Origin of the sequence: Lysinibacillus sp. A1 (assembly GCF_000801965.1) — a bacterium.
GTDB lineage: Bacteria > Bacillota > Bacilli > Bacillales_A > Planococcaceae > Lysinibacillus > Lysinibacillus fusiformis.
The window spans coordinates 285,434-343,104 of the sequence record NZ_JSZM01000011.1; the positions used below are offsets into that span (position 1 = coordinate 285,434).

Below are 57,671 nucleotides of genomic sequence, written 5' to 3' on the forward strand. Positions count from 1 at the left end.
GAATGTATCTGCCTCTAAACGAGCATTTGTCACAATGCGAACTCCACGCTTTTCAAGCTGCTTTGTTACTTCTTTGACAATATCTGCATCTTCTGCAGGTAAGATAGTTGGTCCGTATTCTACAACTGTTACATATACGCCAAAATCGCAAAGCATAGATGCCCACTCAATACCAATGACACCACCGCCAACGATTAACAATGATTTCGGTAAATGATCAAGCTCCAACGCATGATCTGAATTCATCACATATTGACCATCAACTGTTAATCCGCCCATACCTCGCGGCTTTGAGCCAGTTGCAATGACAACATTTGTCGGTACAAGCATTTCATTTTCTTCCCCATTAGACATTTCTACCGAGATCGTTCCTGGCATTGGCGAGAAAATAGATGGACCTAAAATTCGTCCTGTACCATGATAAACATCTATTTTACCTTTTTTCATCAGTGTATTCACACCTTGGCTTAATTGCTCAACGATTGCTTGTTTCCTAGCTTGAACTTTGTCAAATTGCAGTGTTACACCTTCAATATCGACACCATATTCACTAGCCGTTTTATTAGCCATTCGATATACTTCTGCACTTCGAAGTAAGGCTTTACTTGGAATACAACCTTTATGCAAGCATGTTCCGCCTAAACGCTCCCGCTCTACAATAGCTGTTTTCAAGCCTAGTTGCGCAGCTCTGATGGCCGCAACGTAACCGCCTGTACCTCCACCTAAAATGACAACATCATAATTTTGAGCCATGTTTATTCCCCCTTTTGAGAAAAGTGCTAAAGTATTCTATCTATTAAACAAGCACCCTATCAGCTTACGGTCTATTCTTGCTTAAGAAGAACTTTAGCTTTACTACAACGATGCTCTTATTTGTTGGTAAAATTAGAAGAAGTCGACAATGCGACTTCTCCAAATTTTCAAACCTTGTATATTAGCGACCGTGTAAAATATTTTTTTCATTTTTTAAGAATTGGCTGCGAGATTTCGCCACACGCGCAATGCGTTCTTCAGCTAAACGATTCGCTGCCACATATGTCGGAATGCCATCTCGTTTTGAAATAGCAAAGATCTTTTCAATACTATCATAAATACCGTCAACGCGTTTCAGAGCACGTTCACGATTATAGCCATATAATTCATCCGCAACGTTAATAACGCCACCAGCATTAATCACATAGTCTGGTGCATAGATAATCCCTAATTCATGGAGGTAATCACCATGACGTGAATCTTTTAACTGGTTATTAGCAGATCCAGCAATTACTTTTGCTTTTAGTTGTGGAATTGTTTCATCATTTAATATAGCGCCTAAAGCACAAGGTGAGAAAATATCAACGTCTTGCGCGTAGATTTCATCTGGAGCTACTGCAATTGCGTCAAAGTCATTTACAACTCGATCAATTGCTGCCTGATTGATATCTGTTACAACAAGTTTTGCCCCTTCATTATGTAAATACTCGCAAAGCTTGTAAGCTACATTTCCTAGACCTTGTACAGAAATTTTTAATCCCTCTAATGATTCTGAACCGAATGCTTCTTTTGCAGCCGCTTTCATACCGCGATAAACACCATACGCCGTTACTGGAGATGGGTTCCCTGATGAACCGAATGCAGGTGAAATTCCTGTTACATAATCTGTTTCCTCATGGATTAAATCCATATCTGTTACCGTTGTACCTACGTCTTCTGCAGTAATATAACGGCCATTTAAGCCTTGGATGAAACGACCTAATGCACGGAACATTTCTTCGTTTTTATCTTTAAATGGGTCACCGATAATGACCGTTTTTCCACCGCCAAGGTTTAAACCAGCTGCCGCATTTTTGTAAGTCATGCCTCGTGCTAAACGCAATGCGTCTTCCACTGCATTTTCCTCTGAAGCATATGTCCACATACGTGCACCGCCTAATGCTGGTCCAAGTGTTGTGTCATGGATAGCGATAACCGCTTTTAACCCTGATGCTTCATCTTGGCAAAATACCAATTGTTCATAATCATACTTTTCCATATACTTGAAGATTTCCATGAAACTCGCCCCTTTGCTTTGGAAAGTGCATCCCCAAATGCCCGTCCCAATCAAGTTTTATCTAACAATTCTTTCCCTTATTGTCCTCTTCTCAGCAAAAAACCGAGCCCCATTTTACTGTAGGTGTTTAGACCCTTATACAGGAAGAAAAAAATTGTTTAGTAATGGATAATATTGCTCCACTTATTTTTACAATACTGACAAATTCACAATTTCGCAACTATTATTACACATTCTTATTTAAGTAAGAATTTTCTAAACATTCAGTAACAAAAACCACTTTATGCCCTGCCTAGCTTTGAGGAATAAATATTATATTGATTCCTCCCCTTTCTTGACATTCCCCCATCCACAGGTACAATTAATCATAGGAATAAGGAGGGGTATACATGGCCCGTTTAGCTGCATTTATTGTAATGCTTATTCCAGGTCTTATGGCTGCAGGCGGCATTAAATTTATGCGTGATACATTATTTGGAAAGCTTCTTTCGCCTTTCCCATTTTTATGGCTACAATTTGTAGTGGGTGTTATTTTCTTTGTGATAGGCTTCGGCTTTTTCGCAGGATTTTTACTACATCGTGACCGCAAAAATGGAAAAGTAGCACCTCGCTTCCAAAAAAAATAAAAATAGCTATCCAAATAAGTCACATGGGCTTACTGGATAGCTATTTTTATACTCGCTGCTGTGTAGTGATGACTTTATCAGGATAATCCGTAATCCAACCTAACACAGCATGGTGCGGATTCGTTAAGAACGGTTCATTACCATCAATGGCATAAAAACGACAGGCTTTGCCGCTTGTAACACATGCCTCTAAATATCTTGGTTTGTAGTACCGTTTATGCATATGAACAGTATCTGCCGCTTTGTAATCAGCTAACAAATCCCATTTTAATTTTTTTGTGGCTATTAGAGCTGTTTCATATTCAGGCCTATGTTTTTTCACCATTTCCAGTAATTCATAATGAAATGATGAGAAGTGGCTCCCTGTTGGTAATGAGAGCCCTTGAAGAAAATCTTTTAGCCCACTTTGATTGTCTAGAATGGTTGATTTTAATTCAATATTTAAAGGGAGCTTATTTGTTTTAGCCCATGCTAAAACTGCATCAAATGCTGGCATTTTAGCCGATGAAAAAAGACGCCTCCAAGGCTTTCCGAGTTTAAAACGCAATAACTCTTCCATCGTACAATCACTCACCAGTTTATTGATACCTACTAATCTTGACAATTGTGGATCATGGTACACGATTGGACATCCCTCTTTTGAAAATTGGATGTCTAACTCAATGCCATCAGCCCCCAGCTCCAATGCCTTTTCGAAGGCTTTAAAGGTATTTTCAAGCGCATAGGCCGAAGCCCCTCGATGTGCAAACACTGGAATATAGGACGAATTAGACATTTAACTCACCAAACTCCAGTAGAAATTTCCCATTGGTCATTTTGCTTAATAAAGATGATTTTTTACCAATTTGAATATATGTTCCCGGATGCGCTTCCTTTGTGACAATAATCTCTTCTTTTCCTATATGACGCATTTCGTCCATTATCAGTTTAATTTCTCGATCTAATGTAACAGCTTCTGCCTTTAATTTTGTTAAAGCCTGCTTGGTCTCTTCAAAGGACGCTGTTTGTTCTTTAGACATTTGGTTGAGGAATGGTAATAAGCTTTTCATTTTGGACTCATGGGCTGCAATTTCTGATTGTAACTCTTTAAGCTGTACAGCTTTTTCCTGCATCATCGAATTATTCTCTTGTTTATTGACACTTTCAATAATCAAATCCGTTCGACGTTCCAATCGGTTACCTGATATGGCAGTGACAATTGTATTTTTAGCTACAGCACGTCCTCCAATAATTTTACCTTTTCGTTCGTCTACGAAAATAGAATGAGCTGAAAGTTGTGAACCTAATGCATAGAAGCCTATATGGATACTATCCGCCGCAAATAAATTTGCTTCATTGACATGTTTGACAAAAATATTGCCGCCCGCTTCCACAACTGTTGAGCCTAGACCAAAAATGCCCCCGCGAATATAAACATCGCCTTCAATGGATTTAATTAGTTTGGCACCGCTTACACCTTCAGCACCATCAATAGAAATATCGCCAGTTGCAATAACCGTATAGCCATTTGTTACGGTCCCTTTAATACTAAGAGAACCATTAAATTCTAGATTTCCTGTTTCAACGCCCACATCACCGTTAATAGGTAGGTGTCTGTTTACACCAATCATACCTTTCACATCATCTAGAACACCAGCAATTTTCGAGCGGATCACAATTTTTCCGTCCTCTTCCACTTCATATGCTGATTTTGTATCATATCGGATAGGAAAATCTCGTCCTGGTGCAGCAGCCACTACCTCACCTAGTACATTTTTCCCTGGTTTACCTAATGTAGCAGGAATCTTTTCACCTAGCCATGAGCCTTCTGAAATTTCTGAGATAAAATTCATATCAAAGTAATCCGCTTTTCCATCATCACGAATGACCGGTTTTCGCTCCGGTTTAGGTAAGTATGTAATTTGTGCATCCGTGCCTGCTATAGGTGGTTGCCCCTGTGCAATTAAAAATGCTTTTCCTGGTTCAGCCTTCGAAATATCAAAATCTAATATTCCATGCACTATTTCATTTTCCGCAAGTGTTTCTTGTACTTGCTGTGTTAGCTTTTCTTTATGATTTGCCATATATTCGTTTGTTTCATAGATAAAAATAGAGGCTGACATTTTATCACGGGCAATTTCAGCTTCTATATTTGGAAGCCAGCGGCCAATTTCTACTGGACTTGTGTTTTGAGTTGACAGCACATTTTTTAAAATTGAAAAATTAGATAATTTAAGTCGCGGATGACTACGTAGTATGCTATCAAATTCTTTTAATGGAAATCCGGCACTAAAAGTAAGCATAAATACCTTGCCATTCTCTTCAGAAATTTCGAAGTTTTCATTTCGAACTAGAATCAAGCTACCTCCTCCTTCCCTCTATATGTAAGTATATACAATCCACTTACATTTGTTTAGAGACCATTGTCACTAACGAGAAAGAAAATAGTACTACTTAATCATTAAAACATCCAACTATTTTTTATTTCCAATAAATATTAATAGGTGTAAAATACTAAAAAAATGTTTATTATTTAATTTTTTTAATAAAATCAACCTTAAATAGAAGGTTATTCTATTAGGATAATTTGAACAAACAGTAATCCTACTCTATATATTATAGGATAGGATCGTCATAATAATTAAACAATAAAGAGTCTTTAGAACTATAAAATTATCAGATATTAAGGCTCTTTATTCAAGATAGCTCTTAATATTTCCAATTTGAAAGGTCGCGCCAAGCTGTCCCAATTCCTCCTTACTCATATATTGCATACTTATTTTACCGTCTAATACGAGTCGGACTTCAAATAAATGTTCCTCTAGTTGTGTAATTTCTATAGAGTCCATTCCATCTAATTGAAAGTTGACACTTTTCATTTTTGATCACCTGCTTCTCCATTACATCAGTATCATCGCTCATAAGATAATAGATACCCATCAAAAAAATACGCCTTTCTAAACAGTGGTCACACTGTCTAAAAATGGCGTTATAAAAACTCGAGGTATAATTGCTATATCAGTTTTTCTATCGTTTATTGCTAAAAATTATATGTTTAGCTAGCCATCATGTCGATGCGGATTTTGTCTGCAATCATAGCAATGAATTCACTATTTGTCGGCTTGGATTTCAAGTGATGCACCGTGTAGCCAAACATCGACGAAATGGATTCATAATTGCCACGATTCCATGCAACTTCAATAGCATGACGAATTGCACGTTCAACACGTGATGGTGTCGTATTGAATTTTTTCGCGATTTCTGGATATAAGATCTTTGTCACAGATCCTAATAATTCAATATCCTCAAATACCATTTGAATGGCTTCACGCAAATAAGAATACCCTTTAATATGTGCAGGTACACCGATTTCTTTAATAATAGCTGTAATCGTGCTGTCTAATTGATGCTGATTTAATTTTTGAGGGACGGTAGGTTGTAAAACGCTTGTCTTTTTAGGAAGAGTCGCCTTCTGTCCAGCACAATGTAAAATCTTCTGCACTAATTGGTCAAATTCAAATGGCTTTAGCATGAAATAAGATGCCCCTAAATCTACAGCCTGCTTCATGACATCTTCTTGGCCAAAAGCAGTTAACATAATTACTTGGACTGATGACATTTTCTCATTTTGATACATCGATTCTAAAACAGCTAAACCGTCAAGATGAGGCATGATTATATCTAGAAGTAAAACATCAGGTGTAAATTCCTCAAGCATTTGTAGACAAACTTTTCCGTTTGAAGCCGTCGCAATAATTTCTATTTCGGCATGTCCTTGGAAATATTGCTCCATTGTTTTTAATAACTCACGATTATCATCTGCAATCGCTACTTTTACCTTTGTCATTTCAATTCCTCCTTCTGGACTTGCTTTGAACACTCCAAAGCGTTAACCTAACCCCTAAATGCCGTTTTTGGCACACTGTGGAATTTTCGACATTTTTGTTTAAAAACCTTTTTCATTTCCAAAAATGAGTATGTAGTCCGATACTTTCTTTTTATATCGACAAGTTGCGCTAAATATTGGCAAACTGTCGAAACGCTCTTATTACCTATTTTAGATAAAAAAATAAGATAAAACTACAGTTTTTTTAAATATCATGACTCCTTTCGTTTATTATTAGAAATACTTGTTGAATACAAGGTATTTTTAACATATAGATAAAAACCCGCAAATCTCCAGCGGGCACCTGTTCTGCCAGCGGAAAAATGCGGATTTTTACCAAATGCCATCCCTCTTTTTAAGAAGACTTCCTTAACATTTCAGCTACTGTTAGAGCTGCTCCCTTTTTCGGCTCCTCCACAAACATATGTGTTACAGCACCGACAAACCGACCGTCTTGAATGATAGGACTGCCACTCATTCCTTGCAAAATTCCACCCGTTTTTTCAATGAGCTTTTCGTCAGAAACTATAAATTCAAGTCGTTCATTTTCAACCTTTGTTATTTCAATGGAAAAAGTTTCGACTTTTCGGCCTTCAATGGCTGTATATATTTCCGCTTTCCCCGTTTTTATATCTTTTTCATGCATAATTTCAATCGCTTTGGGTAATCTTTGTGGATAGCCTTCTTCCCAACGGCCAAAAATTCCATAAACAGTATTTTTATCTATACTACCCAGTCGTTCCTGATGTTTTTCAATGGAGGAAATTTTGTAACCTGGTTGGCCAGGCGTACTTTTACGGATTTGTTGAATTGAAGCTAAGAAAATGGAGCCAGCTCTAAATACAGGGGCCTCTTGTAGGGTTGAATCGACAATTTGATGACCTAGTGCACCATAGTTTTTTGTCTCTGGATCAATATAAGTCAGTGTTCCTACTCCATCTGTTTCATCTTTTAAAAAGGATATGATATGCTCTGCTTCTTGATTTTGTAATTCGAGTGTCACTTGTTTTCCGTCATTATTGATCGTCCATTTCTGTTGGCCTTCTTTAGCCATAGCTTGTTTGGCGTCTGCCAGCGACTTTACAGGTATATCATTAATTTTTTCAATCACTGCGCCACCTTTCATCCACTGATTGGAAGCTAACAGTACATCATGCGCTACGAACACATGTGATAATTGAAGTTGGATTCCAATGGCTTCACCCATCGGTATAAGCTTTTTGGCGGCTAAAGCTTGTATAGGCATCACTAACAAAAAGATGAGCATAGGCAAAATGACTAATTGACGCCAACGACGATTCATACGACACCTCCTTTTCATTTTTGTCTTTTTACTATGTGTTGTTGTGGCGTTCTTATAAGCGGTAAATATTTGTGCAAAAAGAAAAAAACCAGAAACAGGTTCAACTGTTTCTGGAATATGGTTAACGCATTTGTTTTTTTCGCTCTTCTGCCATTGTTAATAACTCCGTTGCATGCTGAAGCGTTAAAGCTGTAATTTCAGTTCCAGACATCATACGGCTGACTTCTTCAATTCGAGCCTTTTGATCAATTTCTGATAAAGACGTAAATGTTCGATCATGCTCAACTTCTTTCTTAATGAAGTAATGATGATCAGCCATCGCAGCAACTTGAGGTAAATGTGAAATACATAGCACTTGAGAATTAATGGATACCGCTGCAATTTTTTCTGCAATGGCTTGTGCCACTCTTCCACTAACTCCTGTGTCTACTTCATCAAAAATGATGGATGTGATACCATTAGAAGAAGAGAAAATGGTTTTCAGCGCCAGCATCATTCGTGATAATTCTCCTCCCGAGGCAATTTTCGGTAAGGATTTTGGCGGTTCTCCAACATTGGTAGAAATATAAAAAATAATTTGATCTTTTCCAGTTGCATCGAAATATGGTAATTCTTCAAAATTGACAATAAATTTAGCTTTTTCCATATGTAATTCCCGTAACTCTGCCATAATGGCTTCACTTAACTGTTGGGCAGCATCTTTACGCACAGTTGAAAGTTCTGTAGCAAGCTCATTGAGCACCGATTCCATTTCGAGCACTCTTCGTTCTTTCACCTGCAAAATTTCATCGCGATTCAGCAGCTCATTTAACTCTATTTTTATTTTTTCAAAATACGCTAAAATGTCCTCCACAGTCGAGCCATATTTGCGTTTTAAATTTTGGAATAGTGCTAATCGTTGTTCTACCTCATTTAAACGCGCTGGATCAAACTCCAATTCATCTAATACATTTTTGACCTGATAAGCCGCATCTTGTAGCGCATAAAATGCCGTTGTCACTGCCTCAGAAGCTTCTTTGAATTGCTCGTCCACTGTTACTGCATCGTCCAAGGCACCCATTGCATTACCAATCCAATCAAGACCTTTTGATTCTCCCTGAATGGCCTCATAGGCAGCACTAGAACGTTCAAAAATTTTATTGTAATTCATGAGACGACGGCGTTCATCAAGAAGTTCATCTTCCTCACCTAGCCTTAAATTGGCTTCTTCTAGCTCTTTTATTTGGAATTGATACAAATCAATGCGTTGTGCCATCAATTGTTCATCGATGGAAATCGAGGCTAAGTCCTTTTTCAGCAATCGATATTCTTCATATTGTTCGCTGTATATTTTTTGTTTAGGCAGCAGCTGCTCTTCTGCAAACTGGTCGAGTAAATTGATATGCTGTTTTTCATCCATCAGCTCTTGGTTTTCATGTTGGCCATGAATATCAATGAGACTCCCACCAATTTCTCTCAGTACGGATAATGGCACAAGTTTACCATTTACACGGCAAATACTTTTCCCAGAATCATTTAGATCACGACGTAAAATAACTGTATCTTCTTCAATTTCAATGCCTGCTTCTTCTAATTTTTTCAGCACAGGATGCGTGGAATTCGAAATTTGAAATAAGCCACCTAATTCAGCCTTTCTTGCCCCATGACGAATAAATTCAGTATTTCCCCGTCCACCAGCAAGTAAATGAACAGCATCAATGATAATAGATTTACCAGCACCAGTTTCCCCAGTCAGTACAGTCAATCCTTCAGAAAAACTCACAGTCAAATCCTCAATGATAGCAAAGTTTCGAATACTAAGCTCTCTTAACACAAATTGTCACCTCTGAATCCATTTCCCCATTTTTTAAAGCATGTCTAGTAAGCGATTTTTTGTATTTTCCCGCTCATTTTCATTTCGACAAATAATTAAAATGGTATCGTCTCCAGAAATTGTACCTAAAATTTCTGGCCAATCTAAATGGTCTAGTAAGGATGCAATCGCATTCGCATTACCCGGAAGAGCTTTCATCACTAAAAAATGCGATGCTCCATCAATGCTTATAAAGGCATCGGCTAGCGCGCGATGTAATTTTTGCACTGGGTTAAATCGTTGATCAGCGGGCAAGCTATACTTATAGCGACCGTCCTGTAATGGTACTTTCACCAAATGTAGTTCTTTAATATCTCTTGATACCGTAGCTTGTGTCACATTATAGCCTGCATCTTTTAGGAAATCGACTAAATCATCTTGTGTTTCAATTTCATGATTCGCAATAATATCCCGAATTCGTATATGTCTTTGTCCTTTATTCATCGTAGCCACCTCTAATAAATAATTAAATATGTGTATAATCACACTACCATTTTCAACAAAAAAGCACAAGAAAAAACACGGCTCTATAAGCGAGCACGTGTTATTTTAAAGAATTATGCGCTTCTTCAACGAGTGCATTAAAAGCTGTATAAGCAGGAATGTCTTCGTCTCCAATAGGATTCACTAAATGGAATAAAAATTCAATATTTCCTTCCCCACCTGTTATCGGGGAATAAGAAGCATCCTTCACAACAAATCCAATTTCTGTGGCCATTGCCGCTGTTTTTTCTAATACTTCGAGATGGACTTTTTTATCACGAACGATACCTTTTTTTCCAACTTTATCTTTTCCCGCCTCAAACTGCGGTTTCACCAATGCCATGACATCGCCACCTGGTAGCAATACTGTTTTTAACACCGGTAAAATTAATGATAAAGAAATAAAACTAACATCTATTGTAGCAAAATCAGGTAATCCTTGAGATAAATCTGCTGCCGTAGTATAACGGAAATTAGTTTTTTCCATGACGGTAACACGTTCGTCTGACCGAATTTTCCACGCTAATTGATTGGATCCGACATCCAGTGCATAGCCATGTCTTGCTCCATGTTGCAATGCACAATCTGTAAACCCACCTGTAGAGGAGCCAATGTCAAGCATTAGCTTCCCTTCTACAGACATATCAAAAATTTGTAGGGCCTTTTCTAGCTTCAGACCACCACGACTAACATATTTTAAATCGGAGCCTTTTACTTGTAGAGGCGCATCGATAGCAATTTTTTCTCCTGCTTTATCGATTCGTATTTCATTTGAAAAAACAAGTCCCGCCATAATGGAACGTTTTGCTTTTTCTCTTGTTTCACATAATCCACGCTCTACAAGTAAAATATCCACTCGTTCTTTTGGTTGTTTTGTCATTATTTATTTAAACCTACTTGCTGTTTTTGTTGAAGTAATACTTGCATACGTGCTGCTGCGTCCTCTGCTGTCATATGAATTTCTTCGAGCAGCTGATCGACGTTACCATGTTCGATATATTGATCTGGAATACCCATTCGATCAACAATTGCATGGAGATAGCCATGGTCGTGAGCAAATTCTAATACTCCGCTACCAAATCCGCCTTTTAGGACGGCTTCTTCAATGGTTAATATCGGTTTATGATTGGATAAAATTCGGTGTAGCATATCCTCATCCATTGGTTTGATAAAGCGTGCATTGACCACCTCGATATCGATCCCTTGCTGCGCTAATATATCTGCTGCTTGCATGGCCATCGGAATCGTTGTGCCAAATGTCAAAATGGAACCGTCTTTTCCTTCTCGTAAAACTTCCCAGCTACCTATTGGTAATGCGACAAGCTCATCATCTAATGGAACGCCAATCCCATTACCACGTGGGTAACGTAGTGCAATCGGACCACCATCGTACTCAATAGCTGTTTTAACCATATGTTGCCCTTCATTCTCATCCTTAGGCATCATAATCGTCATATTTGGAATATGACGAAGGAAAGCAATATCAAATACGCCCTGATGCGTTTCACCATCTGCCCCAACTAAACCAGCACGATCAATACCGATAAAGACATTTAAATTAGGACGTGCAATATCATGCAACACTTGATCATAAGCACGTTGTAGGAATGTTGAATAAATCGCTAAAAATGGCTTCATATTTTGTGTAGCTAAACCCGCTGCCATTGTTGCTGCATGTTGCTCGGCAATCCCCACATCAAAGAAGCGATTTGGAAAGTCTTGTTGAATACCCTGTAATTTTGACCCGACAGGCATAGCAGGTGTGATCGTCACGACTCGCTCATCTTCATGAGCAATTTTACGAACAGTTTCTGCAATTAAACTACTCCATGCTGGTCCTTTAGTTTCGGACTTCACAAAGGCACCATTTTCAATTTTATAAGGACCTGTTCCATGCCAATTACCGATCGTATCGTCTTCAGCAGGTTTATAGCCCTTTCCTTTTTTCGTAATTACGTGAACAAGGACTGGCCCCTTCACTTTTTTTGCATGGGATAATGTCATTTCCAATGCTTCAAAATCATGACCATCAATAGGACCAAGATATTTAAAGCCTAATTCCTCAAAAAAGACACCTGACACCACTAAATATTTTAAGCTATCCTTAAGTCGTTCCGCGGTAGAAGCAAGCTTCCCACCTAATACCGGAATTTTATTAATAAGTGATTCTAGCTCTTCTTTGGCTTTTGAATACTCCTTGGCAGTACGCAAACGACCTAAAACACTGTGAAGCGCACCAACGTTTGGAGCAATGGACATTTCATTATCATTTAGGATAACAATCATATTCGTTTTTGCATGACCGATATGATTTAACGCTTCAAGTGCCATACCGCCAGTTAAAGCGCCATCCCCAATAATAGGAATTACATAGTTATGTTCTTTTTTAATATCACGTGCTGCTGCCATACCCATGGCTGCTGATAAGGAAGTCGAGCTATGACCTGTTTCCCATTCATCATGTTCACTCTCCACGCGCTTTGGAAATCCACAAAGCCCTTTGAACTGACGTAGTGTGTCAAATTGACTCGCACGACCTGTTAAAATTTTATGCACGTAAGCTTGGTGGCCAACATCCCACAAAAACTTATCTTTTGGACTGTCAAACATTTTATGCAACATGATCGTAAGCTCGACTACTCCTAAATTCGGGCCGATATGTCCACCTGTGACAGAACATTTTTCGATTAAGAAGGTACGAATTTCTTGCGCTACCTGCTCAAGCTCCTTCTTATTTAAGTTTTTTAAAAAGGATGGACTAGTTATTTTATTTAAATCCACCTTTCTCACACACCTTTTCAATAAAATATTCACCGCATTTGTTTTTCACTATTATAGCAGTGTTATCAATATGCTAAAAGTACGAGCACTTCATTGTTTACAATTTGTAAACGTTCCCACCTATTCTAGCATATTCTTTTCCTTCAATGCCTTGATTTTCTCTCAGTTTTTACGATGAACAATATATGCCGCAAAGTCTCGTAATAAGCTAGCATCTATTGGTAATTGATCGAGTGCATTAATAGCATGTTGATAATGCTCAGCAAGCTTTTCTTTCGCTCCATTTAGCGTTAAAAGTGCTGGGTAAGTACTCTTATCACTAGCTACATCTTTCCCAGCCGTTTTTCCTAGTTCCTCTGTTGTTCCTTCGATATCTAAAATATCGTCTTGGATTTGGAAAGCGAGGCCGATGTGATGGGCATATTCCTTCAAAGTAGCACGGTCTTGTTTAGATGCATCTGCTAATACGGCTCCCGCTTCAATACTAAATCTTAATAAAGCACCGGTTTTATTAACATGGACTTGTTCCAGTTCAGTTAAATTAAGCTGACGCTGCTCACCTTCCATATCCAGTACTTGACCACCAACCATGCCCTCAGCACCTGCGGCAACGCTTAACAATTGAACAAGCTCGATCCGCTTTTCAGCCGTTACTTCCATACGAGCTAAAATACCAAACGCCAATGTGTTTAATGCATCTCCCGCAAGTGTTGCAAGTGCTTCTCCATAAACTTTGTGGTTTGTTGGCTTGCCTCTTCTAAAATCATCATTATCCATGCTTGGTAAGTCATCATGGATTAACGAATACGTATGAATGATTTCAATGACAGATCCTACAATTAAACCATCCTGTAAATTTTTTTGGTAAAGCTCCAAGACAGCTAATACAAAAAGTGGTCGAATGCGTTTACCGCCTGCCTTTAATGAATATAGCATGGAGTCCTTTAAATCTACTGGAGCATCAATTTTTGAAACAAGTGCAAACATCGTTTCTTCGATTTGTGGTATGTTGCTTTCGATAAAGTACTTTAATGGCTCATTCATTTCCTAATTCTCTCCCTTTAGTGGATCAAATGCTGTTTTTTCACCTGTCTCTTGGACAATAGATACTAGCTGCTCTTCAGCATGCTGCAGCTTACTATGGCAAAACTTTGATAGCTCCATTCCTTGCTTGTATAAATCAATCGCATTTTCCAATGGTACATCGCCTTGTTCTAGCTGGCGAACTATTTCTTCCAATGCCGTCATAGCTTCTGCGAAAGTTTGTTGTTTTTCTGTCACAACGATTCCCCCTCATTCTTTGGCAAAATATCCTTCACTTCAGCCACAACCTTCCCATCATGGAAAGTCAATGTTAGATGATCCTGCTTCTGCACGTCAGTGGATGATTTTATCATCTGTTGATCTTTATAAGCGACTGTAAATCCTCTTGTTAAAATGGATAGTGGATTTAATGCTTCTAATGTTCGAATAGCTGCCTCAAATTGTTGTTGCTGCTTCGCTACATAATACGTTGTAGCACGAGTTAATTGTTGCATGCGCGCTTCTAGCTCCCGTTGATGGAAGGCAAGTGCTTTTTTTGGTGAATGTTGTGCCACCGTACTATGTAATTGCTGAAGCTGAGCACTTTTCTTCATCAAATCTACTTGCATGGCTGTTTGCAATCCTGACTCAAGCTGTGCCAATCTTTCAGTAAACGGTCGATATAGTCTTTCTGGCATTGACAGTGGATAAGACTGTTGGAGCTTATTAAGACGCTGTCGTTCAGCCATAAGTTGCGACCTAACCATTTGATGAATTTGAGATTTTTGGGAAAGTACCCGTTGGAATAGCTCCGCTTGATCTGGGACTGCCATCTCAGCGGCCGCTGTTGGTGTAGGTGCACGTAAATCAGAAACAAAATCGGCAATTGTCGTATCTGTTTCATGACCAACTGCACTAATAATAGGAATTCGACTGTCAAAAATAGCTCTCGCCACTATTTCTTCATTGAATGCCCATAAGTCCTCGATCGAGCCTCCCCCGCGTCCAACAATCAACACTTGACAAGTTGCCTCTTGATTGGCACGTTGAATGTTTTGCACAATATTTGGTGCCGCCTGTGCTCCTTGTACGAGCGTAGGGTAAATCAGAATTTCAGCTAGAGGGTAACGTCTCTTTAAAGTCGTACAAATATCTCGAATCGCTGCTCCTGTCGTTGATGTTAGCACACCTATTTTTTCAGGAAACTTTGGAATCGATTGCTTCCATTCTAATTTAAAAAGCCCTTCTTTTTGTAATTGCTCTTTTAATTGATTAAAGGCAACAAATAGACTACCTATACCATCCGGTTGCATTTCTTGGACATATAGCTGATAAGTCCCATAGCCTTCGTAAACGTTTACATCACCACGGATAAATACTTGCATACCTTCTTTTGGTTCGAATGCTAATTTCGTGGCAGCGGTTTTAAACATCGTGGCAGCGATTCTTGCCCCATCATCCTTTAATGTAAAATAAATATGGCCAGATTGATGAATTTTAACATTTGATAGCTCACCTTTCACATACACTTCGCGTAGGTGAGGGTCCGCATCAAATTTTCGTTTAATATATTTTGTTAATGCTTTTACAGTTAAATAAGAAGCAGAGGACATGTTTTCGGCTCCTTTACTAAGATCAGGTTTTTCACAAAAACTACACCTATCATAACATTTTTTACTGGTGTTGACGCGTTTAAATACAGTTTCGCTAGAAAAAATGCCTGTCTTTTATCTATCAAAAAACAACTATAACATATTCCAACACGTTCTAACTAATAGAAATTGACTATTCAATGAATAACAAAACAAGGTCCCATAACAACAGTTGTTATGAGACTTTACATTTTAATAAAATAATAATAATAATGTTCCTACAATAAAACAGTAATACGTAAAATAGCTAAGTTTACCGCTTTTCATAATGCCCATAAACCAACGCATGGCAAAGTACGTCATAATAAGAGTAGCTAGAAAAGTGGCTGCATAAGGAAGCGCTAACGCACCTTTATTAGGCTCATCTAAAAAATCAGTTATTCCTAATACGACCCCACCTAAGCTTACTGGAATATAAAGCATAAACGAGAAGCGTAAAGCTGTATCCTGTCTCATACCTACTGCAATCGCTGAAATAATCGTCGCACCTGAGCGGCTAATACCTGGTGTAAGAGCAACTGCTTGCCCTAACCCAACAATAATGGCATCCTTTGCACTTAAATCTGCATCTTTTTTCTTCCCACGCATATTACGAATCAGCCATAATGCCGCACCCGTAACAAACAACATGAGCGCGATTGTCGTCATACTCACATTGTCTGCAATAACATCACTTAATAATACTCCTAAAACGCCCGCTGGAATAGAACCTATAATGATATACAGGGCAAAACGAAAATCAGCATTGTAGCGCTTCTCACGTGTTTTCAAGTACAAGAAAAAATGGGAAATCAATCGTACTATATCCTCACGATAAATATAAACAATAGCAAGTAACGATGCTGTATTAGTGAGAATGGCGAATGTAAACCCTTGTTCACCAAGCCCTAGTATTTCGCTGGCAATCATCACATGTCCACTTGACGATACCGGAATTGGTTCTGTAAACCCTTGGACAAGACCAATAATGATATGCTTCACAATTAACACAATATCGATATTTTCCATAAAAACCTCCTACTAAGTATGTATGTCCCAAACGTTACATTAGACGTCAACATTAGCATAAAAGTTCTGGAATTAATCCATAAAAAAGTCATCTCAACATGATAGTGAGATGACTTCTTGAAAAGGCTATTTAATTAGCAAGCTTATTTTCAGCTGCTTGCACAGTGTTGAATAGTAACATTGTGATGGTCATTGGTCCAACACCGCCTGGTACAGGTGTGATATGAGACGCTATACCATCTACTTCAGCAAAGTTTACGTCGCCGCATAATTTATTGTTGTCATCACGATTAATGCCAACATCAATTACAACAGCCCCATCTTTCACATGCTCTTTTGTAATAAAGTTTGCACGTCCAACAGCAGCAATTAATATATCCGCTTGTTTTGTAAATGAAGGTAAATCTGGCGTTTTGGAATGTGTATACGTTACCGTAGCATCTTTTTGCAATAGTAGTTGCCCCATTGGCTTACCTACAATATGACTACGTCCTACGATTACAGCATGTTTTCCTGCAATTTCAATTCCTGAATACTCAAGAAGCTTCATTACGCCAAAAGGAGTACAAGGTAAAAATGTTTCTTGGCCAAGCATCATTTTCCCCACACTGACAGGTGAGAAGCCATCAACATCCTTCTCGACAGCAATTGTCGCGATGACTTTATCCTCATCAATATGTTTTGGAAGTGGTAATTGTACTAAAATACCGTGAATATCTTCACGTTGATTTAATAGTTGAATTTGTGTTAATAATTCCTCTTGCGTCGTTTCTTCTGGTAATTTAATTAGTTCCGAATACATACCAATTGCTTCACAAGATTTTTGTTTATTTCTCACATATGTAGCTGAAGCTTGGTTGTCCCCAACTAACACAACCGCTAAACCAGGTGTTAACCCTTGCTCTTTTAAACGAATTACACGCTCTGCTACAGCATTACGAATTTCTTGACCAATCTCTTTACCATTAATAATTGCACTTGACATAAACCTTCGTTACTCCTTCCAATTCAACACATTATTCTTGTTCTGTAAATTTAGAAAGTACACCATTGACGAATTTAGATGAACTATCATCGCCAAATGTTTTACATAACTCGATTGCTTCGTTTAGTACTACTCTTTTTGGTGTTTCGGGCATGTATAACAGCTCGTATACAGCTAGGCGTAAAACAGTTCTCTCAATTTTGGGTAAACGGGCAAGTGACCACTTTTCAAGATGCTGTTCTAATGTAGCATCAATTTCCTCCAAATGTTCAGCTGTTCCAGTAACAATTTTTTCGTAGAAGGCATTTGTCGGTTGGCCTTTAATATGACCCATTGCTTCTTCAACTGTTAAATCTGTATTGTCTAGCTGAAACAAAACTTGCAACGCTTTTTCGCGTGCTTCATGTCGTTTCATGTAAAGCTCTCCTTCTTAAGTGGCATTAAGGTTTATAATAGCATAAAATCGCCCGAGAAACACGATTTGAAGCAAGTTTTCAATAATCTGAAACCTTTTTCAAGAAACTTTTTGCGCATCTAACAATTCGTCTCGAGCATTCCAAAATACTTGTTTAATTCACAAAATGTTATAATAAAGAAAATTGAAAGAATCTACAGAGGTGTTCACAATGCAATATGAAGCTATTTGCACGAGCTGTAAAAAACCATTCAAGCTCCAAGAAGGTGAAGCACAATACAAACTAATGAAAGAACGTAAAGCTCACCTATTTTATTGCGAAGAGTGCAAGCATAAAATTCGCTTTGATGCCATCCGAAACTTCTTTAGCTACTACTAGTGGAGGCCATTATGAAGGAACATTATTATACAATCGGTGAGGTTGCCAAACTGTCCAATCTATCCATTCAAACGTTACGCTATTATGATCAGATCGATTTATTTAAGCCTGCTTATACCGATTCTTATACCAATTATCGCTATTATAAAGACAGTCAAATTTTCTATTTAGATATCATTAAATCACTTAAATATATTGGCATTTCTCTAGAGGATATAAAGAAAGCGCTCAAATTAACGTCTGAAGAACTACTTGACTTTTTTGCTCAGCAAGAGCAAAGAATTGATACTAAAATTTCACGCTTGAATGAAGTAAAAAACACTTTATTAAAAACCAAAAAGCAATTACAGGAACAAATCGATATCCCCTTTTTTGGTGAGGTATATATACAAGTAGAGGAAGCCATGCCCATTCTACAAGTGACAACTACCGAATTAACTCCAACTTCTAGTACCAATACATATTACGCAACACTTACAAAAATTATTGAGAAGGAAGGCAGTGTATTAAATAGTCGCTATGGTTGTATATATCCGCTCGCTCCCTATGAAAATGTGAATGCAATTATTTATGACGCCATTTTCACCCCGCTATTAACAGAGCGAGTATTTTCGAAGCTATCGTCGAATATTGAACAAACCATTATACCTGCTGGTACATTTGTCTGTATTGCATTTATCTACCATCCGGATACCTACTTTTCTTTTTATGAAAAATTAAGAAATTATGTCATGGTTCAGTCTGAAGCTTTTGAATCTCAAGTTTATGAACTGTATATGCCCGCAACCCTTACTTTAGAGCATGAAAAGAAATTCATTGTTGAATTAAAGATTCGAAAAAAACAATAAAGATACAATCTCCCTTTATGTATAACTGTCCACATTAATTTCCAAACTGATAAAAAATCATCAAATTGAAAACAAATCTTTTGACCCTATAGTTACTATAGGGTTTATCGTAATACATGGAAATATTCTAGTAGAATGTCAATTTCATGTATCGTGAACGAATAAAAGGAGAACATTATGAGCAAGAAGCAAAATATAACATTAGCAATTTTACTATCGAATCTATTCATTGCCTTTTTAGGTATTGGTTTAGTCATTCCAGTTTTACCAACCATCATGAATGAGCTTCATATTTCAGGCTCTGTCGTTGGTTATATGGTGGCAGCCTTTGCTATTACGCAACTGATCGTGTCACCCATTGCTGGTAAGTTAGTCGATAATATTGGCCGCAAAGTCATGATTGTTGCAGGGCTTTTTATTTTTGGACTTTCTGAGTTTTTATTTGGATTGGGACGTTCCATTGAAGTCCTATTTATTTCTCGAATGTTAGGTGGCGTGAGTGCGGCCTTCATTATGCCAGCCGTCACTGCTTATATTGCCGATATTACAACACTATCTCAACGCCCGAAAGCTCTTGGCTATATGAGTGCTGCAATTAGTACAGGCTTTATAATTGGTCCTGGAATCGGAGGGTTTTTAGCCGAATATGGTACACGCGTTCCCTTCTATGCAGCAGGTGTCCTTGGCCTTGTAGCAGCAATCTTTTCATTGGTATTACTAAAGGAACCAACACGTGCTGGAGATAAGGAAGATACACCAACATCAATTTTAGGGAGTGCCAAGCGAGTATTTAGCCCGCTTTATTTCATTCCATTTATCCTTATTTTCGTCCTATCATTTGGCTTAGCTGCATTCGAATCATTATTTAGTTTATTCGTCGACCACAAATTCGCCTTTACGCCATCAGATATCGCCATTATCATTACAGGTAGTGGGATTGTAGGTGCATTGGCACAATTATTACTATTTGATTGGCTGACAAAGAAAATGGGAGAAATTAATGTCATTCGCTATTCACTGATCCTTTCAGCGGTCTTAACTTTTGCTATGACTATCGTGAATCATTATTTCGCCATCCTATTTGTCACATTCTTTATTTTTGTTGGTTTCGATTTAATTCGTCCAGCAGTCACTTCTTATTTATCTAAAATTGCCGGCAATGAGCAAGGGTTTGTGGGTGGTATGAACTCTATGTTTACAAGCCTTGGTAATATTTTCGGTCCTATTTTAGGCGGGATATTGTTCGATATTAATTTGAACTATCCATATTACTTTGCCACAATTGTTTTAGTGATTGGTGTCATCCTTGCGTTATTCTGGAGAAAACCAAAGCATATTGAACTATAAACGAACAGCGATACAATATAATATTATGAATGAATTTCCAAATTAAAAAAGGATTGCCCACAGATATGTCATCTACGGGCAATCCTTTTAGTTTTATTCATGTACTACAGTTTCTTCTTTTTCGAAATGAATCGCTGTAATATGCACATTTACTTCTGCAGTTTCGAGTGCTGTCATATTAAAAATAGCTTGGCGTATCTGTGTTTGTACTTCCTTCGCTACCTTAGGAATGGCATATCCATATTTCACAGAGCAAAATACATCAATAGCGATTTCACCCGTTTCTGTTACACCTGATTTAATCCCTTTATTGTGTACTTTTTTACCGAAACGTTCCACGACACCTGTCGCAATATTACCACGTGTTGCAGCAATGCCTTCGACCTCATTTACTGCGATCCCTGCCACAACCTCGATAACCTCTGCCGCTACTTCAATTTTTCCAAGCTCTTCTTTTCCAGAAGGTGTTGGTTGTACGAAAGATTGTCCTACTTTCTCTGCCATACAAATATCATCCTTTCCCTTACACATCACAAACAAATGCTGTACTTACATATATTATACTATAAAAAGGAAGGTTTGGCTGTCGAAAGCCGTTTTAATTTATAAAGAAGCTGGATCCTCAACATTTATTAAATAAATCCTCTTGTCAAAGCCTCCGCGCTCCATTTTCTTCTAATTACGGAATGCCTCAAGCTCTTCATAGCTCACACCTAGTGCACTAATTGTTGTATGTATTAACTCTAAAATATCTACTAATTCCTCAACCTCATCTTGTACAGTAGTAGCTTCATGAAACTCCCTAGCTTCCTCGAGCATTTTTGCTTTTACTTCCGTTAAAAACTCAATTGGTGTTCTAAAGTACGCGCACGATAAGTTACACCTTTCGCATCCATTATTTCTAAAATATTATCTCTTACTAGCTTATTAGATATAGGCATACTGATCCCCCTCCTCAACTGCTCTACCCGAATTATACAGTGGTATAAACAAAAACCTCTAACTGTAAAAAAAGTTAGAGGCTTTTCAAATAGCGAACGCTTACTTCACTTTTTCTGCAACACCAAATACAATATTCTCTTCAAGGAACTTCGTTTTGAATTGTGCTGATTTAAAGACGTCATTGTCCATGAGTGCTTGGTGGAATGGAATAGTTGTTGCGCTTAGTTTAATAAGAATAGGGTTTGCGTGAATGATGAATCTCATAGCCAGTCCTTTTTATGCTTTCAAATCAATCATAAGAACGCTCATAGGTGCTAAAGTCGCTTTGAACACTTCTACAAGATTTGCAATCTCCATTTAACTATCAACTCTCACTCTAATATGTTATGTTTTTAAATAAAAAGAATTTTCTGTTAGTTAAGGAGATAGAAATATGATAGGAGAATGAAGATGAAAATTAGAACAGCAACAATTCAAGATGCACAAGGTATTGGAAAGGTTCATGTTGACAGTTGGAGAACAACCTATAAAAATATTATTCCTGATAGTTTTTTAGATAAATTATCCTATGAACAACGAGAAAAATTATGGGAAAGAAATATCAACAGAGAAGATAATTATGTTCTTGTCGCTGAAAATGAAATTGGAGAAATTGTTGGCTTTGCAGTTGCTTCAACTAGAGAAACAAACGTTGAACGTAATTCAAGTGACTTAACCTCGATTTACCTATTAGAAGAATATCAAGGCAAAAGGATTGGAAAACTTTTATTGAACGAGTTATTTATCTATTTTAAACAGAAAGGGTATCAATCAATATTTGTAGAAGTATTGGCAGAAAATAAAACACGTTTTTTCTATGAATATTACGGAGCGGAATATGTGAAAACGGTGCAAATTAATATTGGTGGAAAAGTGTTAGAAGAATACGTCTATGTGTGGAATGATATTGATAGGGTTTTGGAAAATCTAAAATAGGGACTATGAACAACCATTCGACATTCAAAACAATAGCCATCATACTAAGGGCTTGTGAGTATGATTCAACCTCATTACACGCAAGTCCTTTTGCTATGCTCTCACAATCGCAATCCACTTGAACAAACATCTTCTAAACGTTTAAAAGTATAAATGCATTCGCTGATTGTCGCCTTACGAACGCCCAACAAGACGCATTTGCTCTTTCACAATTAACATAGCACTATTAATTTCTTCACCTTTCTAAGCCTCATGTAATTCAGCTACATCAATCATTAGCTTTGGTGGAGTAATCAGTATCGTATCTTCCTCTTTAAACGTACCCATCAAAGCTTGGTAGCTGTATAGCTTCTGTCATACCTTCTAAATCGAAGTCCCTGTACGCTGACCTTTTCAAGATAAACAAAAAACCTCTAACTGTAAAAGTTAGAGGCTTTTCAAATAGCGAACGCTTACTTCACTTTTTCTGCAACACCCAATACATCATTCTCTTCTAGGAACTTCGTATTGAATTGCGCTGATTTGAAGACGTCATTGTTCATTAGTGCTTGGTGGAATGGGATGGTTGTATTGATTCCAGGACCAGATACTTCAAATTCACCTAGTGCGCGATTCATTTTCGCAATCGCCTCTTCACGTGTATCGGCATGAACAATGAGTTTTGCCACCATTGAATCATAGTATGGTGGAATTGTATAACCTGCATAGACAGCAGAATCAATACGTACACCATAGCCACCTGGTGTTACATACGTATCAACAGTTCCTGCTGAAGGCATGAAGTTTTTATAGGCATTTTCTGCGTTAATACGGCATTCAATAGCCCAACCATTTAATTGAATATCATCTTGAGTGAAAGGTAGTTTTTCACCAGATGCAATTTTTAATTGTTGTTGTACAAGATCTACACCAGAAATCATTTCTGTTACTGGGTGCTCTACTTGGATACGCGTATTCATTTCCATGAAGTAGAACTTGTCCTCTTGATAGTCATAAATGAACTCAATTGTTCCAGCACCTTCATAGTCACAGGCTTGGGCTGCTTTTACGGCAGCTGCACCCATTTCAGCACGGCGTTCAGAAGAAAGAGCTGGAGATGGAGCTTCCTCTACTAACTTCTGCATACGACGTTGAACAGTACAGTCACGCTCGCCTAAATGCACGACGTTACCATAGCCATCCGCTAAAATTTGGATTTCACAGTGACGGAAGTACTCGATGAATTTCTCTAAATATACGCCAGGGTTACCGAATGCAGCAGCAGCCTCTTTTTGCGTAATATCAATACCTTTGACAAGATCTTCTTCTGTACGTGCTACACGAATCCCTTTACCACCGCCACCAGCAGTGGCTTTGATGATTACAGGATAGCCAATTTTAGCAGCCCATTCTTTACCTGTTTCGATATCTGGCACAATACCTGTACCCGGAACAAGTGGAACTCCTGCTGCTTCCATTGTTGTACGTGCTACGTCCTTGATACCCATAATTTTAATGGAATCAGATGATGGACCGATAAATTTAATGCCAGCGTTTTCACAAGCTTCTGCAAAATCAGCGTTTTCTGATACAAAGCCATAGCCTGGGTGGATACCGTCAGCACCTGTTTTTTCAGCTACACTAAGTAGAGCTGGGAAACTAAGATAAGAATCTTTTGATAGCTTTGGTCCAATACAGTAGGCTTCGTCTGCTAATTTCACATGTAATGCGTCTGCATCTGCCTCAGAGTACACAGCAACTGACTGGATGCCTAACTCTTTACAAGCACGAATGATACGCACAGCGATTTCGCCGCGGTTTGCAATTAAAACTTTTTTCATGATTTGCACTCCTTACTGAGCTTTTACAAGGAATAATGGTTGGCCGTATTCTACTAATTCGCCATCTTTCACAAGTACTTCAACGATTTCCCCTTGCACTTCTGCTTCAATTTCGTTGAATAATTTCATTGCTTCTACGATACATACAATTGTTTCGTTCCCTACTTTGTCTCCTGCTTTTACGTAAGCTGGTGAATCTGGGTTTGGTGATTGATAGAAAGTACCGACCATTGGAGATACAATTTTATGTAGCGATGGGTCGTTAATCGCTGGCGCCGCTGCAGCAGGTGCTTCTTCCACTTTAGCTGGTGCTGCTACTGGAGCTTCTGCTGGTGCAGATTGTTGTACAACAGGTGCTACTACTTCTTTTTTAGGTGCTACAGTTTCTGTAACAACAATATTATTCTTTTTTAACTTAACTTTTGCGCCATCTACCTCATACACAAACTCGTCAATTGAAGAAGAATCTACTAATTTAATAATTTCGCGAATTTCTTGAATTTTGAACATTTCTAACTCTCCTTATGAAATAAAATCTACTACAATAACTATTTTATATTTTTTCGAATCAATTTGAAATAGTTAAATGAAAATTAAGTAAATATGAACAAAATAAAAGGCTTTCCTTTACTAAGCGAAAGCCTTTTCATAACGCTGATATATAACAACTCTTTTTAAATAAACTAAAAATTTATTATTTTCTATATTTTTAATAATTATTCGCGCTGAACTTTACTTGTACATCATTTGCGCCTTCCATCTCTGTTCTTACTAAATATATAATTTCATTTGCTTGGGATTTTGATAATTCTTCAGCCATGACTGTAACAGAAACTTTTTCTCCTTCGGCACGAACAAATGCATCAGAATAGCCTAATGATTTAATGAGCATTTCAAGCATTGCTTCTGCTGATTCTCGTTTAATAAGACCATCCATTTCATTGAATGCCTCATTTTTCTCGTCAGCAGAAGATTCTTCTGAAGCAATTTTTTGTGTTAACTGCTCACGAAGTTGGCTTCTCTCATCACTAACTTGCATACGCATTTCTTCAAATAAATGACTCGGTGAAGAAACTTCTTGTGTCACATCATTCGTTGCTTTTTGATCTGTAACACCACTTACAGCTGTTTGTTGTAATGTATCATCCGTAAAAATAGTAAGACCATTGAACTGTTTTGCTGGATCAACCAAATAATACACTGAAATGACTGCTACTAAACTTAATAATGTCATAAACCAAACTGTTCTTCTACGTACGCGCATTTACTTTTCCTCCTTATTTTCCATTGGAACGATAATAATTCGATGAATCGGCAACTGCATCACTTGACTGACGACTGCACGAATTTCATTTTTCACAAAGATATCGGATGCACCTTCTGAAACAACTAGCATTCCTGTTACGTTTTTCGCGCCTTGCTCAGTCCCTCGAAAATATTGGCTGAATAGTTTATTGGCATCTTGGTCATCTGTCATCTCTCCATAATAAAAATAGACTTTAACCTCCCCAACACCTTGCATTGCTTTTAGTGTTTGCTCAAGTTTTTCTTCATTCGTGAGCGGTGAACCTTTGTCGTTCGTTGAATTCGTTTGATACATAGGCAAAATGATGAAAATACCAACGGAGGCAGCTACCAGTATTAAAACCATTAATGACGTTGTTTTTTTTCGTGTCTTTTCCACATCACTTGTACATTGCCTCCTTTCATCTTCTCTTTTTCAAGTGTATGTACGCTTGTTTCTTCCTATGAATTGATAAATGGAATCTTTAATAGCAATTGCAAAAATACTAACGTGATGACCAGTTTTGTGAGTGAAATTATTTCCTTATCATCCGTTAGAAACACAAATATCTGACAAACAAAGAGCAATGCCAATAAAAGAATCAATCTATCTCCCCCCTGCCATAACTTGTACGAACACAATGAGGAAAAAACAAGAGAACATAAATGAAAAAGCAATCAAAAATGATACAGCACATAAGGTAAATAGGGATTTACTAATTTGATCTAGTAGTCTACAAATATCATCAAAGGCAATGGGTTCTAAAATAGCGGCAAGCATTTTTAAAGAATAGGCACTGACAACAAGTTGAACAGTTGGAATAAACGATACGGTAATAACTGCGATAAAGGCACTAATGCTGGTAAGTGAGGATGTAAATTGTGTCATATGCTGAAACATTGAAAAGCTATCAACTATAAACGAACCAACCACCGGAATATTTTCTTCAATTAATTTTTTGACTGGCTCAGCTACAGCTGCATTGACGCTAAACGCAGCCACTCCTCCTGCAGTCATCAATAGGACGTAGCAAATAACAGAGGCAGAAACGATACTCATAATGGTAAAGCGAATCAAATCCGCGATCCGTGTAAAAGATATTTCCTTAACAATCACACTACATACATCAAAAACAATGGCTAACAAAACACCTGGAATAAGCCACTTACTACTAATAATTGTGAGAACTTGTACAAAAAACAGCAAAAAAGGCTGCCAGGATGCAATGGCTGTAATACTACTAGATAACATAAAGCTTGAGGTCAAAATAGGATAAAACGCCGTAAATAAATGGGCTAGTCCTTGGGCAATTTCATCAATTAATGTAAAAGATTTAACAACAACTGGTCCTATCGTAGCTAACACAATTAGAAAAAAGAGGATTCTTGTCCCTTTTTCAAATTCTGGTAATATCATGTTGATGATTAAAATCATGATGACATAACTACAAAGCAACAGTGTCATCTTGAGCAAGAGAAAGAATGGGTCGATTAAAAACGATAGTATTTGCTCCTGCAATGGCTCCGCTCCTTAGTTTAGCCTTTGTAAAATGGCCGACACCTCCTGTAAAACAGCCAAAAATTCTTTGAACCAATACAATAAAATAACAATCTTTACCGCTGCAAAAACAATGTTCCCGAGCACCCTATAGTTATGTTCTACAAGCAGCAATGACACCCATTGCCCGACATAGAACATACTTGCACTAATTAAAATAGCCTTTGCATAAGGCAAAAACGCAAGCGTTTCTAAAAGTTGCTTGACGAAGGGCAATAAAAGTGTCGAGAACAGCATGCCAAAAAGTAAAAACGAAAACATCACACTTATTAGCGCGTGGAGTGGCTGTATGACTTCTTTTATCAGCAATAATAAAAGCAGCATGACAACAGCAACGATAACAATTTCCATTTACCCTACCCGGATGATGTCAGCCATTGAAAGAATGTGAGAATTTCGGTAAAAAATAGACGTAAAAAACGGAGTAATTCTGCTGTCATATATAAGTAGGCAATAAAAAATAGGAAAAATGAAAATTCCTTCTTCCCTGTTTGATCGAAGAAAACATGAAGAAGCGCAACTACTAGTCCCACTCCAGCAACTCTTAATACGTCTTGTAATTCCATTCCTACGCCCCCTCGTGTACAGCAATATATGTCGCTCTACAAAAAAAAAGACCTCTATACAGTTGTATAGAGATCTTCTATGTAAAAATTTTATAGCCATTTATCTACGATACTTTTGACCGTACCAGTGTGCTGTACAAGATGGCTATTTTCGCCCATCCACATCGATAAATATTGGGCATTGCCCTGTTCAGCACTTTCCTTACGAATAGTTGTCGTTAAATAATTTTGCAACGGATAGGGTGCAACTGTCGCATCCTTCATACGTCTAGTAAAATCATTTGCTAGACCCCTTGCTGGTTTACCTGTAAATGCGAGTGTAATGGTTGTTTCCTGTTCTTTTGATGCCAGCACCGCATTTTTATAAAGCGGAGAAATTTCACATTCTTCTGCCACCAGTAAAACCGTCCCAACTTGCACTGCCTGTGCCCCGCTCTCTAAAGCCTTCTGAATATCCTCCTTCGTCACAAGGCCTCCCGCTGCGATAATAGGAATAGCTATGTTCCCCGCTACCTGCTGCAGTAGGTCATATAAAGGAATTAATTGAAGTGGTGCTGTAAAGGAACCTCGATGACCACCCGCTTCTCCGCCTTGTAGGACCACCGCATCCATGCCAGCCTGTTCAACTAGCTGAGCTTCCGCTAATGTAGTAGCTGTACCAATTGTATATACCCCATGTTCCTTTAACTGTTGGAGCACCTCCGCTGAAGGAATACCGAATGTAAATGAGCAGATCTTTACATTCTCCTCAATAACCGCTTGGACTTGTCCAGCAAAAACTTCCTTGGATACAACGCTTTGTACAGGCGATAATCCAAGCTCATCATAAAAAGGTTGGAGTGCCATGCGGGCCTTTTGTAAAACCTCGATATCAATTTGCGGCTCCTCTTGTACGAATAGATTGACCGCAAAAGGTTTTGTCGTTAGCCTCTTCACTTCCTGAATAAATTGCTTTGTTTGTTCACCATCTAAGTAACCTGCACCTATAGAGCCTAATAATCCAGCCTCGGTACAAGCTGCAACGAATTTAGGTGATGTGACACCTGCCATAGGCGCTTGAATGATTGGTTGTTGACTATCTAGTATTGTTTGTAGCATAACTCTCACTCCTTACGATTATTGTAGACATTTCTCCCAATAATGACCATCTATCTGATGATAGAAACTTGGAGGGAGACAAGAAAAAAAGAGACCGTTTCTCTATCCATTATCACAATGTCCCGATCGTTTCACAAGAAATGTATAAGAAAAAAATAAAAACCTACCCTTTTAATAAAAAAGAGTAGGTTGATGATCATTTATAATTAAGCACGAGAAACGTAAGAGCCTTCTTCTGTGTTAATGATTAGTACATCACCTTGGTTTACGAAGAATGGTACTTGTACAATAAGACCTGTTTGAAGAGTAGCAGGTTTCGTACCACCTGAAGCTGTGTCACCTTTAATGCCTGGTTCTGTTTCAGTTACTTCTAATTGCACCGTGTTTGGTAATTCAACACCTAGCATTTCACCCTGGTAAGATTGAATATGAACTTCCATGTTTTCTTTTAGGAATTTTAATTCATACTCGATTGCTGCTGAAGCTAGTTCAGTTTGCTCGTATGATTCTAGGTCCATGAATACATGGTCGTCACCTTGTGCATATAGATATTGCATTTTGCGGTTATCGATTTGTGCTTTTTCTACTTTTTCACCAGCACGGAATGTTTTTTCATTCACTGAGCCGTTACGTAGGTTACGTAATTTAGAACGTACGAAAGCAGCACCTTTACCTGGTTTAACGTGTTGGAAATCTAGCACGCGGTATAATTGGCCATCAACAACAATTGTTAGACCTGTACGGAAATCGTTTACTGAAATCATTTGTGTTCCTCCAAATTTTATAAAATAATGAGTTCTTTTGACGAATGTGTGAGTAATTCATTCCCTGTCTCAGTGATTAAAATATCATCCTCAATACGGACACCACCGATACCTGGTAAATAAACACCCGGTTCAATCGTCACGGCCATACCTGGCTCTAGCACTGCATCAGAACGCATCGATAAGCCAGGGCCTTCATGTACTTCAAGACCGATACCATGTCCTAAAGAATGACCGAATGCTTCGCCATATCCTTTTTCTTTTAAGTAGTCACGTGCAATAGCGTCCGCTTGAATACCTGTTAATCCAGGACCCACTTTTTCAAGTGCTAACAGCTGAGAAGCAAGGACTGCATTGTACATATCTACTAATTTTTCAGATGGTTCTCCAACAGCCACAGTACGCGTAATATCCGAAATATAGCCATTGTATAGCGCACCAAAGTCTAATGTAACAAAGTCGCCTTTTTCAATCACTTTATCCGTTGCCACGCCATGTGGTAATGCTGAACGAAGACCAGACGCAACAATTATGTCAAACGAAGACTGAGTCGCTCCTTGTTTACGCATGAAAAATTCTAATTCATTCGAAACCTCAAGCTCTGTTTTACCAGGCTTGATGAAGCCTAAAATATGTGTAAATGCGTGATCTGCAATTTCACACGCAGCCTTAATAATATTAATCTCTTGTTCCGTCTTAATCAAGCGAATTTTTTCAATTAGCCCAGAAATCGGCACTAAATCAGCTTGAATGTTCGATTTATACAGTTCATATGTGCCATAGCTTACAGTATCTCTCTCAAAGCCCAGTAATTTGATGCCCATATTTTTTACTTGTGTAGCAATTTCTTCAATAATTGTTGCTTCATGCTTAACAATTCGGAAGTCCTGAATTTGCGCGGTAGCTTGTTCTGTATATCGGAAATCTGTAATAAACACAGCATCATTTTGAGACACAATTGCTACGCCTGCTGTCCCTGTAAAACCAGTCATATAGCGGCGGTTATACCCATTCGTAACTAAAATACCATCGATGTTTTGTTCTTGAAGTGCTTTACGTAGCTTTTGTAATTTCAACATAATCAATTCTCCCTCTCGATAAATGTACGTAGTGCCAGTTCATAGCCTTTCGTACCTAGTCCACAAATTTGACCAAGGCAGGCCGGAGCAAGATAGGAATGATGACGGAAAGCCTCACGTTTATGGATATTGGAAATATGTACTTCGATTACTGGCACAGAAATTCCTGCAATAGCATCGTGTAACGCGATGCTTGTATGGGTATATGCACCAGGATTAAAGATGATGCCATCATATTTTTCGTCTTCTGCTTCATGCACCCAATCCACAAGTACCCCTTCGTGATTGGATTGACGAAATTCAACTGTGGCACCTAAAGAAGCCGCAAGATTTTGAACATTTTCTTGAACATCATCCAATGTTTCATGTCCATAAATATGTGGCTCTCTTTTTCCAAGTCGATTTAAGTTGGGTCCATTCAAACATAATAACTTCACGCTTCTATTCGCCTCTTTCTATGTACTTGCCATTTATTTTATCATACACGGCGCATACAGCAACTAATTTCCTTTTTGCGCCGTATGCTCTCTCTGATGAAAATTGGCTGTTTCTAACAAGAAGCGTAAAAGGCAAACCACGACAACTATGAATGGAATCGAAAGCTTTTTAAAGGAAGAAAGTTGTAATGGTAAATCTAATGCAATCCATTCTAATAGAATCGTTACAAAAAGCCCTAGCAGTAGCGAAGAAAAGACCGCCGGAATGACATAGACATAGCGCATAGTCATATATACAAACAATCCGATGATAAATAGAAGAAAAATAAAGAAGGTCCAGTGAAATAATTTAGAGCTTTCTTCAAACCATCCCCATTTTTTATAAAAACCAATCGGATGCCATTTAATAAGATTAAAATAATGCAAACCTTTTAAGCACAATGCTAAAACAAGCGCATTTACAAGTGACGTTATTGTCCCTATTTTCACAATATTTCCTCCTTTGCCCACTAATCATTTCCTAAAATGTACGATTAGTGTAGCCATATAGAAAATTTACTATGCGTAACTGTAGAGGTTTTTGACTAAATTTAGTACAATGGTACAGTTGAAATATATAAAGAGAGTGGTGTTAGCCTTGAGCAATTCACCTGTATACGGGGGACAAGCACAATTAGAAGGTGTGATGTTCGGAGGAAAGGATCATACAGTTACAGCCATTCGTCGTAACGATGATTCCATTGATTATTATCATTTTAAAAAAGTACAAAAGCCTATTTTACAAAAGCTTAAAAAAATCCCATTTGTTCGAGGCGTTGTCGCGTTGATTGAATCAGCAGGCTTAGGTTCTCGTCATATGCAATTTGCAGGGGATCGTTATGATGTAGTACCTGGTGAAGAAGAAGAAAATAAAGAAGAAGGATCCAAACTTCAAATGATACTTGGGGTTGCTGTAGTAGGTATTCTTTCCTTTTTATTTGGAAAATTTGCCTTTACACTAATTCCAGTTTTTATAGCTGATTTTTTCTCTAAATGGATTGAAGGAAAAACGGGCCAAATTTTACTTGAAAGCGGTATTAAACTACTATTACTGCTCACATATTTATATTTTATCTCGTTAACGCCTCTCATCAAACGAGTATTTCAGTACCATGGTGCGGAGCATAAAGTCATCAACTGCTATGAAGCTGGTTTAGACGTTACAGTTGAAAACGTCCAAGCACAATCACGTCTACACTATCGTTGTGGTAGTAGCTTCATTCTTTTCACAGTCTTTGTCGGCATGTTCTTATATTTCTTCGTGCCAACTGACCCGCTATGGCTACGTATTTTAGATCGTATTTTATTAATTCCAGTAGTACTAGGAATATCATTTGAAGTATTACAGGCAACAAATGCTTGCCGTAATATTCCTGTATTACGATTCCTTGGCTATCCTGGTCTATGGCTTCAATTGCTAACAACTCGCGAACCAAAGGATGATCAAGTGGAAGTTGCCATTGCATCCTTTAATATGCTACTTCAAGTAGAGCAACAGCCAGAAATAGCAGCAACATTAAATCATGATTAAGGAAAAGGCAGTCCCAACGTAAGTTGTTGGAACTGCCTTTTTTATATAGATGCTAGCCTTGCATTTTTCGTTTAAATGCCATAATCGCAGCTCGATAAACCTATCCAAAGGGATGAATCGGACAACTAAATTTATTTAGAATCTTTCCTACTGACTGTAAGGGCAGTAAATATCCCCATCATACTAGGCAGAATACTGAATAATAAAAACAGCCAATTATTTGTTAGGATCGAGATAATGGTAAAAATAAGTAGTGATGCGACATTGATACTTATACCTAACTTCACATAAGAAGGCTTAAAAGGTATTGGTCTGTACATGTTGATAGTCAAAATGAGCCCAATGATCGCCCAGCTCCCTAAGTGTACAAATAAAAGGACAGCTAAAACCATGGCAGTGCTTAATTTAATCCCAAACACTACTAAAGAAAAGAAAATATAAATTGCTGCTAACGTCAAATACCATGAATAAGATTTCGCCTTTTGCCAAATATGGTCGTGTACTTCATCTAACCCTCTATTTTTCTTCGCCTTTTTCCTTCCAAACCACCAGCCAAGGATGCCAAAAATCATCCCGCCGTACAGTCCCAAAATACCCCCTATAGAAAATCCCATTACGCCATTCCCTCCTCTTCGAAAATAAAAACTTCCTCAATCGTGCAGTTGAACGCTTTTGAAATATTGTAGGCAAGCTCTAATGATGGATTGAATTTTCCCGATTCAATTGCAATGATAGATTGTCGTGAGACACCCACTACCTTAGACAAATCCTCCTGCGTAATCTTTTTCGATTTCCGCAATTCACGAATTCTGTTTTTCATAATGCCTCCTCATAAATGTAAAGCAAACTGTACATTTAGTAATAAGTAAAGTTTACTTTACATCTTTTATTATGTCAAGCTAGCTTTACAATTTAATTTTTGTTTAAACAATGAGATTTGAGCCGGCTTTGCGTAAAAATCCGTTTATTAAAACAGGAAATAAAAAAAGCGTGTTTTGAAAAATCAAAACACACTTGGGATCTCCACACTATTTATTTAGCGTAATCCTTTCTATTTCAACACTTTACTATGAATAATATTTATAATTTTCTGTTGAGCATCTAGTGCTTCGGGGATGGGCATGACAACAAACACATGGTTCATTTTAGGATAAACAAAAGTTGTAATATCAATCCCTTGCTCGCTTAGTTGTTCATCAAACTTTACTGCATCTGGATATAAACTTTCATGGGTGCCAATAAAATGAGTAATACTCGCTAGACCTTGAAAATCACCATAAATTGGACTAATCAGAGGGTCCTTTAAATCCTTATCAGCTGCCCATAGCTTTGTGATGACCCCCATTCCTTCACTAGCTAGCATAGGGTCCTTTTCTTCATATTCAGGGATAAGAGGATTTTCTAGACTTAGGTCAACACAAGCCGATAGTAAAATAATATCTTGTGGCTGTGGCAAATGATTTTGCTTTAAAAGCTGGGCCAAACCAAGTGCTATATTACCTCCTGCAGAATCTCCTATAATAGTTAATTGACTGGCACTTTCAACCGTCTCTAAAATTTTATTATAGAGATGCAGCATTTTTTGGTACGTGTCCTTATGATTAAAATGAGGTACTTTTGGATAAATCGGGGCAATAACTTTTGCCTGTAATGCTTGTGCTATTTTATCCATGAACAGCCAGTGTAAATTTAACGGTTGATTCGTCCAAGCGCCACCATGAATATAGAGAATCACTTTTTGTTTCGAGGACTTTTGATCATTTAATGTAAAAACTTGCATATCCTCAAAAGTTTGTTCATCCTTAACACTTAAAAATTGGACATCATCTCCAATGACATAGGGCTGATTATTCACAGTTGCTTTTTGCTTGATGAACTGTTTAGCATTTTCAACACTAGAAAAGCTCACTTTATTACTCTGGGAAAATAACAACTTTTCAAATTGAACACTTTCTTCAGAGCGCTCTCCATTAAAAATCACTACACTCATTACTTTCTCCCCTTTCACCATTTTTTTACCTAGCTGGATGTATGAGAACCCTTAACAAACAAGCCTTAAATCAAATGTCATAAGCAAGTCCCTTACAAAATAAGGGTTGTCATCAAACTTTATTACACTTGACCGAACATTATTTTAATTCCACAAAATGGCGTATACTCCTTCAAATTTGCCTGTTAAATATAAAATATCTATCCGCTTCTTTGAAGAAATAAAGCTGGGTTAAAATGAATGAAGTTCCCAAAGCGTTTTTTGAGAACTTAATTTTGCTTACCGTATATCCGTATGAACCCGAATCAGTATTATTTTTTATTTTTCAACTGTAAAAGTATAGGTGCTATATTTAGTAGGATAGAAACAATTGTCAAAAACCATAATGCCCTTTCCATACCTGGTACTACATCCTCTAAAGCTGCCCAATCTTCCTTCTACTTGTACCCAGCTAGATACAAAACTATATTCCGAACAAAGTGTCAATGCTGTAAATGATAACCCCATTGCCATCGCTAGTTTATAATCTTTACCTGTTGTATACATGTAAAGATTTATAAAAGTTGCTACTATAGCAATAAGTCCGAATAGTAACCACATTATTCTACCTCCCTTTTCAATATAGACATAAATTGTAATGAGGATGTTCCCAGCCCTTAATTGGAAATTATTGTTATCATCATTGTAAATCCACACTATCCTGATGCGACTCCTATATATAAATGTTGGATTGGTAATGATTCATTCTTGCTTTAATGGAGATTTCACCATAAGGTCATATATTCCAACATAATCAGCCTATTACCAGAAACATTGTTATAAAAGTATCCCACTCTTCCTTTAAGTACAATACTAATCGGCACCAGAACTTTGTCCAAACCCATTCATCAAAATCCTCTCAATAGATAATGAACATGTAGTCGAATAAGTTTTTGATTCTACTGAAGTCATATCAAACCTATAATTTTCAGAAAAATATAAAAAGCAACCTCTTACGGCCATAATACCGAAGAGGTTACTTTTAATCAAAATTTATTACCGTTATCATTCTTTTATTCAAAGAAACTAGAACATAAAATTTACAGGCCGCATTTTAACTGTGCGCCACAGTTTGTACAAGTATTACAGCCGCCCATTTCCTCGACTGTTCCTTTACGACATACTGGACATGTATTTCCTACGTCCGAGCCAATTACCGTCGTGGACTCTAGTGCTTGAATCGTATCAACTAATACGACTGGACGTGTTGTATGTTCTTCTACTAATTCCTCCTCAAATGATAGTTGATCCATATCATTTTCTTCGGCTTTTAGCGTAAGTACCTGTGAATCACGGCTACCATCCACATAGACCGTACCACCTTTAGCGCCACCTTTATATAGTCGCTCATATACTTTTTCAACTTGTTGTACAGTATAGCCTTTTGGCGCGTTTACTGTTTTAGAGATCGATGAATCAATCCATTTTTGAATAATACATTGTACATCCGCATGTGCCTCTGGTTTTAGCTCCATTGCCGTTACAAACCATTCTGGAAGCTCTTGCTCATTAGCCTCTGGATGACGATCTAAATATTCTTTTACAATTTCAGCTTTCACTTCAATGAACTTACCTAGACGGCCAGAACGGTAGTAAGTGAAGGAGAAGTATGGCTCAAGACCTGTTGCTACGCCTACCATTGTTCCTGTTGAACCTGTTGGGGCAACCGTTAATAAATGGGAGTTACGGATACCTGTTGCTAAAATTTGCTCCTTGATGTGAGCAGGCATTTTTTGCATGAAGCCTGTTTCTGTGAAAGCTTTACGTAAACGAGCTGTTTCTTCGTCAGTAGCACCTACTAAGAATGGAAAGCTTCCACGCTCTTTAGCAAGCTCTGTAGACGCCTCATACGCGGTTTCAGCAATTGTTTTAAAGATTTCATCGACTAAAGCATTACCTGCTTCAGAACCGTATTCTTTCTCACAATAAATGAGTAAATCAGCTAGACCCATTACGCCTAGACCAACACGACGCTCACCTAGTGCTTGTACACGGTTTTCCTCTAAGAAGTATGGAGTTGCATCAATAACATTATCCTGCATACGAACACCGACACGAACCGTTTCACGTAGTGCTTCGTAATCTACAGTTTGGTTATCTTTATTCGCAAATTGTGCAAGGTTTACCGCTGCCAAGTTACACACTGAGTATGGCGCAAGGGGCTGTTCCCCACATGGGTTAGTTGCAACAACGCTTTGACCATATGCCTTTGCATTCGTCATATCATTCGCATTGTCGATAAAGAAAATTCCTGGCTCTGCAGAGTATGTTGCACATACGTTAATTAAATTCCACAATTCTTTCGCTTTGATCGTGCGATATGTGCGGATTTTATAGCCCATTTTCTCCCATTCACGAACGTCACCAACATGATGCCATTCTGTGTTGTAAGCATGCATTTCTTCTTTCGAGTATTCTTCAACCGCTGGGAAACGCAGTTCGAAATCAGCATCGTTTTCAACAGCTTCCATAAATTCTTTTGTTAATGTTACGGAGATGTTTGCACCTGTTAAAAACTCTGAGTTATGCACAGTATATGTGCCACCATCACGTAATTTATTTTCAGCCTCACGAATAATGGCTGTATCAAATCCACCTAAACCTTCAATGCTTTTATAGTTTACAATGCCTTGATACATAGCTTCTTCCTGCATAGAAAGTGGCTTGAAGTTTAACTTCTCTTTCGCTAGACGAATGATTGTTTCATCGGTTGTATTTTCAATTAGGTAACGCAGAATACGAGGGTTTTGCATTTTCGAAATAATAAACTCCACAATATCTGGATGCCAATCGGCAAGCATAATCATTTGTGCTCCACGACGTGAGCCACCTTGCTCTACAAGATGTGTTAATTTAGCAATATCATCTAACCAAGAAACAGAACCTGATGATTTACCGTTTACACCACGTGCCAATGTGTTGCGTGGACGTAATGTGGAACCATTTGTTCCTACTCCACCACCACGGCTCATAATTTCCATTACTTGCTTACGGTGATCACTAATACCTTCACGTGAATCCGCAACAAAAGGCATTACGTAACAGTTAAAGAATGTTACATCTGTTTCAGATCCTGCTCCGTAGATTACTCGTCCAGCAGGAATGAACTTTAAGGACACTAATTGCTCATAAAATTTTTCAAACCATTCTTGGCGTTTTTCTGGTGTTTTTTCAACAACCGCCAGTCCTGTTGCATTTCGTTTAGCGATTTGTTCATAAAAAATCTCAAGAGGCTTCTCTAGCACGTCAATTGAACGCGTAATCACACCCGTTTCTTGCTCCTGTGGATCGTCTAAAACGCTACGATAATCTTCCTCAATCAAAATATCAGCTGTTTTTGTAGTCATGTCCAGCTTTTGAATTGTCCCTAAACCACGTGCAGGGAATTTTGGATCAGCTTTTACCGTTAAAACAACAAAGTCACCGGCTTTTAGTGTTTTCTTTTCTGTGTCTTTAAACGAGTAGCGATCGATCATGACAAGTCTTGATACACCTTTGTGCGTGATGTGCATATCAGGCGTTACAGGGTGTACCTGCGGGAATTGTTCGATATCTTTGTTTAACTGTTCAAATTGATTGTTTACATCGGGTTGATGATTTGTGAGTACCATCGTTTTGCCTCCCTTACAAAATAAATACACAATATCATGTGTTGTTAAACACTACATATTGTGTATATGTCTTTAAAAAAGATACTATATATAGATTTTCAATTCAACTCTTGCTTTTTTCAATAGAATCGTAACTACTTGTAATAGCAAGGATTGAACACTTAAAAATATTTTTTTATACCATTTTTTACTTTTTGAAGTTCCACTCATCAGATGCATATTTTTTTTCTTCTAATGCACGGACATATTTTAACTGCTCCTCAGAAAGTGTAAATGGTTTTAATTCAATTTGCAACGATTTTGCAAAACCATCTCGAAAAGCAGTCACACATTGTTCAACTGTCACAGGTTCATCCACAAGACTGTTAATCGCTACTGCTTTCTCTGGTAATTTTCTGCGCATACGATCCTTCGCTTCTTCACTCGAAAAATTAAAGACCGATAATAATTTCTCCTGATCTAAATCTAATAAAATGGCACCATGCTGCAATATAACACCTTTTTGTCGTGTTTGCGCACTTCCTGCTATTTTTTTCCCTTCAACTACCAGCTCATACCAGCTTGGAGCATCAAAGCATACTGCACTTTTCGGACTCTTTAAGTCTGCTCTTTTCTCCTCTGTATCAGGGACACTAAAATAGGCATCCATACCTAAGTTATGGAAACCTTGCAAGATGCCTTCACTTAGCACACGGTACGCCTCTGTCACTGACTCTGGCATATTTGGATAGCTTTCTGTTACGATGACACTATATGTGAGCTCATGCTCATGCAGCACAGCTCGTCCACCAGTTGGTCGACGTACAAAACCTAAGCCTTGCTCACGGACAGCATCTAAATTTATATCTTTTTTGGCTTGCTGAAAATAACCGATTGATAATGTTGCCGGTTCCCACTCATAAAAACGAATGACTGGTGGAATTAACCCCTCACTATGCCAATCAAGTAATGCTTCATCTAGTGCCATATTAAAAGAAGGACTACATTTCCCTGAATTTAAAAAATACCAAGTTGTCATATGTTCATCTCCTACAATTTATAAAAATACCTCAGGCCCCACCTGCGGTTCAACCTTAACGAAGATTACGTTACAGTTCAAGTTGTGGCTTTTCAAACGATATCGACGAATTCGCCACAATCTAGTTAATTTTATCAAACTCATTGGACTATCGCTAGCGCATCTTTTATAATAATAAAGAAGATAGAAAGGGGTAAGAAAATCTTGGACATACTTATCACAATCGGTGTCGTTTTAGTAGTCGTAATTGCATACATCGGTATTAATGCACTAAGACTCAAAAAAGCTGTAACCAACTTAACACAAGAACAATTTATTGAAGGCTATCGTAAAGCGCAGCTAATCGATGTTCGTGAACAAAAAGAATTTGATGCTGGTCACATTCTTGGCGCACGAAATGTTCCTTCCACAACATTACGTCAACGTTATAAAGAAATTCGCCCAGATTTACCAGTATATTTATACTGTCAAAATACAGGCCGTAGCTCACGTGCTGCACTATTTCTTAAAAAACGTGGGTACAACCAAATTTACCAACTTCAAGGCGGCTTCAAAACTTGGACAGGTAAAATAAAAGCCAAAAAATTTTAATATTTCCCTAAAAAAAGTCGTCTCAAAGAACTAGGAGACGGCTTCTTTTTATACAAAAAATTCAGAGTTTCTACTATATTATATCTATTGCAAAATTTTAAGCGGCTATTTCTTACACTCGTTCATACTATAATGATCCTCTTCCTCTCACTTGTCCCCTCTTCATTTCTTCACATAAACCTTTCGTATTTGCGCATACTACGAAAATCTTTGTATGTCCAAAAATACTAATTATCGTTAGTAATTTTCATTTATACACTACATTCTTCTATTTTTCTGAAAATAATATAAATTTCTAGTTGAATAATTGTAAAAGCACTGCTAGGATATATAATATCTTAAAATAATATTTATGATAAAAAATTAATAAGCTATGAATGCTATGGATCAAACTATAGCAGGAGCAGTTCTGGAGAGAGCGCAATGTGCGTCGCCGAAGGGTTCACTATCTCAGGCAAAAGGACAGAGGAGTAATAACAGCTTTTTTAAGCGATGCCATATGATGGTTACGATGATTTCATGAACCATCCGTGATCAAATGGTATTTGTTATTCTGACGTTTTTCCGAGACTAGTGTCACAACTAGTCTCTTTTTTATTTTTCCAGTCATCATTTTTTATGCATCTTTGGGGGGATTAACGTGGAACAGCAACAATTAAAACGTGAATTAAAAAATCGCCATGTACAGCTTATTGCCATTGGTGGGACAATAGGAACCGGCTTATTTCTAGGCTCTGGGAAAGCCATTGCATTAGCAGGGCCTTCGATCATCCTTGCCTATTTAATTGTCGGAACGGCACTCTTTTTTGTTATGCGTGCATTGGGCGAACTATTACTTTCGAATTCAGGATATACATCATTTACGGATTTTGCCTCCGAATACATAGGGCCATGGGCAGGGTATGTAACAGGCTGGACCTACTGGTTCTGTTGGATCATGACGGCAATGGCAGATATTATCGCTGTGGGGGTTTATACACAATATTGGTTTGATATCCCTCAGTGGGTTCCAGCTATTGGTTGTTTAGTAGTATTACTACTATTGAATTTATTAACGGTCAAACTATTTGGGGAGTTAGAATTTTGGTTTGCTATCATTAAAGTAATTACCATTGTGGCGCTCATTATCCTTGGTCTTATTATGTTAGTGACAGGCTTTCAAACAAGCTCTGGGACGGTTTCAGTAGATAATCTTTGGGTCCACGGCGGCCTGTTTCCAAATGGAGTATATGGCTTTTTAATGGCCTTCCAGATGGTTATTTTCGCTTTCGTCGGTGTGGAATTAGTAGGGGTATCGGCAGCCGAGACTGCGGACCCACAAAAAAACATTCCTTCTGCTATTAATAAAATACCATTCCGAATTTTACTCTTTTATGTAGGGGCACTGTTTGTCATCCTATGTATCAATCCATGGTATGAAATGTCTGCCGCAAGCAGTCCATTTGTCCAAGTATTTACATTAGCGGGTATTCCAATTGCTGCAGGTATTATTAATTTTGTTGTGCTCACTTCAGCCGCATCTGCTGGTAATAGTGGTTTATTCTCAACAAGTCGAATGCTCTTTAATCTTGGTAAAAATAAACAAGCATCACCTGCATTTGCTAAGCTCAATAAAAATAGTGTTCCAAGTAACGCACTAGTCATTTCTGCAATTGTTGTATCAGTAGGGGCACTGTTAAGTAAGCTAATGCCAGAGAATGCCTTTAGTATCGTAACGACTATTAGTGCGATTTGCTTCATATGGGTGTGGAGTATTATCATCATTTCTCACATCATCTATAAACGGAAAAATCGTGCCCTACATGAGGCCTCAAGCTTCAAAGCACCGCTGACACCTTTTATTAACTACGTAGTGCTTGCGTTTTTTGCTTTCCTATTAATTGTGATGTTTATTTCTGAGGCAACACGTACAGCTCTTCTACTAACACCTATTTGGTTTATTGCCCTATTCATTCTATATAAAATGAAAAAAAGATGACTTCAGAGCTCACTCTGAAGTCATCTTCTATTCGTTAAAAAATGGTCATATCCCATTCTGTCGCTAAATGTTTCAGCAATTGGACACCTGCGACACTATTCCCAATAGGATCGATGGCTGGTCCATAAATACCTATGCCACAGCCAGCAGGGAATGGTGAATCTAATCCTGCATGACCTGGGACAGCGGTAAGAATGGCACCAGAAACACCACTTTTAGCAGGAAGTCCAATAAACGCCGCAAATTTTCCTGAAGCATTGTACATACCGCATGTTACCATTAAAGCCTTTGCTAATTTTGCCACTTGTTTAGGAAATAATTGTTTCTTTAATAGCGGATGATAGCCATCATTAGCGATAACTAAACCAATCATCGCTAAATCGGATACATTGACTTCAATCGCACATTGCTTTAAGTAAACCTCAAGAGCCGCTTCTACTGGGCAGTCTAAGAAACCAGAATCCATTAAATAGTAGGCTAGTGCTCGATTACGGTTAGCTGTTTGCCACTCGGATTGAAACACTTCCTCGTTGACACTTAATTGCTTACCTATGATTTGCTCTAAAAATTGTAGGATTTTGTCAATCTTCTCCTGTGGTGAATGACCAATCATCATAGAGGAGACAGTAATCGCCCCAGCATTAATCATTGGATTAAAGGGCTTTCCTGGCTGATGACTTTCTAAGCGAATAATAGAGTTGAATGTATCTCCTGTTGGCTCAACATCCACCCTTTCTAATACATAGGGCAATCCTCGATCCATACAGGCCAGTATAAAGGTGATTACTTTGGAAACACTTTGAAGCGTAAATAATTCTGACGTATCACCAGCTTTAATTTCATGCCCTTCAGTGCCAATAATGGCTATGGCTAATTGATTTGGGTCTTTTTTAGCTAATGCAGGGATATAGTTAGCGCACTGTCCTTCTTTTGCGGCAGAGCGAAACTGTGTGACCGATTGTGCCACAAGCTGATCGTGACTAGGTTGTGTTGACATTACTGTGGACTCCTTTCAAAATGTGCAAAAACAGAGTCTTCATAGTTCTCCTATGAAGACTCTATCCATATTTTTGCTATCCTTTTATCGCTTTGGAGGCATTGTCCCCTCCGGAATTAACGATTCATACGTCTCCCCATCAAGACGTTCTTGCCATTCCTTTTTAGCTTCCTCAATCAGTACTGGATTACCCAATAACTCAATCGCAGTACACGCCATAATTTTAGCAGCTTGTAGCATACCTTTATGGGCGATAGGCGTGACACCTTGAGAAACAACTTGCCATGTATGCAGTGGCGTTCCTAATGCCATACATACTGCCGTACATTGAACAGTTGGCACATTCCAGCTAACATCTCCCACATCCGTAGAGCCACCCATGATAAATTCAGGAAGCATTCGAGGAATATGATCAGCAATAACTTTTCCTTGTAATTGTTGAACATCGTCTTTATGTAGACCAACTAATGAAGAGGCTTGTACTTCAGGAGAAAACGTATTGAAAATAGCCTGAGCATACTGTTCATCCTCTATTGTATAGTCTGGCATGCCAATTTCAAGTATTTGTTGATACATGGCATCATAAAGCGTCTTATTTGTTATTAAATTAGAAGCAGCACCTTCAAAATCGATTTCTAGGGAAGTACCTGTCATGAGCGTTGCACCCTTCGCTATTTGTTCAACACGCTGATAGATTTCTTGCACTTGTTGCTTTTTAGGTGCTCGCACTAAATAGGTAACCTCAGCATATGGTTGAACAACATTCGGAGATGTTCCACCAGAGTTTGTAATAGCATAATGCACTCTTGCTTCTGGAATGATATGCTCTCGTAAATAGTTTACCCCAACGTTCATTAGCTCAACAGCATCTAATGCACTTCTTCCCAGATGAGGAGCAGCTGCTGCATGTGCACTTTTACCTGTAAACTTAAATGTAACAGCATAGTTTGCTAGAGAGCTACATGTCATCACCGTTGAAAACGTACCAGGATGCCAAGAAATGGCGATATCTACATCATCGAATAAGCCAGCTTTCGCCATATAAGCTTTACCAGATCCATTTTCTTCTGCAGGGCAACCGTAAAAACGGATGGTTGCGGATTGTGGATGTTGCTCTAAATAATCTTTTACGGCAACAGCTGCTGCAAATGCTCCTGTTCCTAATAAATTATGGCCACAGCCATGACCACTTCCCCCATTCTCAAGAGGCTCATGAATGGTAACACCGCCCTTTTGGCTCAAGCCAGGTAGTGCATCGTATTCCCCTAAAAAGGCGATGACTGGCTTTCCTGACCCAAAAGTTCCAACAAGCGCAGTATCCAGCCCAGCTACGCCAGCCTCAGTTTGAAAACCCTCGTTTTCGAGTGCCTCTTTCATATATTGCATTGATTGTTGTTCTTGAAAATGAAGCTCCGGTACAGCCCAAATTGCATCGCTTAAGGCCACGCTTGCATCCTTTTTTGCCTCAATTAATGTAGAAATTTTTTCTTGAAAACTCATTATTGTTCCTCCAATTTATTTATTATGCTTTCAATAATGCTCCTTTTTGGTCGTTTAACGTTACAAGCGACACAATACAAATGAGCGCGAATCCAATTAACATCCAAAAGGCTGCATCAAAGGAGCCATTAAAGGCATCGACCATAAAACCAATAGCCATAGGTGTAACAAACCCCGCTAGCTGTCCGCCTGTATTCGCGATCCCCATAGCTGAGCCTGTTATAGACGAAGGCAATTTCTTTAGAACAATTACGGGTAGTAGCGTAATGACAAACGCAATAAAGATAGAAACAACTGTTTGATAGCCAATAAATAATGTCACCGTTTTCGCTGTAAACATTAAATACAATAAAAGACCGATGACTGCACAGGAAATGGAGCCTAACACCTTTTCCATTCCTCTTGGAAGCTTATCGATAATATATCCGCTACCATACACCCCAATAATCGTTGTAATAGCAGGAATCGTTTGTGCCCAACCAATGGACATTAAGTCTAGTCCACGATTTTTTTGAAGGTATGTTGGAATCCACGATACTAATCCCCAGTTCACCGCATAAATACAGAAATAAGCAATAATCAAATTCCACATGAGCGGTGTTTTCAAAAGTTCTTTAAAGCTTACCTTAACTGCCGGACTACCTGTCTCAGCAGCCTCTGCTGTTTCAGCTTTTGGGAGCTGAATGTATTTCCAATATAAATAAGCAATAATCGCTCCAATAGCCCCGATTATGATAAACATCATACGCCAGCCAATCGTTCCTAATAAATAAGCGGCTAACAGCGGTACAATTAGCGAAACAATCCCACCAGAAGTCAGCATAATCGACATCGCTCTGCCTCTTTCTTCTTTCGGGAAAATCGTGGCAATAATCTTAGAGCTAGATGGTTGGAATCCACCCTCTCCAATACCGAATAAGAAACGAATAACAATCATCGCTGTTAAAGACCAGGCAATAGCCGTAAGTCCGGTAAATATTGACCACATGATGACAGCCATTAGCAAGATTCGTTTTGCGCCAAATTTATCAGCTAGCCAGCCGCCTGGTATTTGCATAATGGCATAGCCTAAAAAGAAAGCGCTTAAAATAATACCCGTCGAAGATGCATCCAGTTGCAAATCGCCTGTAATTGAAACGACTGCGTAGTTCATAATATAGCGATCTAAGTTCCCTAAAGACCAGCCTAAAAATAATAGTGCAAGGATAACATTTCTAGATTTTTTCGTTACGTCATTTGTTGTCATTTATATCCCTCCCATGATCAAAAACCTTCTCTTTATGGCAGTGATTGCATCACCGCTACAGTTGTTCTTTAAGATTCTTGCCCCCTTGCAAATCTAGTAAAATCAAAACCCCTTTTATATACCGACATTTTCGTTATATATTCGTATAATAATCAAAGTACTCCAAAAAAACAATATTTTTTTGAAAATTTCTAATAGATAGTCGCTTCTCTAGCTATGAATGATCGGCTCAAAAAGGCGCACAACTTGTGTACTGGTCTTTGTTTTATCGATACAAAAATTTAAGAAAAAAAAATGTCCCAAACCACACATTGGTTTGGAACATTTTTTTAGTTTCTAGACAAGCTGATATATTTTGATTGGTCTACCACGCAAATGCTGTAATTCTTCGCCACAAATTCTTGCTAAATCTACACTACATAAATCCGCAACAATCCGCTGTGCATTTCTTTCACTCATTTGAAGCTGTGTCGCTAAATCCTTAGTCGTAAAATGCTTCCAGTGCATTTTCTGCACAAGCGCATGGATTTTCATATACGTTTTAATACTAATATTACCTTTTTTTAGCTTTTCTAAAATATCGGGATCTTCTGCTCGGTAAGAATAAGACAGCTCTTCCATATTTCCGACCGACTCAATAATCGTACCGTCATCCTGAATCATAACGATATCGATGGCTTCATTTTCCTTGGTCTGCCTTAGCCCTCGATGAGCATGTAGCTCTGCATTGAATACGGTTTGTGCAAAACCAATACCTGCAGTTACTTTTGCTTCCATTTCGATGGATAATTGATACATTTTTTCCTGTAGAAATTTAATCTGCCCTTCAATCGCTCCCCTTGTACTAAAAATTGTATATTTTCCATTCCCCTCTTCAATGAGGGAACCGTCAATTTGTTCACAAAGTTGAAGTAGATGTTCCTTAGTACGTAGTTCTAAATATTGGATGCGATACCCTTGCTTCATACGCTCCTTTAAGGAATCAAAATCCTTGATTTCAAGCATTACTGCACCAATTTGAGTTTCTTTATAGTAGGATGTTTTAATTTTTTCCGTAAACAGCTGAACTGTATGGTAAATTTCTGTTTTTGTGGGAGATACCCAATAGGAAGGAACTCCTCGTTCTTTCAGCTCTTCATCGACAGATGGATAACAAGTGATGGCAAAATCGATCTTTCCCTCCTGCCAAAGTGTATAGTGAAAATCAAATAACTCTTTTGGATCAATGGCTACATCAAATTCCTTTAAATACATATGATTGACATTTTTTTGGATCTCCGCTAGACCCTCTGAAGCCATTTGTGAGGGAGAAGGTATAATATCGATACTAACATTTTCAATAAACTTCTTTTGCCGATAGGATTGCTCTAAAAATCCTCTATAAATAGCCGCCTCCGAAAAAATGATATGAGCCAATTTATCCTGTGAAACCTTTGTTTGGCTCGCTATCTTATAGGGGATATAGCCAGAAAACAGCCAGAAATCCACATCTTGATCATAGGTCTCCACAAGATGCTTTGTCTCTGTCGCTATCGCATAAATATACGGAATAAATTCCATATCCTGTTCAATTTCTCTGGCTAAAGCAATAATTCTTTGGACGGATTTGACAGGACCCACAACACCTATTTTATACATCTTTTGTTCCTACCTTCTTTGTGAAACTGCAATAGTTATGTAAAAAAATTTCTTTTCTCTTCTGTTCATAGTATAGCGGACAACCAATTTACTAGACAAATAAAAAATCTATACAGAAAAACCCCGAGTTTCTCGGGGCTTACCTCATTTACTATCCTGTGGATACATGTTTTTATAAAGTAATTCTAATTTTTTGGAAAGCTTCCCATAAGCGGATTGCCAGGCTTTTTGAGCCGCCTCATCACCATCTACCTTGTACAATGCATGGACGTCGGCTACCTTTTTCAAATCACTTTCGGCCTGTGTAAGCTTCGAATAGTTTTTGACAATCTTTTTATCTTGAGCGCTCAAGGCATCATACTTAGTACGAATATCTTTTACTTTATCCTCTAGACCAGCTATATACTCACCATTAACAAGGAGAGAATTGATCGATTCAATTAATGTCAAAGCCTGTTCATTCGTTTGCTGTTGACCTTGTTGCTTCTCGCTAATCCATTTTTGGGTATCTGAAGGAATAAGGCTCACTTGCTTAGATGTAAGTTTTTCAAATGCCTTAATGACAGTGCTTGGGTTACTGTTAAATGATTTTTCATAGGTCTTCATAAAGGACTCTGCTTTTTTCACATCTGCGATTGCTGCTTTTAAAATATCATAATTCGTAATCAGCTTTTTATCACTTGAGCTTAGGCTACTGTATTGCTTAGACAAAGTATTAATTTTATCAATCGACACTAAATACTGATCATTTGAAACAATAGTAGCTAGTTCATCATTCAATTGCTTTATATTTGGTGCATTTTCATCAATAATTTGATTCTTTAACAGTGCTTCGTATTGCTCTTTTGCTAAATGCTGTTGATTAGCAGGTAATTTAGCATATGCTTTTTGCACAGACTCTATTTTTTTTGCTTGTTTCGCCGCATCTGTTTCTTCTTTAGCGGTTTGAATTTTTTTATAGAATGATTTGACACCTGTAATATCCTTCTGAGCAGCAGTTAGTAAATAATTATTAGTGACATACTTTCTTGCACCAGATGACAGCTTTTTATAGGATTGCGCTGCCGTATCAACTGCTTTTTCTAATTGATTGAATGTAAATTTAGTGACATCCGCAAATTTAGCAATATCTGCTTTCAAAGCCTCTGCTGCAGCCTTATCAGCCGGTACTTTTCCATCAACAGAAACTTTTGGCGTATTGAGTAAAAACTCTTGAGCATTATAGACAAGCGATTGCTGTAAAGATGTCAATTTATTATAAGCTTTTAATGTATTCGTATAGCTTGAATTCAGTTTGCTTTCAGTTACACCAGTTACGCCAGAAAGCTTTTGATAAGCATCCATATCTTTTATCACTTTTTCAGCCGTTTTTAAATCCTTTTGTAACGTAACAAGGCTGTCATACCCTTCTATTTGGGCTGCTGATGCTTTTGTTAAGCTCTTATATTCTTTTACCATGCGGGCTACATTGTTGACATGACTTTGCCAAGAACTAGCAGATGGATTGATTGGATAAATATCATCCCCAATATAGCTATCGATATCATTGTTTAATGTAGCAATTTGACTTTCTTCCGCACTTTCAGCTGCCGTTAAAAGCTGACCATACTTGTCTGGCACTAATTTTAATTGTTTATACGTTAATTTTTCATAGGTAGAACGAATAGACTTGGCAACCGTTACCTGCTTATTTGGCGTATTATTGGAAGATAATTTATCAAATGATTTAATAAATTGCTCCACTTTTTTAATATCGGCTTTAGCCTCATTGAGAATCGTTTGGTTTTGAACAGCTCCACGATAATTTTGTGATAATTTAGCAATATCTGCCTCAATCGTATTCACGACCCCCTGTAAGGAATCCTTATCAGAAGGAACATACTGTGAAATGCCATTCGAATAAGAAAGTAAATTAACGATTGCTAGATTTAGTCTTCTGACTTCTTTTATTTCCTCAAGATCATTAGGCTCATTTAAAAGGTTTTTAATGCTAGTATATAAAGCATCATTGACATCCAAGCTACGTTGTAATAAATCGAACTTATCGTAGGCCGCTTCAATTTCCTTTATATAGGCAGGCAAATCTTTGTCGCTAATTCCCCCTACCTTGTCCACTTTTTCATTTAACTTATTAATAAGGTCCACATCTGCAAGTGCTCGCTTGAGAACAGCATAATTTGATACATTCCCTTTAGCAGGCTCTGACAATGCTTGATATTTACTTTCTAATGCCTTAATTTTTTCCTCAAACGACTTTATATCAGAAACATTGTATTTGTTATCATTCACTAATAAATTTTTAATATCATTTGATAATGTATCTGTTGGTTCTTTGGATATAGAAATCACTTCAGAACGTGGAGATTCCACAAAAGAAGTGCCTACCTGAGCTTTTACCTTAACAATAATATCTTTGATTCCCTTTTCTATGGCATCTTTCGGAATAGTATAAGTGCTACCTGAAGCTCCCTCAATAATAGTGAAGGAATTTTCACCCTCACCTAGTTGATAAAACCATTGATAACTATATGTAATTTGACCGCTTGTTAATTTCGCTCCTGCCTTATCCGTTACAGTAACACCCGCTACTTTCACCGTTTCGCCAGGTGCAACAAAATCCGAAGTCGAAAAGCCCTCTAAAGTCGGCGTTGTAATCGCAAGATCCAATTGATTAATGCTTCTTGGCTCACTTTGATATTTTTTTCCATCAGTTGTAGTAGCTTCCACAAAAATAGTTTTACCCGCTGCTTCTACTGGCACCTTTAACGAAGCAGAAGTAGCACCTGCAATCGGTTTATTCGTGGACGTTTTTGAACCATCTTCACTAGCTACCTTTTCTAGATAATACCATTGGTAGGCATTGACTATGGCATTATTGGGTAATTGATGAACCGTTAATGTTTCATTTACAATATTTTGCCCCGTGACCGTCACCGTCTCCGCTGCACTTGCAACAGTTGGTACAATAAGTGCTACGGGTATTGCGGCTGCTGTTAAAAATAATTTTTTATTCAAATCAGTTGACCTCCTCAATCCTTCTATTGAATTATATCGGCCACATCTCCCTGATTTCCTTTATTCAGGGGAAAGAATTCAAAAAAGTGTATATTCTCCTGTATTCCTATCTCTACAATAATAATATTTTGATATTATTTCATGCTCAAAAAACAAAAGCCTTCTAATCTACATTCATAAAAATTATGAAGCGATTAAAAGGTGAAAATTGTAGGCATATAGCGTATTCTGCTTCATCGGGCTATCCTCGAATCATATAAGTTGGTCGGTTCAACGTGCTATACGCATAAGGATATGGATATTGAGTTTCACTTACGCGAATACGAATCATCATTCCCTCTCCTACTTTGCTATTTAATGCGAATTTCCCATTAAACGCCTGAACCCTCTCTTGCATACCTTGAATGCCCATGGATTCGGTCAGTATAATATCATCTAAATTACACCCCACACCATCATCGCTATACAAAACCTCAAAGCCTTCTTCCGTGCTTTGTAAATGGATAGTAACTGCATTGGCATAGGAATGCTTTAATGCATTGTTTAATAATTCTTGAAACAAACGATAAATCATTAAATTTAAACGTTCATCCTCTAAATAAAGACGATCAATCGTATAAAGCAATTCGAAGTTTGCCCGTTTTTGAACTTTTTGAATAAGCTTCTCAAGTGCAGCATTTAAGCCCAATGTATCTAATAAAGGAGGCTTTAAATTTTCACAGTATCCTCGTAAATCATTTAAGGAGGTAATCATATGCTCATGAAGCTTCCCAAGTTTAGTTGAAAAATTTTCTGAATCCTTCATGTGTATCAGGACATCCATTTCTCTTGCGATATGAAGCTGCTCCTGTAAAATCGTATCATGAAGCTCTTGGGCTAACTGATACTTCTCCTCCTCAAAACGAAGCCAAAGTAATTTATTAAGCCACGGCAGCTGCCGATTATCAGCCTCTTTCATATGCTTTAACTGATCTAATAGATCCTCGACCATTTTAGTATTTTCAATAAAGTTATTTAAATATAACAGTAACAGTTCCAGCCATAGCAATTCCTCATCCTTCAAATAAATAGATTTATTATGATCCACAACAAGAATTCGTTTATAACTTGTATCCTGATGAATAAAGGCTATATAGAAATGATCTGTTTTTTTAATATCCCCTAAACCTAATTGTTCAAGTAAAACCTCATCAATTTGATGTTGATTGTATTCCTTGGATTTGTTCGTTAATGTAACTTGATGTGTTTGAAAATCATATGTGAGAACATAAACACTTTCCATTTCAAGCTGGAGCACCACTTCCTGGACAAACTTTTCCAATAAATCCTCAATCTTTACAACTCTCCCTATACTATCGACGGTAGTATATAAGCGATGGATATAGTCACCTTTTGTAGAAAACAAAATCTTTCGCTTACGATAATCAACCCGCTCTTTAATGTAAAACAACGCCATTAAGGAGAGAAACGTAAAAAAGAAAAGCTCCGTCATACGTGTAATCGATAAATCCGTCAATAAGTACAAACCACCCAAAAGCCAAATAGTAAAGGCAAATGAGAAATTAAAATAATAGCGTATACGCGATATAAAGTACTCCATATCAAATATACGTTCTGTGAGTTGAGTGAATAAGAAGCTTAATGGAATGAGCATTAGAAAAAGTGAGCACACCTCTCCAGAAAGAAAATGCTTTTGAAAAAATATTTCTGGTACCGCAAACAAAAAAAGAAATGGCAAGAACGGGATAATAATGCTTAATAGAAAAATCTTAAATTGAGGGATTTTATAAGTAAAATAACCTCTTCCAAGAATATATAGAATGGCAATTAATAAAATCAAAAATAATGATAATGTAATTTTTGAAAATATAGGATTTGTAGATGGATAGACAATGCTAAGTATACTGAAAAAAACAATAATCAAAGGTATTAAATATACTATTTTTATATTTTTAATGAAACTCCATTTTAAATTCAAAAATAAAAAGTAATTTCTTAAAAAATGTATTACTATAACGAGGCAAAGTAACATACTACTTCGATTTACAATAGTACCAATAATATTTAATCTACCAGAAGCTCCAATACTAACGTAAGCTAATGAAACAGTGAGAATAAATAAAATAAGTAAATTAATTAATCTTGAGTTCATTTGTTTGTAATATAAATATATTGCGATTATTAAACTTAATAAATAAAAACAACCTGGTAACATTAACGCATAAAATATTTGTTCCGGAATATCAAAAGGGGCAATATCAATTTGATTGATGTCCCCATTCTCTTTCAATAAGGTTAATTTATTTGCTACCCTAATGACAGGATTATAAACAATATTATTCAATTCGTTAATATCTTTATCATCAATCATTAGAATAATATCGCCATTAGCAATCCTTTGCTTTTCTGCCCAGTCTTTATAGTATGGATCTATTATAATCCACTGATCATTTTTTTCTTGTATTTTAATACCAAAAAAAGGCGTGCTATAAGTAACATATAGTAGGTAAACGCCTAATGTTAAATATATACTTATAGCAAGCCATAGCCACTTATTTATTATTAGCCTAGTACCACAGACCATATTCTAAACGTACATCTTCATCAAACGAATCCAAAATTGCCTTTTGTTCAAGTTCTGTAACACCAACAAGAGAAGCTTTCTTTTCTTTTAACAATGTAACCAACGACGGATTTTGCTCTAAATATTGAACCATGTTAATCATAAAATCGCTCCATTTCATTAGTTTTGTAGTTACTATTATTATCCAATAAAACCTCTAACATAAGGAATTATTAACCATATTTGTAACTATAAATTGATTATACCACCATTCACCTATAATTCAACATAATTTTCTAAAAAATACAATAATATAATAGAATATGTAATGAAATTGCTTATTTCTCCATAGATTGACATAGAAAAAACTTGCTCCTAATGGTAGGAACAAGCTTCTACATTTTTTACTTTTTCAATCCAAAAAACCCTCTTGTAGCCACTTGTTTAAATGAGATGAGACCAATATAGCATGCTGCGGGTTCATATCGCCAACATCTACAACAAAAACCTGACAGGCTTCTTTCTCTAACGCCATTAAAAAGACCATTCCGCCTCCATCATCCCCTATGGCAACATAGCCTTTTGCATATTCCTTCACTTCCCAAGTCTCATTTCTTTCCATTATTTCCTCGGTACCATATATTAAAACACCATTCGTAAATGAAAAACCATTGGACTCTTTCAGTACGCTTTTATATTCCTCTGGAAGATGAATAGCCATTGTCTGTTCTATTAGCAAAATTTCATGCTCGTTAGCGGGAGGATTGGCAGTAAAAATATTATGTAAAGGAGACATTTTGTCACCTCCTTTTTGAAGATTTTTCATATCTTTGCAAAACAAAACTCATAAAAAGCTTCGATTAAATTATCAATCTCTTGTTTTTTTACTATTGCGTTCAACCAATCTTCTGGAATTCCGTTCATTTGATGACACATACCTGCTAAAGCTCCCGTTATTGCCGCTATTGTATCCGTATCTTCTCCCAAATTGACTGCCTTTAAAATAGCTTCTTTGAAGGTAGATGCATGACCAACACTCCATATAGCTGCCTCAAGTGAGTGGACAATATAACCGCTTGATTTAATTTCATCTTCATAGATACTTAAAAAGTTCTCATCAAAAATTCTACTGTAGGCATTTAACTCTGTATGCAATTCATGCTGTAAATTATTGTGCAGCAAGTTAAATACCTCATTTAATGCAAACTCAAGCGAATTGTTTCGGTATAAGCTTAATAATAACTCAATATAAATGATAGACCCTACTATTGAACGTGGATGTCCATGTGTGATCATGGTATATTGCTGAACCAATGCTTTTCTTTCCTTAAAATCACCTTCATTTATCAATACAAATACTAAAGGCGCAATCCTCATCAGCGTTCCGTTGCCATTATCAAACTCACCCGTTTTCCCACAATGCTCAGGTAAAACTCCCTTTTTATAGCTAGACACAGCGTCAGCAGTAGTAATACCAATATCAAACATTTCCCCAAAAGGTGTCAGATAGCCTTGCTCCATATATCGTACAAACTTATCCATTAAGCTTCGTGTATCGCCTTTTTCAATCATGTTTTCGACTAAACATAGCGTTAAAGAAGTATCATCTGACCAGGTGCCAGGTGGTTGATTGTAAGTACCATACCCTATCACATCCTCTACATGGAAAGTCCCTCGCTTCTTAAACTCGACAGGTACGCCCATCAAATCACCAATGATCCCACCATATAAAGTGGCAAACAATCGTTCTCTCAACTTTACTTCTACCATAGGATTACATGTCCCCCTTCTCTAAATCAAACATACTATAAAGTAGACTCTAACTTTTTCTGGTTTACACTATTTCACTAGCCACTCAGCCCAGCCCTTATGAATTTAGATTCAAATATTAGATTGTTTTTTACCACAATTCCATTATGAAAAAACTTGAAAGGCGGATAGCCAGTCAAAGAATATTAATAAACTACTCAAAAAAGATCTATTATGTGATATCTAATTATAATTGATCAGTTTAATATAACGCTATAACACTAATTTCCCAAACTATCTGTATACACACCTTAATTTTTGAAAATATTAAAGGATGATAGGTTTCATGCGACACAGGCTAGCTTTTCTCATGTTGGCAACGCCATTCATAGAATGACAAAACTTCATTTTTCTATTTCTGCTGGTTTTCTTAATAAGCAAAGAGTGTCCAGTGCCTCGAACATGTCATCTCCAAACTTAAATATTGAATACCCATTTTTCCCAAAGACCTTACCAGATATCGAGATAAACATTATTAAATTCCCTCGGTATGCTTCCCCAATTACTACGAGCGGCTCTTTCACTCGTACCTCAAATTCCTCAAAGTCTTCTTTTTCATAATAATCCCCAATAGCTTCTTCTGGGCTAAAATGAAAGGTTTCCAAACTTCCATCCGGATGCTTGAATTTATATTCACCCCCACCAAATTGACTTAAAGCATCAACCGCCGCATTAAACACTTGATACCCCATCGCTTCTAAAAACTTTACTGTTTCTGTTAATTCAACTTTATTATTGGGATTCCATCCTGCTTGTAGTAATATGTCTCCATGGCAACAAAAAAAGATAGAGCAGTTTGCTCTATCTCCTAAAATAAGTCTTTATCTTTTTTGCTGTCGAAAAAACTCATTATCACTTTAACTTTTCCATCGGCATACTTAGTAGTTTCTAATGTTACATAGTATATACCCTCATCCCAAGCAGAATAATACGTTAATAAACTAGAATTATTGATTGTATTTGTTAAATCCGGTACACCAAATTCCTCTATCACTTTTTCTTCATACATGTTATGAAGTTCAGGTACTGTGTTAGGTAAATTTTCCTCATTTTTCCAATCAAATTCATGCCAAAAATAATTTAATCTATTGTTATCATCAAAAAAGTAATACGTTGTTCCTGATAAATTATATCTTGCTCTATTTGTAATAATCCTAGCGTTCTCCGTAGAACTAGTAATATTATTTTTCACATACGTATATACAGAATCATACGACATTCCCCAGTTAATACCAGAATCTTCATAATCAGTATTTGATGCTTCCTTAAACACAAGTCCTTTACCTTCTAAATACGTAATAGTTCTATACATAAAAATTGCTAATTCTTCATTTGTGAGTAATCCTTTAGGTTTAAATGTTCCATCACTATAACCCGCTGCAATTCCTGCCCCAACTAGTTTTTTTATCGAATTGTATGAACTACGTGTATTCGGCACATCTTTAAATTCTAATTTTGCATTATTCGGTAAATATTTTCCGTATGCTCTATCAATAAATACAGCTAACTCCTCTCTTGTTACATATGCAGCAGGTTTAAATGTTCCATCCGTGTATCCTGTGACAATCCCTTTTTCAAATGCAGATTGTATTAAACCACTTTGATCATATTCCTTAGGAATATCAAAAAAAACAGTATCTCTCCTAGTTGCATCTAAATTTAACGATAATGCTATCATTGAAATTGTTTCAGTTCTACTCGCTGTAAATTTAGCAAAAGTATCAAATGTATCTGCAGGATAAAGTAATAAACCTTTATCTTCTAAGTAAACAATTTCTTTAAAGCTTGCACTTACTGGCTTACGTCCTTCGTATTTTGCTTTAGCTTCTACATTAAATATTAAAGAAGATAATACTATCATAAAAATTAAAGCCAAACTTAATACTAATCTTATTTTCATAAATCTCCCTCCTATTGTACTATTAAAACCTATTTTGCTTTTAATTCTTTTTTCTCATGTTACGGTATAATATTATCATATACAAGAAAAATATGCCATAAAAAGTAGAGTATTGTCTATGTTTAGAAGTAAATAAAAAGTCATAAATTATGTGGCTATTTCCGGGAATGCAGCTTTGACATTCCTATTTTCTTTGATAAAGGAGGTTCTTTGGTTTTCATTGATATTTCTACATCAAACAATCCTGATTTTTTGGTCATAATTAAATCCTGCATTCACTTGAAGATGTGGTTGACGCGATCTGAGAATTGAAAGATTTATTAGACGTATTAACGCAAGACATCCTGTTATACATATATTTTCCCTCTCTTTCATTTAGCTGCTTGTATGTTGGAAACCAGCCAATTCACGCCTATACCTTTAATACTACTTGGATGTTGAGACTTGTCCCATATCACATGAACATACAAGCCATCATTTTTAATTTCTTTTACAGTCCCCTTAATTCTAGGCAGTTTTCAGTATAATTAAAAAACCTTGAAAAGCTTATAGCCAATCAAGGTTTGCTTCGAATCAGGATTAATTACACTAGCTATAAAAATTCATTATTAGTTTCTTCTAAAGAAACTTTAGGATTCAAAACACTGATACCCCCAAATTTAATCAATGTACCCCTGAGCAATTGTATACTTTTCTTTAAATTTAAGTCTTGATATCTTTAATCTAGGGAAGATAGTAATTAAAGATCCATTTTAACCATTGTAAATTTTGTTTTTGGTATTCACACTAGTAACAGACTATTTAAATTTTTCCAAACTATAATACGGATTAGAGATATTCTCACCTACTTCATCTATTGTTTCCTGTATTTCATCTAGAATTGATTTATCTATATCCTTATAATGTTCCAATGATTCTTTTATTTTATTAAAGCAAATCTCTAAACCGAGATTTACTACAATAGAAAGAATAATATCTACTTCATCATAGGAATCTGTATTCCATAATCTAGAGAGAGTTCTATCAATATCATTTCTTATATCACTTCTTAATAACTCGTATGTCATAACTTGCCGGTCTGTTAGTT

At 37.3% G+C, this 57,671-nt stretch carries 57 protein-coding genes, 1 pseudogene and 1 riboswitch (2 of these 59 running past the window's edge); of the genes and pseudogenes, 8 read left to right on the top strand and 50 right to left on the bottom strand.

Annotation, left to right across the window (positions count from 1 at the left end; all coding sequences use genetic code 11):
• Together lpdA and PI85_RS09130 are read right to left on the bottom strand one after the other, a co-directional pair.
• Nucleotides 1-753: the 5' portion of a dihydrolipoyl dehydrogenase gene (gene lpdA, locus PI85_RS09125; protein ID WP_036126918.1), read on the bottom strand. The gene continues 675 nt to the left of window position 1, outside the view; the window shows 753 of its 1,428 coding nt (coding positions 1-753); its start codon is at nt 751-753; its stop codon lies off the left edge, out of view.
• 181 nt (nt 754-934) lie between these two features.
• The gene (locus PI85_RS09130; protein WP_036126920.1) at nt 935-2,029 is read right to left on the bottom strand and encodes a Glu/Leu/Phe/Val dehydrogenase; all 1,095 of its coding nucleotides are present in this window, start codon (nt 2,027-2,029) and stop codon (nt 935-937) included.
• Between the two features lie 389 nt (nt 2,030-2,418).
• On the opposite strand from PI85_RS09130, the gene PI85_RS09135 reads away from it, so the two are divergent.
• Nucleotides 2,419-2,655 (top strand): DUF2627 family protein, encoded by a 237-nt coding sequence (locus tag PI85_RS09135; RefSeq protein WP_008179922.1) that lies wholly within the window; start codon nt 2,419-2,421, stop codon nt 2,653-2,655.
• A gap of 46 nt (nt 2,656-2,701) precedes the next feature.
• On the opposite strand, the gene PI85_RS09140 is transcribed toward PI85_RS09135, so the two are convergent.
• From PI85_RS09140 to nusB, 15 genes are all read right to left on the bottom strand, one after another.
• Nucleotides 2,702-3,430 carry a glycerophosphodiester phosphodiesterase gene (locus tag PI85_RS09140; RefSeq protein ID WP_036126921.1) on the bottom strand — a complete coding sequence of 243 codons (729 nt, stop codon included), beginning with the start codon at nt 3,428-3,430 and terminating at the stop codon, nt 2,702-2,704.
• Entirely contained in the window at nt 3,423-4,994 is a 1,572-nt protein-coding gene (locus PI85_RS09145; protein WP_008179917.1) for a DUF342 domain-containing protein, read from the bottom strand. Before PI85_RS09145 ends, PI85_RS09140 begins: the two co-directional genes overlap by 8 nt.
• 333 nt (nt 4,995-5,327) lie before the next feature.
• A complete protein-coding gene (locus tag PI85_RS09150) occupies nt 5,328-5,513 on the bottom strand; it encodes a hypothetical protein (protein ID WP_036126923.1) in 186 nt (61 codons plus the stop codon).
• 176 nt (nt 5,514-5,689) lie between these two features.
• The gene (gene spo0A / locus PI85_RS09155) at nt 5,690-6,481 is read right to left on the bottom strand and encodes a sporulation transcription factor Spo0A (protein WP_008179911.1); all 792 of its coding nucleotides are present in this window, start codon (nt 6,479-6,481) and stop codon (nt 5,690-5,692) included.
• Nucleotides 6,482-6,875: 394 nt separating this feature from the next.
• The gene (locus PI85_RS09160; protein WP_008179909.1) at nt 6,876-7,823 is read right to left on the bottom strand and encodes a SpoIVB peptidase S55 domain-containing protein; all 948 of its coding nucleotides are present in this window, start codon (nt 7,821-7,823) and stop codon (nt 6,876-6,878) included.
• A 121-nt stretch (nt 7,824-7,944) separates the two neighbouring features.
• The gene (gene recN, locus PI85_RS09165; protein ID WP_036126925.1) at nt 7,945-9,636 is read right to left on the bottom strand and encodes a DNA repair protein RecN; all 1,692 of its coding nucleotides are present in this window, start codon (nt 9,634-9,636) and stop codon (nt 7,945-7,947) included.
• Between the two features lie 33 nt (nt 9,637-9,669).
• Complete coding sequence (ahrC, locus tag PI85_RS09170) at nt 9,670-10,119, bottom strand: transcriptional regulator AhrC/ArgR (RefSeq protein WP_008179906.1); 450 nt, start codon at nt 10,117-10,119, stop codon at nt 9,670-9,672.
• A 100-nt stretch (nt 10,120-10,219) separates the two neighbouring features.
• Complete coding sequence (locus tag PI85_RS09175) at nt 10,220-11,038, bottom strand: TlyA family RNA methyltransferase (protein WP_036126928.1); 819 nt, start codon at nt 11,036-11,038, stop codon at nt 10,220-10,222.
• Nucleotides 11,038-12,939 carry a 1-deoxy-D-xylulose-5-phosphate synthase gene (gene dxs / locus PI85_RS09180; protein WP_036126930.1) on the bottom strand — a complete coding sequence of 634 codons (1,902 nt, stop codon included), beginning with the start codon at nt 12,937-12,939 and terminating at the stop codon, nt 11,038-11,040. The genes PI85_RS09175 and dxs overlap by 1 nt, the downstream gene beginning before the upstream one ends.
• Nucleotides 12,940-13,101: 162 nt before the next feature.
• Entirely contained in the window at nt 13,102-13,983 is an 882-nt protein-coding gene (locus PI85_RS09185) for a polyprenyl synthetase family protein (protein ID WP_025116086.1), read from the bottom strand.
• 3 nt (nt 13,984-13,986) lie between these two features.
• Nucleotides 13,987-14,220, bottom strand: coding sequence for an exodeoxyribonuclease VII small subunit (xseB, locus tag PI85_RS09190; RefSeq protein WP_036126931.1), 234 nt, complete (start codon nt 14,218-14,220; stop codon nt 13,987-13,989).
• Nucleotides 14,217-15,575: an exodeoxyribonuclease VII large subunit gene (gene xseA, locus PI85_RS09195; RefSeq protein WP_036126933.1), complete on the bottom strand. Its 1,359-nt coding sequence runs from the start codon at nt 15,573-15,575 to the stop codon at nt 14,217-14,219. The genes xseB and xseA overlap by 4 nt, the downstream gene beginning before the upstream one ends.
• Nucleotides 15,576-15,806: 231 nt before the next feature.
• A complete protein-coding gene (locus tag PI85_RS09200; RefSeq protein ID WP_008179894.1) occupies nt 15,807-16,622 on the bottom strand; it encodes an undecaprenyl-diphosphate phosphatase in 816 nt (271 codons plus the stop codon).
• Between the two features lie 130 nt (nt 16,623-16,752).
• Entirely contained in the window at nt 16,753-17,607 is an 855-nt protein-coding gene (folD, locus tag PI85_RS09205) for a bifunctional methylenetetrahydrofolate dehydrogenase/methenyltetrahydrofolate cyclohydrolase FolD (protein WP_036126934.1), read from the bottom strand.
• A 31-nt stretch (nt 17,608-17,638) separates the two neighbouring features.
• Nucleotides 17,639-18,022, bottom strand: coding sequence for a transcription antitermination factor NusB (nusB, locus tag PI85_RS09210; protein WP_008179889.1), 384 nt, complete (start codon nt 18,020-18,022; stop codon nt 17,639-17,641).
• Nucleotides 18,023-18,233: 211 nt separating this feature from the next.
• Here nusB and PI85_RS24230 point away from each other — a divergent pair, with 211 nt between their 5' ends.
• The 3 genes from PI85_RS24230 to PI85_RS09220 all read left to right on the top strand — a co-directional run bounded on the left by PI85_RS24230 (nt 18,234) and on the right by PI85_RS09220 (nt 20,596).
• Entirely contained in the window at nt 18,234-18,401 is a 168-nt protein-coding gene (locus PI85_RS24230) for a DUF2197 domain-containing protein (RefSeq protein WP_144422574.1), read from the top strand.
• 11 nt (nt 18,402-18,412) lie between these two features.
• Nucleotides 18,413-19,249, top strand: a complete 837-nt coding sequence (locus PI85_RS09215) for a MerR family transcriptional regulator (RefSeq protein WP_036126936.1) — start codon at nt 18,413-18,415, stop codon at nt 19,247-19,249.
• Between the two features lie 177 nt (nt 19,250-19,426).
• On the top strand, nt 19,427-20,596 hold the full coding sequence (locus tag PI85_RS09220) for an MFS transporter (protein WP_036126938.1): 1,170 nt from the start codon (nt 19,427-19,429) through the stop codon (nt 20,594-20,596).
• Nucleotides 20,597-20,689: 93 nt separating this feature from the next.
• Here the strand turns inward: PI85_RS09220 and PI85_RS09225 are convergent, their stop codons facing one another.
• The 3 genes from PI85_RS09225 to PI85_RS24665 all read right to left on the bottom strand — a co-directional run bounded on the left by PI85_RS09225 (nt 20,690) and on the right by PI85_RS24665 (nt 21,802).
• Nucleotides 20,690-21,100 carry an Asp23/Gls24 family envelope stress response protein gene (locus tag PI85_RS09225; protein WP_036126940.1) on the bottom strand — a complete coding sequence of 137 codons (411 nt, stop codon included), beginning with the start codon at nt 21,098-21,100 and terminating at the stop codon, nt 20,690-20,692.
• Nucleotides 21,101-21,271: 171 nt separating this feature from the next.
• Complete coding sequence (locus tag PI85_RS25215; protein ID WP_369794248.1) at nt 21,272-21,415, bottom strand: hypothetical protein; 144 nt, start codon at nt 21,413-21,415, stop codon at nt 21,272-21,274.
• A 222-nt stretch (nt 21,416-21,637) separates the two neighbouring features.
• Nucleotides 21,638-21,802, bottom strand: coding sequence for a hypothetical protein (locus PI85_RS24665; RefSeq protein WP_200886561.1), 165 nt, complete (start codon nt 21,800-21,802; stop codon nt 21,638-21,640).
• Between the two features lie 186 nt (nt 21,803-21,988).
• Between PI85_RS24665 and PI85_RS09235 the strand changes: the two genes are divergently transcribed.
• Entirely contained in the window at nt 21,989-22,513 is a 525-nt protein-coding gene (locus tag PI85_RS09235; protein WP_036126941.1) for a GNAT family N-acetyltransferase, read from the top strand.
• Between the two features lie 452 nt (nt 22,514-22,965).
• Here the strand turns inward: PI85_RS09235 and accC are convergent, their stop codons facing one another.
• The 12 genes from accC to PI85_RS09295 all read right to left on the bottom strand — a co-directional run bounded on the left by accC (nt 22,966) and on the right by PI85_RS09295 (nt 31,608).
• Nucleotides 22,966-24,333 (bottom strand): acetyl-CoA carboxylase biotin carboxylase subunit, encoded by a 1,368-nt coding sequence (gene accC / locus PI85_RS09240; protein WP_008179874.1) that lies wholly within the window; start codon nt 24,331-24,333, stop codon nt 22,966-22,968.
• Nucleotides 24,334-24,345: 12 nt separating this feature from the next.
• Entirely contained in the window at nt 24,346-24,843 is a 498-nt protein-coding gene (gene accB / locus PI85_RS09245; protein ID WP_036126942.1) for an acetyl-CoA carboxylase biotin carboxyl carrier protein, read from the bottom strand.
• 199 nt (nt 24,844-25,042) lie between these two features.
• Nucleotides 25,043-25,597 carry a SpoIIIAH-like family protein gene (locus PI85_RS09250; RefSeq protein WP_008179871.1) on the bottom strand — a complete coding sequence of 185 codons (555 nt, stop codon included), beginning with the start codon at nt 25,595-25,597 and terminating at the stop codon, nt 25,043-25,045.
• Complete coding sequence (locus tag PI85_RS09255) at nt 25,598-26,017, bottom strand: hypothetical protein (protein WP_008179869.1); 420 nt, start codon at nt 26,015-26,017, stop codon at nt 25,598-25,600. It abuts the gene before it with no gap.
• 207 nt (nt 26,018-26,224) lie between these two features.
• Nucleotides 26,225-27,136: a stage III sporulation protein AE gene (locus PI85_RS09260; RefSeq protein WP_036126944.1), complete on the bottom strand. Its 912-nt coding sequence runs from the start codon at nt 27,134-27,136 to the stop codon at nt 26,225-26,227.
• 12 nt (nt 27,137-27,148) lie between these two features.
• Nucleotides 27,149-27,526, bottom strand: a complete 378-nt coding sequence (locus PI85_RS09265; protein ID WP_008179865.1) for a hypothetical protein — start codon at nt 27,524-27,526, stop codon at nt 27,149-27,151.
• 5 nt (nt 27,527-27,531) lie between these two features.
• Complete coding sequence (locus PI85_RS09270) at nt 27,532-27,741, bottom strand: hypothetical protein (RefSeq protein WP_008179863.1); 210 nt, start codon at nt 27,739-27,741, stop codon at nt 27,532-27,534.
• 90 nt (nt 27,742-27,831) lie between these two features.
• Nucleotides 27,832-28,839 (bottom strand): nitronate monooxygenase family protein, encoded by a 1,008-nt coding sequence (locus PI85_RS09275; protein ID WP_036126946.1) that lies wholly within the window; start codon nt 28,837-28,839, stop codon nt 27,832-27,834.
• A gap of 206 nt (nt 28,840-29,045) precedes the next feature.
• Entirely contained in the window at nt 29,046-29,603 is a 558-nt protein-coding gene (gene efp / locus PI85_RS09280; protein WP_008179859.1) for an elongation factor P, read from the bottom strand.
• A 17-nt stretch (nt 29,604-29,620) separates the two neighbouring features.
• Nucleotides 29,621-30,682, bottom strand: a complete 1,062-nt coding sequence (locus tag PI85_RS09285; protein ID WP_036126948.1) for a Xaa-Pro peptidase family protein — start codon at nt 30,680-30,682, stop codon at nt 29,621-29,623.
• A gap of 2 nt (nt 30,683-30,684) precedes the next feature.
• Nucleotides 30,685-31,119, bottom strand: a complete 435-nt coding sequence (aroQ, locus tag PI85_RS09290) for a type II 3-dehydroquinate dehydratase (protein WP_036126950.1) — start codon at nt 31,117-31,119, stop codon at nt 30,685-30,687.
• Nucleotides 31,120-31,182: 63 nt separating this feature from the next.
• Entirely contained in the window at nt 31,183-31,608 is a 426-nt protein-coding gene (locus tag PI85_RS09295) for a hypothetical protein (protein ID WP_036126952.1), read from the bottom strand.
• A gap of 109 nt (nt 31,609-31,717) precedes the next feature.
• Between PI85_RS09295 and PI85_RS09300 the strand changes: the two genes are divergently transcribed.
• A complete protein-coding gene (locus PI85_RS09300; protein WP_042737447.1) occupies nt 31,718-32,689 on the top strand; it encodes a DUF1385 domain-containing protein in 972 nt (323 codons plus the stop codon).
• Nucleotides 32,690-32,820: 131 nt separating this feature from the next.
• Here the strand turns inward: PI85_RS09300 and PI85_RS09305 are convergent, their stop codons facing one another.
• From PI85_RS09305 to PI85_RS09330, 6 genes and pseudogenes are all read right to left on the bottom strand, one after another.
• Nucleotides 32,821-33,303 carry a hypothetical protein gene (locus PI85_RS09305; RefSeq protein ID WP_036126956.1) on the bottom strand — a complete coding sequence of 161 codons (483 nt, stop codon included), beginning with the start codon at nt 33,301-33,303 and terminating at the stop codon, nt 32,821-32,823.
• A complete protein-coding gene (locus PI85_RS09310) occupies nt 33,303-33,509 on the bottom strand; it encodes a helix-turn-helix transcriptional regulator (protein WP_008181842.1) in 207 nt (68 codons plus the stop codon). The genes PI85_RS09305 and PI85_RS09310 overlap by 1 nt, the downstream gene beginning before the upstream one ends.
• Before the next feature lie 231 nt (nt 33,510-33,740).
• Nucleotides 33,741-34,679: an alpha/beta hydrolase fold domain-containing protein gene (locus tag PI85_RS09315; RefSeq protein WP_036126959.1), complete on the bottom strand. Its 939-nt coding sequence runs from the start codon at nt 34,677-34,679 to the stop codon at nt 33,741-33,743.
• A gap of 311 nt (nt 34,680-34,990) precedes the next feature.
• A pseudogene (locus PI85_RS09320) lies at nt 34,991-35,279 on the bottom strand (hypothetical protein).
• A 479-nt stretch (nt 35,280-35,758) separates the two neighbouring features.
• Nucleotides 35,759-38,329, bottom strand: coding sequence for a vitamin B12-dependent ribonucleotide reductase (locus PI85_RS09325; RefSeq protein ID WP_036126961.1), 2,571 nt, complete (start codon nt 38,327-38,329; stop codon nt 35,759-35,761).
• Between the two features lie 187 nt (nt 38,330-38,516).
• On the bottom strand, nt 38,517-39,347 hold the full coding sequence (locus PI85_RS09330; RefSeq protein WP_036126963.1) for a biotin/lipoate A/B protein ligase family protein: 831 nt from the start codon (nt 39,345-39,347) through the stop codon (nt 38,517-38,519).
• A gap of 204 nt (nt 39,348-39,551) precedes the next feature.
• On the opposite strand from PI85_RS09330, the gene PI85_RS09335 reads away from it, so the two are divergent.
• Complete coding sequence (locus tag PI85_RS09335) at nt 39,552-39,938, top strand: rhodanese-like domain-containing protein (protein ID WP_036126966.1); 387 nt, start codon at nt 39,552-39,554, stop codon at nt 39,936-39,938.
• Nucleotides 39,939-40,337: 399 nt separating this feature from the next.
• A riboswitch (glycine riboswitch) is annotated at nt 40,338-40,414 on the top strand.
• A gap of 164 nt (nt 40,415-40,578) precedes the next feature.
• Nucleotides 40,579-41,916: an amino acid permease gene (locus PI85_RS09340; protein ID WP_036126968.1), complete on the top strand. Its 1,338-nt coding sequence runs from the start codon at nt 40,579-40,581 to the stop codon at nt 41,914-41,916.
• Between the two features lie 34 nt (nt 41,917-41,950).
• Here the strand turns inward: PI85_RS09340 and PI85_RS09345 are convergent, their stop codons facing one another.
• The 12 genes from PI85_RS09345 to PI85_RS09400 form a co-directional block, all read right to left on the bottom strand.
• Nucleotides 41,951-42,913, bottom strand: a complete 963-nt coding sequence (locus PI85_RS09345; RefSeq protein ID WP_036126970.1) for a glutaminase — start codon at nt 42,911-42,913, stop codon at nt 41,951-41,953.
• 84 nt (nt 42,914-42,997) lie between these two features.
• The gene (locus PI85_RS09350) at nt 42,998-44,413 is read right to left on the bottom strand and encodes a M20 family metallopeptidase (protein ID WP_036126971.1); all 1,416 of its coding nucleotides are present in this window, start codon (nt 44,411-44,413) and stop codon (nt 42,998-43,000) included.
• Between the two features lie 22 nt (nt 44,414-44,435).
• Entirely contained in the window at nt 44,436-45,659 is a 1,224-nt protein-coding gene (locus tag PI85_RS09355; RefSeq protein WP_036126972.1) for an MFS transporter, read from the bottom strand.
• 336 nt (nt 45,660-45,995) lie between these two features.
• Entirely contained in the window at nt 45,996-47,297 is a 1,302-nt protein-coding gene (locus PI85_RS09360; protein ID WP_036126974.1) for a hypothetical protein, read from the bottom strand.
• A 144-nt stretch (nt 47,298-47,441) separates the two neighbouring features.
• Nucleotides 47,442-50,312 carry a hypothetical protein gene (locus tag PI85_RS09365; protein ID WP_036126976.1) on the bottom strand — a complete coding sequence of 957 codons (2,871 nt, stop codon included), beginning with the start codon at nt 50,310-50,312 and terminating at the stop codon, nt 47,442-47,444.
• Nucleotides 50,313-50,553: 241 nt separating this feature from the next.
• Nucleotides 50,554-51,828: a sensor histidine kinase gene (locus tag PI85_RS25220; RefSeq protein ID WP_369794249.1), complete on the bottom strand. Its 1,275-nt coding sequence runs from the start codon at nt 51,826-51,828 to the stop codon at nt 50,554-50,556.
• A 1,051-nt stretch (nt 51,829-52,879) separates the two neighbouring features.
• The gene (gene comX / locus PI85_RS09375; RefSeq protein WP_036126978.1) at nt 52,880-53,038 is read right to left on the bottom strand and encodes a competence pheromone ComX; all 159 of its coding nucleotides are present in this window, start codon (nt 53,036-53,038) and stop codon (nt 52,880-52,882) included.
• Nucleotides 53,039-53,287: 249 nt separating this feature from the next.
• Nucleotides 53,288-53,671 carry an SMI1/KNR4 family protein gene (locus PI85_RS09380; RefSeq protein ID WP_036126980.1) on the bottom strand — a complete coding sequence of 128 codons (384 nt, stop codon included), beginning with the start codon at nt 53,669-53,671 and terminating at the stop codon, nt 53,288-53,290.
• A gap of 26 nt (nt 53,672-53,697) precedes the next feature.
• Nucleotides 53,698-54,645: an ADP-ribosylglycohydrolase family protein gene (locus tag PI85_RS09385; protein WP_036126982.1), complete on the bottom strand. Its 948-nt coding sequence runs from the start codon at nt 54,643-54,645 to the stop codon at nt 53,698-53,700.
• Between the two features lie 383 nt (nt 54,646-55,028).
• On the bottom strand, nt 55,029-55,499 hold the full coding sequence (locus tag PI85_RS09390) for an SUKH-3 domain-containing protein (RefSeq protein ID WP_082011558.1): 471 nt from the start codon (nt 55,497-55,499) through the stop codon (nt 55,029-55,031).
• Nucleotides 55,493-56,584: an S-layer homology domain-containing protein gene (locus PI85_RS23565; protein ID WP_052059875.1), complete on the bottom strand. Its 1,092-nt coding sequence runs from the start codon at nt 56,582-56,584 to the stop codon at nt 55,493-55,495. The genes PI85_RS09390 and PI85_RS23565 overlap by 7 nt, the downstream gene beginning before the upstream one ends.
• Nucleotides 56,585-57,381: 797 nt before the next feature.
• Nucleotides 57,382-57,671, bottom strand: the 3' portion of a protein-coding gene (locus PI85_RS09400) for a hypothetical protein (protein WP_036126986.1). It continues 133 nt past the right edge of the window; the window shows 290 of its 423 coding nt (coding positions 134-423); its start codon lies beyond the right edge, outside the window — the gene reads right to left on this strand; the stop codon is at nt 57,382-57,384.

Coding starts and splice junctions, on each gene's coding strand:
- PI85_RS09130 (WP_036126920.1), bottom strand. CDS start 2,029: ATGGAAATCTTCAAGTATATGGAAAAGTATGATTATGAACAATTGGTA.
- PI85_RS09135 (WP_008179922.1), top strand. CDS start 2,419: ATGGCCCGTTTAGCTGCATTTATTGTAATGCTTATTCCAGGTCTTATG.
- PI85_RS09140 (WP_036126921.1), bottom strand. CDS start 3,430: ATGTCTAATTCGTCCTATATTCCAGTGTTTGCACATCGAGGGGCTTCG.
- PI85_RS09150 (WP_036126923.1), bottom strand. CDS start 5,513: ATGAAAAGTGTCAACTTTCAATTAGATGGAATGGACTCTATAGAAATT.
- spo0A (WP_008179911.1), bottom strand. CDS start 6,481: ATGACAAAGGTAAAAGTAGCGATTGCAGATGATAATCGTGAGTTATTA.
- PI85_RS09160 (WP_008179909.1), bottom strand. CDS start 7,823: ATGAATCGTCGTTGGCGTCAATTAGTCATTTTGCCTATGCTCATCTTT.
- ahrC (WP_008179906.1), bottom strand. CDS start 10,119: ATGAATAAAGGACAAAGACATATACGAATTCGGGATATTATTGCGAAT.
- PI85_RS09175 (WP_036126928.1), bottom strand. CDS start 11,038: ATGACAAAACAACCAAAAGAACGAGTGGATATTTTACTTGTAGAGCGT.
- PI85_RS09185 (WP_025116086.1), bottom strand. CDS start 13,983: ATGAATGAGCCATTAAAGTACTTTATCGAAAGCAACATACCACAAATC.
- xseA (WP_036126933.1), bottom strand. CDS start 15,575: ATGTCCTCTGCTTCTTATTTAACTGTAAAAGCATTAACAAAATATATT.
- PI85_RS09200 (WP_008179894.1), bottom strand. CDS start 16,622: ATGGAAAATATCGATATTGTGTTAATTGTGAAGCATATCATTATTGGT.
- folD (WP_036126934.1), bottom strand. CDS start 17,607: ATGTCAAGTGCAATTATTAATGGTAAAGAGATTGGTCAAGAAATTCGT.
- nusB (WP_008179889.1), bottom strand. CDS start 18,022: ATGAAACGACATGAAGCACGCGAAAAAGCGTTGCAAGTTTTGTTTCAG.
- PI85_RS24230 (WP_144422574.1), top strand. CDS start 18,234: ATGCAATATGAAGCTATTTGCACGAGCTGTAAAAAACCATTCAAGCTC.
- PI85_RS09215 (WP_036126936.1), top strand. CDS start 18,413: ATGAAGGAACATTATTATACAATCGGTGAGGTTGCCAAACTGTCCAAT.
- PI85_RS09220 (WP_036126938.1), top strand. CDS start 19,427: ATGAGCAAGAAGCAAAATATAACATTAGCAATTTTACTATCGAATCTA.
- PI85_RS09225 (WP_036126940.1), bottom strand. CDS start 21,100: ATGGCAGAGAAAGTAGGACAATCTTTCGTACAACCAACACCTTCTGGA.
- PI85_RS25215 (WP_369794248.1), bottom strand. CDS start 21,415: ATGCTCGAGGAAGCTAGGGAGTTTCATGAAGCTACTACTGTACAAGAT.
- PI85_RS24665 (WP_200886561.1), bottom strand. CDS start 21,802: ATGAGATTCATCATTCACGCAAACCCTATTCTTATTAAACTAAGCGCA.
- PI85_RS09235 (WP_036126941.1), top strand. CDS start 21,989: ATGAAAATTAGAACAGCAACAATTCAAGATGCACAAGGTATTGGAAAG.
- accC (WP_008179874.1), bottom strand. CDS start 24,333: ATGAAAAAAGTTTTAATTGCAAACCGCGGCGAAATCGCTGTGCGTATC.
- accB (WP_036126942.1), bottom strand. CDS start 24,843: ATGTTCAAAATTCAAGAAATTCGCGAAATTATTAAATTAGTAGATTCT.
- PI85_RS09250 (WP_008179871.1), bottom strand. CDS start 25,597: ATGCGCGTACGTAGAAGAACAGTTTGGTTTATGACATTATTAAGTTTA.
- PI85_RS09265 (WP_008179865.1), bottom strand. CDS start 27,526: ATGGAAATTGTTATCGTTGCTGTTGTCATGCTGCTTTTATTATTGCTG.
- PI85_RS09270 (WP_008179863.1), bottom strand. CDS start 27,741: ATGGAATTACAAGACGTATTAAGAGTTGCTGGAGTGGGACTAGTAGTT.
- PI85_RS09275 (WP_036126946.1), bottom strand. CDS start 28,839: ATGCTACAAACAATACTAGATAGTCAACAACCAATCATTCAAGCGCCT.
- efp (WP_008179859.1), bottom strand. CDS start 29,603: ATGATTTCAGTAAACGATTTCCGTACAGGTCTAACAATTGTTGTTGAT.
- PI85_RS09285 (WP_036126948.1), bottom strand. CDS start 30,682: ATGTTGAAATTACAAAAGCTACGTAAAGCACTTCAAGAACAAAACATC.
- PI85_RS09300 (WP_042737447.1), top strand. CDS start 31,718: ATGGTACAGTTGAAATATATAAAGAGAGTGGTGTTAGCCTTGAGCAAT.
- PI85_RS09305 (WP_036126956.1), bottom strand. CDS start 33,303: ATGGGATTTTCTATAGGGGGTATTTTGGGACTGTACGGCGGGATGATT.
- PI85_RS09310 (WP_008181842.1), bottom strand. CDS start 33,509: ATGAAAAACAGAATTCGTGAATTGCGGAAATCGAAAAAGATTACGCAG.
- PI85_RS09315 (WP_036126959.1), bottom strand. CDS start 34,679: ATGAGTGTAGTGATTTTTAATGGAGAGCGCTCTGAAGAAAGTGTTCAA.
- PI85_RS09325 (WP_036126961.1), bottom strand. CDS start 38,329: ATGGTACTCACAAATCATCAACCCGATGTAAACAATCAATTTGAACAG.
- PI85_RS09330 (WP_036126963.1), bottom strand. CDS start 39,347: ATGACAACTTGGTATTTTTTAAATTCAGGGAAATGTAGTCCTTCTTTT.
- PI85_RS09345 (WP_036126970.1), bottom strand. CDS start 42,913: ATGTCAACACAACCTAGTCACGATCAGCTTGTGGCACAATCGGTCACA.
- PI85_RS09350 (WP_036126971.1), bottom strand. CDS start 44,413: ATGAGTTTTCAAGAAAAAATTTCTACATTAATTGAGGCAAAAAAGGAT.
- PI85_RS09355 (WP_036126972.1), bottom strand. CDS start 45,659: ATGACAACAAATGACGTAACGAAAAAATCTAGAAATGTTATCCTTGCA.
- PI85_RS09360 (WP_036126974.1), bottom strand. CDS start 47,297: ATGTATAAAATAGGTGTTGTGGGTCCTGTCAAATCCGTCCAAAGAATT.
- comX (WP_036126978.1), bottom strand. CDS start 53,038: ATGATTAACATGGTTCAATATTTAGAGCAAAATCCGTCGTTGGTTACA.
- PI85_RS09380 (WP_036126980.1), bottom strand. CDS start 53,671: ATGTCTCCTTTACATAATATTTTTACTGCCAATCCTCCCGCTAACGAG.
- PI85_RS09385 (WP_036126982.1), bottom strand. CDS start 54,645: ATGGTAGAAGTAAAGTTGAGAGAACGATTGTTTGCCACTTTATATGGT.
- PI85_RS23565 (WP_052059875.1), bottom strand. CDS start 56,584: ATGAAAATAAGATTAGTATTAAGTTTGGCTTTAATTTTTATGATAGTA.